A 55491-nucleotide genomic window follows, 5' to 3' on the forward strand; every position below is an offset into this window, starting at 1 on the left:
ATTAGGGGGTTAACCCGTTTCCGATAAAACAACTGACTACATTAAAGATCAACTTAAAGATATGATTTACTCCACCTCTGTAACTATAGTGATTATTTCTCCAAATATGAAGGAGAGCAATTGGATTGATTGGGAAATAGAATATTCATTAAAGCAGATAAAGCGTGGAGATAGAACATCAGGTACTAACGGGGTTGTAGGGGTAGTGATGAAACATAATGGAGGTTATTCATGGTTAAGACCTACAACAGAAAATTCCGATGGTCACACTGCGGTACTTACTAAAAATGAATACTTGTATGACATTATCATTAAGAACAGGTTTAATCAGAAACCTCCTGAATACACTTGTGATGTATGTAAGAATGTTGATATGTTGACAGGTTCCTATATATCTCTGATTAAAGAAGAAGACTTCTTGAATAATCCTAATAAATATATTGAAAACGCCTATGAAAAGAGTAAAAATACTGACAATTATACTCTGTGTAGACAAAAATAAAGAGGAATTAATCTTGCAGAAGCAAAAGCCTTGGATGTAGGAGTCGGGACGTTCATAAAAGCCATCTATTCGAAATGTTAGTAACACATACACTATCCAAAGGATCGCTGGTGGGGCAACACCGTTCGGTCAAATTATAAACGTCAACAAAGACAAGAAAAATGTTGTTTGCAATTAAAATGGAAAACATTTCGCTTGGTCAAAAAAGGAGTGTTCTATACACCCCTTTTTTCTTGTTCATTTTTCTAGTTTACATAATATATATTCTCGGAAGTTAAAGATTTAAAAGAAATTCCGTCTCAATCTCAAAGTATACTTAAATTAGTGAGACAGAATTTGAAATTTTAGTTTCCGAGGCATACACAACAATTTCTTTTCCCCATTTACGTATATGTTTTTCCGGCGTCATGCCGATCCGTTCGGCAACTTTTCTGGACGCGAGATTTTTAATGTCGATTAAAGACACGAGCTTTTGAACGTTCATGTTTTCAAATCCGTACCGTTTGCATGCTGCTGCAGCTTCTGTTGCGTAGCCGTTTCCCCAGACACGCCTTGCAAACGAATAGCCGATTTCCATTTCGCGGACGCCTTCGACTTCCTGCGGAACGATGCCGCATTGTCCCAAAAATTCGCCCGTTTCTTTATGTTCGGCGATCCAAATCCCTGTGCCGTGTTTTGCGTAGTTGTTTAACATCCTGTCAATCCATTCGATCGTTTGCTCTTCATCTTTTGTCGACGGATAGTATTCCATTGCGATTGGATCAGAAAAAATCTCCAGCAAATTGCAAACGTCTTTTTTTGTCATGTGTCGCAATGTGAGCCGCCCGGTCGTTAAAACGATGTCCTTCATCGGTTTTCCTCTCCTTTGCTTATGACGGCGAAATCAGTTCATTATAAACCGTTTCCAATTCTTCTAATGAAATATCCCCGTATGTGCACTTGATCACCGCATCGGCGAATTCGTCGTAGTCGTCATCCGTAGAAAAGCCTTGCTGCAGCTTTTTCGCGTAAGCGTCGATTTGTTCCTTTTGTTTTCGAATGTCCTTTTCCTTACCCGGATAATCCGGCCCGTTGATCAAGCTGCTGTTTTCTTTGACCAGCAGCATGTACTGTTTTAACGTTTCATTCATTTTTGGTCACCCGTCCTTTCTATTTTTAATGTTCCTGTTTTGCTCAGCCTGTATGCCCTTTTTCAAAAATCTTCCTCTATCATACCACATGCCGAACTGAAAAAAACGGACACCGATAATGGTGTCCGTTAGACTTATTTAGGCTCTGTTCCCCAAATCAGCTTGCCGTTTTCATACAATGTGATTTTTTTTGTATTTTTAAAAGTGGTTGTTGAGTTTGTAAAGGAATAATCACCGTTTTGTGCGTAATTGCTCCAGCCGTCATTGTGAAGGCGAATCTGGATTTCCCCGGTGCTTGCTCCCGGTGAGAGCTTTCCGTTTTTAAAACCGATTTCAAGATACGTATCTGCGCCCTTTACGGATTTCGTTAATTTCACGAATTTGTGAGAAATGTTGCTGCAGCCGATTTGAGCGTAGTCGCAGTCGAAATTTTGTCCTTTGCCGTTCGCTTTATACCAGTAGCGAACCGTCACTTTCTTTAAATCAACCGTTTTTTTGCTGTTGTTTTTAATGTTGAGCTGCGGGCGGATTTGGTTACCGTTCACATTCCCGTCCCCCGCTCTGTATTGTACAGCGACGCTGTTTCCCTGTTTGCCGCTGTTTTGATCAGAGCTATCTTTGTCCTTTGAATCAGAATGATCTTTGTCCTTTGAGCCGGAATCAGGGCTGTCTTGTGAGCCGGAGTTATCTTGAGATGAGTCTTCTGAGCTCCGGATATTCTCCCTTACGAATTTTCCGGAGGCGGATAAGTCAGACAGCTTCCACCCTCCTGTTTTAGACGCTCCAGGATTTAAAGCGGCGGATGATTCCTGTTTGTCAGAAAGGCTCCAGTTGACCCAGCTGATTTTCTTGCTGTTCAGATATTTCAGCCATTCCCGAGACTGGTCAAGGTATACTCCTCCGTTACCGGAAGCATCGCTTGTCCCCCATTCGGTAACGAAAATCGGAGCGCCTTTGCTTAGTGCATAATTCGCTTTATCTCTTAAAGATTGGCCGTGTGTTCCTGCGTAAAAGTGAAGCGAATACATGACATTGGCGTCTTTCAATTGATTATCCGCTGCATCGTTGACATCCTGGCTCCACGTTCCTGTGCCGACGATGATGATGTTATCCGGATCGTTTTTGCGGATCACTGAAATCACATCTTCCGCATACGGCTTGATATCGCGGTTCCAGTTTACATCACCGTTCGGTTCGTTGGCGATTTCATAAATGACGTTCGGCGTATTTCCGTAAAGTTCCGACATTTCTTTGAAAAACTCTTTAGCCTTTGCTTTATTTTGATTCGGGTTGCCGTCGCTTAAAATATGCCAGTCGATGATGACATAGATGCCGAGTTCTTTTGCCGCTTCAACAGCTTCTTTGACTTTGTTTTTAACGGACGGATTGTCGACGTAGCCGCCCTCACCCGTGTACATGGCTGCGCGGAATACATTGATGCCCCAGTCATCTCTTAACCATTTTAAGCTCGATTTGTTGACATAATCACCGTACCACTGCAAACCGTGCGAGCTGATCCCTTTCAATTGCACCGCTTTTCCGCTTTGATTGACAAGCTGTGCGCCTTTAATCTTAAGCTGGCCGTTTGCGGCAACCGGCGTTTTCGAAGCGGCTGATGCCGCAGGCGCCATCACTCCGCTGAAAACGAGCGCTATTATTGCTAAACATGCAATAATTGAACGTTTGAGATATAACATTGTTTTTCCTCCAAAATGGAAATTTTAAAATTGTGCCGTTTTACGGGGGTTTCTCCCTCCTTTTCTTGCTTTTGACACGATCCTAATTGTAAAAACCTTTTTATTAATAGTCTATCAACCATATTTCTTGTTTTTAAAAACTTGAAAATCAATCGATTTCCTTATTTCGTAGGCCGTAATGCTATCTTTGAATAATGTTCAACGAGTAATGAACAGGACTTTGCACATCACTTTTCTTTATATTCACAATTTTATAAATATAGGTAGGGATTCTTTTTTCAATAGAGAAGATTTTCGGGAATAAAGATCTAAAATAAAGTCACAGTTTCAGCCTATATTTTGTGTCGTTTTGATGACAAAAATAAAAAACCACCCGATTCGTTGAAAAGGAATGGTTATTTCTTTAAGTCAGATAAAAAACCGATGAGCTTTGTTCCGATTCCCACAAATGTTTCAAGGATCGCCTGTGCGCCCGCTATCGACAAAATAAAAATGACCGGGGTTCCCGCTTTCGGAATGAGCAGATAGCCGAGACCGATGATAATGGCGCACCAAATCCCTGCGCACCAATAGCAATTCAGCAAATAACCGACGTTCGATTTAGGCACTTTTTTCACGTCGACACGGCCTTTTTCATCGATGATTTTCTTGTTCTTCATAAACGGTTTTCGAATGAACTCCGTGATTTTGTCAAAGACAATCAAATGGGTTAACCGATAGCTGGCGAGAATCAGCATCACATACGTAAGCCACGATAAATCCTCCATCCTGAGCCTCCAATTATACGAAAGTGTCTATGTTTAGGTATTCCCGATTCTTCTTGACTTATTTCGCTTTATGCGATTTTTTCCGAATGTGATGTAGATCACGAATTTCTCTTTGTAATCGCGATACATTTAACCTGGAACATCAATATAAGCATCAGGAGGTTTTATAATGGATACAATCTTTGATCAAACAACGAAAACCGGTGATATTGTTGCACGTTTTCCAAGGGCCAGCCGGCTGTTAAAGGAATATCGAATTGATTTTTGCTGCGGAGGGAACCGTCCGATCGCAGAAGCCATTAAAGAACAAAATTTAAACGCTGAGGAAGTATTATCAAAAATCAATGCATTATACCAGGAGACTAAAGAGTTAAATGAAACAGAAACAAATTGGAGCGAAGCCCCCTATTCCCGGCTGATCGATTATGTGGTTCAGACCCACCATGCTTATCTGTTTGAAGTGCTTCCTGAACTGTCAGGCTTTGTCACAAAGGTATACCGCGTGCACGGCATCCACCATCCGGAGCTGGCCAACGTTCATCAATTGTTTCATCAGCTCAAAGCTGAATTGGAGCACCATTTAATCCAGGAGGAAGAACAGATCTTTCCGAAAATCAAATCTTACGAAGAAACAAAGTCAGAAGCGCACTTAGCTGAAGCAGTAAAGGCGATCGATGTGCTGGAACAAGAACATGAAGCTTGCGGCAATATATTGAAAGAGCTCAGAAAAGTAACCAATGACTATGCTCTCCCTGAAGGGGCCTGCACGACATATACACTGACTTACTTAAAACTCGATGAATTGGAAACAGATATTTTTCAGCACATTCATTTAGAAAATAACATTTTGTTCCCTCGTTTAGAGGCCGAAGCGAAGCACTAAGAAACGGAAAAAGTCTCCCGCGCACCTGCCCCGGGCAGCAATCTTCTTCTGATTCCGGGAAGCACTTGCTCTGTCACATTCTGCTTTCCCATAAATCTTGTAGTAGCGAAGCTCGTGCAGCTGTTTTAAATCTGCAAAGCTTCGCTCTATTTTTTTGTCTGGCTTTTTTATAATCTTCCCCTCATGTTCCTCTTGAGACAAATATATTCTTCTTTTTGATCATCGTATTGAAACTTACACTTTGGATCATTTAGAAAAAACAAAAGCTGCCGAGAAAATCTCGACAGCTTGATCAAGGATTTTTAATCCTCTGACGCAATGTCTTTTACAGGCAAAGCTTCTCCTTCTCGATGCGTCGGCTTGCGGAGATGGAACAATGCCTTGATGCTGAAAATCAGAAGTAGCACAATGCCGATCAAAAAGATGGTATCTGGAACAGCACGCCATGTAAGCAGCGTCTGAACTGCGTCCTGCTGCAAAAATTCGGGCGCCCTTGAACTCCAATACCCTTCTTCAAACGCTTTTTTCAATTGAAGAAAGCCGACCGGAAGCAAGCTGATAAAGACCATTCCGAACAAGCCGACGTTCAGCGTCAAGCATGCGATTTTCAGCCATTTATCATTCCATGCACGAGGTTTGACGATATTGCGCAATGTGTACAGCCAAACGGCAATAGCGAACATACCGTATACTCCCATCATCGCCCCGTGTCCGTGGGCAGGCGTTAAAAACTGACCGTGCTCAAAATAGCTTACGGCAGGCAGGTTGATTAAAAAGCCTAATACACCGGCACCGACCAGATTCCATATGGCCGTTGAAATTAAAAACCAGAATGTTGCTTTATATGGGAAATGATGTCCCCCATCCCTCATCATCTTGTATTGTTCATAAGCTTCCAGTACAAGCAGTGTAAGCGGAATAACCTCTAAGCAGGAGAAAACCGAACCGAGCCCGATCCATATTTCTGATGAGCCGTTGTAATAATAATGGTGTCCGATTCCGATTACACCGCTTCCCAACAGCAATATCAGCTGAAAGTAAAGCGCTCTGACGGTTGACTTTTTCGTCACCAAATTCATCTGTACCAGTAAAAAGCCGATGACAACGACGGCAAACACTTCAAAGATCCCTTCCACCCATAAGTGGATGATCCACCAGCGCCAAAAATCGGACATCGTGATGCTTGTACCCGGGTTGAACATAAAGGCAGCGCCGTAAAACAGCGGAATGGCGATTGATGAATAAAACAGCAAATGAATCAAACCGCCTTTATCCGTCTCTTTTTTAAGGCCGCGCTTAATGCCCCTGAAGACGATAAACAGCCAGATCAGCATGCCCAGTGCGAGTATGATCTGCCAGAATCGGCCAAGTTCAATATATTCCATTCCTTGATGGCCGAATAAAAACCAATTGTTCCCCAAATAACCTTTCGCACCGAGCCATTCTCCGATGATTGAGCCGCCGACAAGAAAGATCAACGCCCAGAACAAAATATCGACGAGTAAACCTTGTCTTTTCGGCTCCCTGCCGCCGACAAGCGGCGCCGCAAAAATTCCCATGCCGAGCCATGAGGTCGCAATCCAAAAGATTGCAAGCTGCAAATGGTACCCTTTGGCGATGCTAAATGGAAGCAGATTTCTGATCCAATGGATGCCAAAGAAGCTGTCAGGCTCGATATAATAGTGGGCAAGCAATGCCCCCAGCATGGCTTGAACAAAGAACAGCAGGGAAACAACGGCAAAATACTTCCCTGTTTTGACTTGCGATAAAGTGAGCGGCTGCTTCTCCAAATCAAAAACCGGGAATTTTCCGTCTTGATAAGCCTCCTTCATTCCAAGCTTGTAGCGGTAAAACACAAATAAGATGATGCCGACAAATAAAATAAGAATCGTGACGCTGGCGCCGCTCCACCACACCGCGGCAAATGACATCGTATTGCCGGCTTCTTCATCATACGGCCAGTTGTTTGTATAGGTGATGTCATCCCCGGGCCTCAATGTGCTGGACAGCCAGGACGTCCAAAAGATAAAATCAGAAACCTGTTTGATCTGATCTCCGCTCGAAATCCACGCTCTGTTGCGGTCAGGCATATGGCTTTCCTTGATCAAACCAGACTCAAGCCCCCAGCCATCGCCTTTTGTAAATACGTTGCGGTAATGGGTCCGCACTTTTTCGAGTCCGTATACTTGGGCCTGAGTCAGCTGCAATGTGTCAGAATCTTTGTCATAGCGGTTTTTTCTCATTTCGCTGATCACTTTACTGCGGATCACAGACTGCTTTTCATCGGAAAGCTTGTCGAAGCTTTTTCCATACTGCTTCTGCGCTTTAAAGTCCTGCATCCCTTTTGTATAAATGTTTAGAGCTTCTGCCGTATAATCAGGCCCCATGTAAGATCCGTGACCCAAAATGGTCCCGTAATCCATGAGCGCATATTTTTGAAAGACGGCCTGCCCACCTTTGATCGACGATTTTGTCATCAGCACCTCGCCGTTTGGAGCGGACACTTCAAGCGGTCTTGGCGCAAGCCCCTTGAAGATCCAATATCCTCCCAATAACAACACCGAAAAGCTTGCAATCAGCGTAAAAACGAGAACCGATTTCAAAAATCCGTTTTTTGCCGGCTTCTTGTTTGGTACCGTCTCCCTTTGAATTTCCATCTGGTTCACTCCTTTCTTATTTGCATGTCCTAAGATACTGGATATGCATCACACCGGTTGTGAACCAGATCACTTAAATGATGGCAGATTTGTGAATTAAAAAAACAGGCTTTCCGTTGAAAAAGGAGAGCCTGTTTTTTGGCAAAGATATTTATTCACAGCCGTTCAGCCATTCTTGATCGTGTATCATAATGCCGCTCCTGTCGGAGGAAAGCAGTTTTTTCTTTTTCATTTCATTAAGAGTCCGGTTAATCGTTTCCCTTGATGTTCCGACCATATTCGCAAAGTCCTGATTGGTAATCCGCAGATTAATATAAATGCCTTCTCCTTTTTTGACCCCGTGTTCATCTGCCAGCTTCTTTAAAGCGTGAGTCAGGCGGTGCTGGACGTCTTTTGAAATAAATCCTTGAATGCGTTCCTGCAGATCAAGGATTTTTTTTCCCATGATTTGCATGACTTTCATTGTCATCTCCGGGTATTTCATGAGCAGTTCATTAAAATCGTCAATGCGTATGACGATTAATTCGGTTTCTTGGACTGCTTCAGCCGTTGCCGGATATGGGGAGCGGTCAAAAAAACCGACGTGCGGAAACATATCTCCGCTTTGTAAAAGCGAAATCACCTGTTCATTGCCTTCTTCATCAATCTTATAGGTTTTCACAAGTCCTGATTTGACGAAAAAAACGGCTTCCCTCTCTTCCCCTTCCATAAACACAAACACTCGCGGCTGATATTTCCGCTTTATCGCAATCTGTTCGATTTGGCTGAATTCTTCGCCATTCAAGCCGCTGAAAATCAGAAACTGTTTCAGAAACTTCATTTAAACCTTCAATCCCTTCAGGCATTTTGCCGGGTCTCCTTTCAAATGCGCCTTTCAAGCGCAAAAAGCTCCTCTTCCATCGCTGCTGCTTTTTCTTCAACAACCCTGCGGCTGTCTTTAAGCGCTTGATTATAAAAGTAGGGGCCCAGCTTTTCCTTTATGAATTCAAACGTCTGAATCGCCGCAATATCGCCGATGTCTTCCCCTCTTTCTTCATAATAAAAACGTTTAATCTCACTCATGACTGCTTGTTTTTCTTCTTGTGTCAGCTGTAAAAACATCAATCGCACTCCTTTTATTTTCATGATAAACGAAAATGTGAAATCAATGAACGAATATTTTTTTGTAGAACCAATTCATTCTTTTGCCTTCGCCTCTTAAACATCAATCAACCCAATTGCCGTGTGATGTTGTTCACAATGTTTGCTGAAGACTTTTTGTAAGATAAACATGCTAATGAAATATTACATTTTTCCCTTTTGAAAGGAGCAAAGCCGTCATGGTAAATCGTCAAAAATTGCAGTTGCCGCTGCAGTCATTTAGTTTGGTGGCAGGATTTATGGCTTGGGTGTTGATTTCATCTTTAATGCCTCATATTAAAAAGGATATTCCCCTGACCGAAGGCGAGATTTCCCTGGTTACCGCTATCCCGGTCATACTCGGGTCGCTGCTTCGGATACCGCTTGGGTACTATACAAACAAATTTGGGGCAAGAGTAACGTTCATGATCAGTTTTTTGCTGCTCCTATTCCCGGTTTTTTGGATCAGTGCAGCTGATTCATTGTCCGATTTAGTCATCGGCGGATTTTTCCTGGGGATCAGCGGAGCGGTCTTCTCGATCGGAGTAACATCTTTGCCAAAGTATTATCCGAAGGAAAAACACGGTTTTATCAATGGGATTTATGGAGCCGGAAACATTGGAACGGCAATTACCACTTTTGCCGCTCCCGTTATCGCAAAAACCGCGGGATGGCCGAATACGGTTCGAATGTATCTGATCCTGGTCGCCGCATTTGCTTTGCTGAACTTTTTATTTGGAGACAAGAAAGAACCGAGGGTTAAAGTTTCGGTAAAAGATCAAATGAAAGCCGTCTACCAAAATCAAAAACTATGGTTTTTAAGTCTGTTTTACTTTATCACATTCGGTTCTTTTGTGGCGTTCACCGTCTATCTTCCGAACTTTCTTGTGAACCACTTCGGACTTGATCCGGTTGATTCAGGCCTCCGAACCGCCGGCTTTATCGCCGTTGCGACTTTTCTCAGACCTGTCGGGGGATGGCTTGGAGATAAGTTCAATCCGCTGAAGCTCTTAATGTATGTTTTCGCAGGCTGTACGCTGTCCGGAATTTTACTGGCCTTCTCGCCGAGTCTAGGACTCTACGGATTCGGGGTACTGACAGTCGCCGTATGCGCCGGAATCGGAAACGGAGTCGTCTTCAAATTGGTGCCGCTTTATTTTTCGAAACAAGCCGGCATCGTCAATGGCATCGTTTCGGCAATGGGCGGTTTAGGCGGATTCTTCCCGCCGCTCATCCTGTCAAGCGTCTTTCAGGCGACAGGCCATTATGCGATCGGATTCATGGCTTTGTCTGAAGCGGCTCTTGCCAGCTTTGTCATCGTGGCATGGATGTATTTTCAGGAGTCAGGGAAAACATCGTCAAGGACAGACACACGCGATGTCCGATAAGCGCACTTCATACGAAAGACCTGAGACTATTGCTCTCAGGTTCTTTTTCTGTGACAATCGGATTATGTTCACAAGATTGTTATTACTTTTGAGACCGTTCAGGCTTATTTAACGGTACAATAAAACTGTTTTCATATGATTTTCTTTACAAGGGGTGACGCTCGATGAATGTGACTGTTCGAAAATCTGATACAGATCTGCTTTCCGCTGACTTGTACCGCTTATTGGAATCGATCAGCACCAAAAGAAAAATCCGACAAAATACTTATCTTTTTCAAGAAGGTATGGATGCAGAAGAGCTGTATCTCATTCAGTCAGGGCTCGTCCAAATTGGCAAATTGACGTCCGACGGAAAAGAACTGACACTAAGAATGTGCAAAAAAAATGATATCGTAGGAGAGCTGACGCTTTTCACTGATGAAGCAAAATATATGCTGAGCGCAAAGATCCTCTCAGACGGCGAAGTAATGGTCATTAATAAAGATAAACTCGAAAAAGAACTGATTCAAAACGGTGCAATGACTTTTGAATTTATGAAATGGATGAGCACTCATTTGCGCAAGATTCAATCAAAAATCCGCGATCTCCTGCTCAATGGAAAAAAAGGCGCGCTGTATTCCACGCTGATCCGCCTCGCGAACAGCTACGGCATTACGAGGAGTGACGGCATTCTCATTAACATCGTGCTGACAAACCAGGATTTGGCGAAATTTTGCGCGGCTGCAAGGGAAAGCATCAACCGGATGCTGAGCGACCTGCGGAAAACCGGCGTCATTTCGATTGAAGAATCCGGAAAAATCGTCATCCACAAGCTAAACTACTTAAAACGCGAAATTGATTGCGAAAACTGCCCGATTGAAATATGCAACATCGACTAAAAGGGAAACCAGGGCCCCGGCTTGTAAACGTTTAAACAGGCCCGGCTGACTGCCTCCTTTGCGGCAAACGGAAACAAGGACAAGAAACCGTCCTTGTTTTTATTTATGTGCTCAGCAAAAAAGCGCCCATGGCGAACATATAAAAACAGGCATTCAGCAACTCAAGGATGCCGATTTTCTTAACCGTAAGCTTTTTGCCGTATAAGTACCATGCCCTGAAGCTGCTCGGAATAAAAGCAATGACCGCCCAGCCCGCTCCAAAAGCCAAAGATAAAAAAGGCAGTGCAGCATGATAGCCCCATGAATAATATTGAAACCGCTTGTTTTTCTTCTGGCGGATCATCGATTTTACGTAAAAGGCGCTGCCGACAAAAAACAAAATCGACTGGAAGAACACGAACCATGCCCAGCCGTCGAGATGTTCCGCCCCTGCCCAATACCCGAGAAGCCCCCCCGAAGCGAAAACGATGATCGCTGCGATATCATTCAGGAGCGCCCTGTCATTGTTTCCTTTCGCATAGTAAAGGTTGACGAGAAAAAGCGGAAACAGAGACATTCCGACCCAGGCAAGCACCGGAAGCGTCCATACTGCGGCCAGCAGGAAAAGTAAGGCCGGTATGCTGTAGACCGCCGCCCATTTTTGATAGAAAGCGGTCTTTTTCTTTTTCACCATCATCGTGACGGGAAAAGCGGCAAGGTACAGAAACAGCCAGCCGGCAAACAGCGGGATATGCCGCAGATGCATCCCTCCGCCGATCACTCCGAGGAGAAAAGGAATCACAAGCATTGCCCAGGCACCATGCTGTTTTGGTATCAACATTTTCATAAAAGGTCCTCCCTTCCTTCTATTACATTATAAGAATTTTACACGTGCCAGAGAGTGACATTTTTCATACAAGTGTGAATTATATCACTGCCTTTTTCTGCCTGCCGCTCTATACTGTAGCTACATACATAGAAGGAGGACAATCAATGGACCGGTTTGACCACTTGTTATTTCTGAAAAATCTTCCTATGTTTCTGGGAGTTCCTCTTCCCATCATTAAAAGGCTTCTGAAAAACGGAAGAGTGATCGATATCGGATCGGCTCGTCCTTGCCGATCGTTTCTGCACTCTCAATCCGTCTATTTTGTTTTGAAAGGGGAAGTTTATTTTGCGGACAAAAGGCTTCCCGAGGAATCCCGCATCATCGCTGAGTGGGAAAAAGGCGATGTATTTCCCATTGATCAAAAGGGAGAACCTTTTTTGTCTCCGTTTATTTCAGTTAAAACTGCCGCTGACACCGCTGTGCTTGAAATTCCTTTTACGATATTCAAAAAAATGATGACGTACAATCACCAACTGCAAATGAACTTTCTCAAACTTCTCCAGCAAAATTTATACTTTTCCTATCAATTATTTTTGCGCTACCTTCGTTCCGCCCCGGAAGATGCCGATTGAGAAGGGCTTCTCCCCCTTCTCTCCCCTTTTAGATGTGATCTACTTAACATTTCTGCTTCTCTTTTTCCGATACGATGGACTCGAATGTGAAGGAAAGGACAGATGACACATGATACAGTGCAATTTTCATGAGGCTCCGTTTATCGTAATTTGGGAACTGACAAGAGCCTGTGAGCTGAAATGCCTCCACTGCCGGGCTTCGGCGCAACACTATCGCGACCCGAGGGAGCTTTCGCTTGAAGAAGGAAAAGCGTTAATCGATGAAATTTACTTGATGAACAATCCCATTTTAGTGCTGACCGGCGGTGATCCGCTTATGCGGGAAGACGTCTTTGACATCATTCAATACGCCGTCCAAAAAGGCGTCCGCATTTCCATGACGCCGAGCGCGACGCCAAATGTGACGAAGGAAGCCATCAAAACCGCCAAAGATGTCGGCTTATCCCGCTGGGCGTTCAGCTTAGACGGACCTAACCGCAAGATCCATGATCATTTTAGAGGAACAGACGGTTCTTTTGATTTAACGATGAAAGCGATTCGCTACATTCATGAATTCAATCTTCCGCTGCAGATCAATACCGTCATTTCAACGTATAACATCGATTATTTGGAGGAAATGGCAAAGCTGATTGAACAACTGAATTGTGTGCTGTGGAGCGTGTTTTTCCTTGTTCCGACCGGGCGTGCTAGGCGGGATGACATGATTTCAGCCGTACAACATGAAAAAGTATTTCTTTGGCTCAGCCGCTTAGCCAAGGAAGCACCGTTTGATATTAAAACAACGGCAGCCCAGCCCTACAGACGGGTTGTCATCCAGCAAAAAATGAGGGAGGCCAAAGACCCCGATGTTCAGATCCGCTATGAGGATGCGCTTCAAAAAGGCAAAATTGACGCGATCGGCGGATTAGGGCGTGCGCCTAAAGGCGTCAATGACGGAAACGGCTTTTTGTTTATCTCCCATATAGGCGATGTATATCCAAGCGGCCTATTGCCCGTAAAAGCCGGAAACGTCCGAAAGCTGCCGTTGTCAGAGATTTACCGGGAGTCGCCCGTTTTCAAAGAGTTGCGGAACCCCGACGGATATAAAGGCAAATGCGGCATCTGCGAATTCCGGCATGTCTGCGGCGGATCGCGTTCACGCGCCTATGCATTGACCGGCGATTATTTGGAAAGCGACCCGAGCTGCATCTATATTCCGAAGGCTTTGCGCTAGAAAATGTGACCTGGATCACAAAAACTTTGGTGCACTTGTATTATCGTTATATATGAGAATGATCATCAATTTCAAAGGATGTGATTCCTACTGAACAAGACATTGAATTTGAATGCTTCTGTCTACGAACTCTGCACATTGCATCCTGAGCTGAAAAGCTTGATGAAAGACATCGGTTTTGATCACATCGCAAAGCCTGGAATGCTTGAAACTGCCGGCCGCATCATGACGATCCCAAAGGGTGCCCGGCTGAAACAAATCGAATTGACAAACGTCTTGGATACATTAAGGGCACACGGTTTTGAACCTGTTTTTGGAGAGGAGACGAACAATGAGCGAAATCATTAACAACAGAGAAATTCAGCAAGACTTGTCAAATGAGAGAATGCAGCAGCTGAAAGACATCATCATCGCCCTTCATAAAGGAACGCCCTATGATGAAGTAAAAAAACGATTTCAGCAAGCTTTCGGCTCGGTCGATCCGGAGGAGATCGCCCATTTGGAACAGGCGTTAATGAAGGAAGAAGGCATCGCGCCTGAAGAGATCCAAAAGCTGTGTTCCGTTCATGCGGACGTTTTTAAAGGATCGATTGAACACACTCATAGGGCGGAGGCTGACAAGCAGCCGGGCCACCCGGTTCATACATTTATAAAGGAAAACAAAGAAATCGACCTTCTGCTGAATTTTAAAATTCAGCTTCATTTGGAACGATTCGAAAAAGAAGACAATGAAGAAAACATTTTCAAGCTGATCAGCGATTTAAACCTGCTGGCCGACGTTGACAAGCATTACAGCAGAAAGGAAAATCTGCTCTTCCCCTACCTTGAAAGGTACGGCATCACAGGCCCGAGTAAAGTGATGTGGGCGATTGATGACTTCATCCGCAAAAGCATCAAAGAGACAAAAGCGCTATTGGAAAACTATACGTCTGACAAAAAAGACGACATCATCCGCGAGCTCGGCTTTATCATAAAGGAAGCCACAGAGATGATCTATAAGGAAGAGAACATTCTGCTGCCGATGGCACTTCGGACATTGACTGAAGATGAATGGCTGAAAATAGCGGCCGAAAGCGATGACATCGGCTACTGCCTGACAGAGCCTGAATCCGTTTGGAAACCTGAACGCCATCAGCTCAATACAGTAAATGAAAAAGCCGGTGACGGATACGTCCGCCTCCCTACCGGCATCTTATCCGTTAAACAGCTTGAACAAATGTTGAATCATCTTCCCGTCGATCTGACGTTTATCGACGAACATGATGTTGTCCGTTATTTTTCCCACGGCAAAGAACGGATTTTCGCGAGGACAAAAGCGGTGATCGGCCGAACCGTGCAAAATTGCCACCCGCCGGCAAGCGTCCACATCGTCAACAAACTTCTCGACGATTTTAAATCGGGCAAAAAAGATGCAGAAGATTTTTGGATCAAATTCAAAGACAAATACGTTTACATCCGCTACTTTGCGGTCCGTGACGAAAACAGCAAATACGTAGGCACATTGGAATTCACCCAAAACATCGCCCCGATTCAAGACATTTCAGGAGAAAAAAGAATATTAAACCCGGAAAATTAAGATCGGTCCGCTTTCTTTTAAATAGAAAGCGGGCTTTTTTTCAGCTTCCCTCCTCCCCCTCTTCCTTTCACTTATTTTTTGTGACAACTTTGTGAAATGCATCAACCTTGTGACAAAGTTAACAAGGTGCCGTTCTTCCTCCGTATATAGTTGAGGTAGCACCACTGACTCAAGAGGAGTGAAACCGCAATGAAGAAAAAGAAAACAAGCCCAATTCTTAGGAGATTAAACTTTTTCTCTCCGATAGAGCATCATTCCGATAAACACAGCCAGACTTCTTATGAAGACCGGGACTGGGAAGATGTATACAGAAGAAGATGGCAGCACGACAAAGTGGTACGTTCGACCCATGGGGTCAATTGTACGGGGTCGTGCAGCTGGAATATTTACGTGAAAAACGGGATTGTCACCTGGGAGGGCCAACGCATTGACTATCCTTCAACAGGCCCTGATATGCCTGACTTTGAACCGCGCGGCTGTCCGCGGGGAGCCAGCTTTTCCTGGTACATTTACAGCCCGCTCCGCGTGAAATATCCGTATGTCAGAGGCGTGCTCATCAACATGTGGCGGGAAGCTCTAAGCGAGCATGACAATCCTTTGGATGCATGGAAATCGATCGTCGAAAATCCCGAAAAAGCAAAATCCTATAAACAGGCGCGGGGAAAAGGCGGATTTGTCCGGGCCGAATGGAGCGAAGTGCTCAAATTGATCTCGGCTTCCCTCCTTTATACCGTTATGAAATACGGACCTGACCGCAATGTCGGCTTCACGCCGATCCCAGCTATGTCAATGCTCAGCTATGCGGCAGGCTCCCGTTTTATGTCGATGATGGGCGGTCCGATGCTCAGTTTCTATGACTGGTATGCCGACCTCCCTCCTGCCTCTCCGCAAATTTGGGGAGATCAGACGGATGTGCCGGAAAGCAGCGACTGGTACAATTCCGGCTACATTATGACATGGGGGTCAAATGTCCCGTTGACAAGAACCCCTGATGCACACTTTTTAGCCGAAGCCCGCTACAAAGGTGCGAAGGTAATTTCCATCAGCCCAGATTATGCGGAATCGACAAAGTTTGCCGACGACTGGCTGAGCATTAAACAAGGAACGGACGGGGCGCTAGCGATGGCAATGGGACACGTCATTCTTCAAGAGTTTTACGTCAACAAAGAGACGGATCGCTTTATTGACTATGCAAAACAATATACGGATTTTCCGTTTTTGGTGACGTTAAATAAAGAAGGCGGACAATTCACGGCCGGCCGTTTTCTCCATGCGAAAGACATCGGCCGTATAACTGAACATGATGAATGGAAACCGGCCGTCTGGGATGAAGAAACAGACGATTTCGCTATTCCTCAAGGAACGATGGGCTCGCGCTGGGACGGCCAAGGAAAATGGAATTTGCGCATGATTGATGAAGAGACGGAAAAGCAGATTTCTCCGCGGCTTTCCATGCTCGGAAAAGAAGATATGATCGGCACGGTCAAAATTCCTTATTTCTCCCATGACGGGAACAGAGTGCTTGAAAGACCCCTTCCGATCAAAAAAATGAATTTGAACGGCGAGGAAGTCTTTGTCTCCACCGTGTTTGACCTGACGCTTGCAAACTACGGCGTCAACCGCGGGATCGGCGGAAATGCAGCCAAGTCGTTTGATGATCCAGAACCGTTTACACCGGCCTGGCAGGAACAGATCACTGGCGTCGAGCGCAGCCTGGTGGTCAAAATCGCAAGAGAATTCGCGCAAAACGCCATCGATACAGACGGCCGCTCAATGATTATCGTCGGCGCCGGAATTAACCACTGGTTCAATTCTGACACCATTTACAGAGCGGTATTGAATCTTGTTCTGCTTGTCGGTGCACAAGGGGTCAACGGCGGCGGCTGGGCCCACTATGTCGGCCAGGAAAAACTCCGCCCTGCCGAAGGATGGCAGACGATCGCCATGGCAAAAGACTGGGGCGGACCGGCGAAGCTGCAAAACGGCACTTCATTCTTCTATTTTGCCACTGACCAGTGGCGCTACGAAGATGAACCGATCACAGGCCTCGCCTCCCCGATCGTCAAATCGTCACGCTACAAGCACAATGCCGATTATAATGTGCTGGCGGCAAGGCTCGGATGGCTCCCGTCGTATCCGACATTCGAGAAAAACGGCATTCATTTATACGAGGAAGCGGTGCAATCAGGTGCCGAAAACGCCAAAGAAGTCGGAGCCTATATCGCCAAACAGCTTGAGGATAAAAAGCTCAAATTTGCGATTGAAGATCCTGACAATGAAAAGAATTTTCCGAGAAACCTTTTCGTTTGGAGAGCGAACTTAATTTCCAGCTCAGGCAAAGGTCACGAATATTTTCTGAAACATTTGCTCGGCACGACGAACGGGTTGATGAATGAAGATCATGACAGCGTCCGCCCGGATGAAATCACCTGGCGGGACGAAGCGCCTGAAGGCAAGCTTGACCTGTTGATCAATCTCGACTTCAGGATGGCCGGCACCGCCCTGTACTCTGACATCGTGCTGCCTGCGGCCACATGGTACGAAAAACACGATCTCAGCAGCACGGATATGCATCCGTTCATTCATCCGTTTAACCCGGCGATTTCGGCTCCATGGGAAGCAAAATCCGACTGGGACATCTTTAAAGCTTTGGCCAAAGCGGTTTCCGAATTAGCTGAGGAAGTCGACATGAAGCCGGTGAAGGAAGCTGTTGCAACTCCCCTCCTTCACGACACTCCTCAGGAAATGGCTCAGCCATTGGGGAAAATCAAAGACTGGAGCAAAGGAGAATGCGCGGCTGTTCCAGGTAAAACGATGCCGCAAATTCATGTCGTCGAACGCGATTATAAACAGATATTCAATAAAATGACGGCGCTCGGGCCGAATGTCGTCAAACAGCCTTACGGAACAAAAGGAATCAACTGGTCTGTCGAAGAGGAATACAACTCCCTTAAAAAAATACTCGGGGAAGTAACCGAGGATACCATTGCAAAAGGGTGCCCGATCATCAATGACGCAAAACAGGCTGCTGAAGCCGTATTGACCCTTTCGTCTACTTCAAATGGGAAAGTAGCCGTAAAAGCGTGGGAATCGCTTGAAAAAATTACGAATCTCGAATTGAAAGATTTAGCTGAAGAGCGGGAAGAAGAACGTTTTACTTTTGAGCAAATAACGGCTCAGCCAAAAACGGTGATCACCTCCCCTGCTTTCAGCGGATCTGAAAAAGGCGGCCGCCGCTACTCTCCATTTACGACAAATGTTGAAAAGCTGATCCCGTGGCGAACAGTGACTGGCAGACAGTCTTTTTATCTCGACCACGAAATGATCACAGAGTTCGGCGAAAACATGGCGACGTTTAAACCGATCCTCATCCATCGTCCGTTCTTGAACAAGCGCCCGGCGCAAGAAGGCAAAGAAATCGTTTTGAACTATTTAACGCCGCACAATAAATGGTCGGTTCACAGCATGTATTTTGACTCCCTGCCGATGCTTACCCTTTTCAGGGGCGGTCCGACGGTTTGGATGAATAAGGACGATGCGGCAGAAACCGATATTCAGGATAACGATTGGATCGAATGCTTCAACAGAAACGGAGTCGTCGTCGCCCGTGCCGTCGTTTCGCACCGCATCCCGAAAGGAATGGCGTTTATGCACCACGCCCAGGACAGACATATCAACGTACCTGGTACAAAACTGACGAACAACCGCGGCGGCACCCATAACAGCCCGACCCGCATCCACGTCAAACCGACGCAAATGATCGGCGGCTACGGACAGCTCAGTTACGGCTTCAACTACTACGGGCCAACAGGAAATCAGCGCGACCTCAATGTCGTGATCAGAAAATTGAAGGAGGTCGATTGGCTTGAAGATTAAAGCGCAAATCGGAATGGTCATGAACCTTGATAAATGCATCGGCTGCCACACATGCAGCGTTACATGCAAAAATACATGGACAAACCGTTCCGGTGCAGAATATATGTATTTCAACAATGTCGAAACAAAGCCTGGCATCGGCTACCCGAAACAATGGGAAAATCAAGATAAATATAAAGGCGGCTGGGAGCTTAAAAAAGGAAAGCTTCAGCTGAAATCGGGCGCAAAAGCAACAAGGCTGATGAATTTATTTTACAATCCGTATCAGCCGACGATTGACGATTACTATGAACCTTGGAACTATGATTATGAAACGCTGACAAACAGCCTTGAGAAAAAGCATCAGCCTGTCGCAAGACCGAAGTCTTCCATTACGGGAGACTTCATGAACCTCGAATGGGGCCCGAACTGGGAAGATGATCTCGCCGGCGGACATATCACAGGACTTGAAGACCCGAATGTTCAAAACATGGAAAAATCGATTAAAACAGAATTTGAAGATGTCTTTATGATGTATCTTCCGAGAATCTGCGAACACTGCATCAATCCGGCATGCGTCTCTTCCTGCCCGTCAGGCGCGATGTACAAACGCGAAGAAGACGGGATCGTCCTCGTCGATCAAAATGCATGCCGTTCCTGGAGACATTGTGTATCATCATGTCCTTATAAAAAAGTGTATTTTAATTGGCAGACGAACAAGGCGGAAAAATGCACACTATGCTTCCCCCGCTTAGAAGCCGGGCTGCCGACGATCTGTTCCGAGACTTGTGTCGGCAGAATCCGCTACCTCGGGGTCATGCTCTATGACGCTGACAAAGTCCAGGAAGCCGCATCAGCCGAAAATGAAAAAGACTTGTATCATTCACAGCTGGACGTTTTCCTTGATCCGAATGATCCCGCTGTCGCAGAAGAAGCGAAAGCCCAAGGCATTCCGGCGGAATGGATTGAAGCAGCGCAAAAATCGCCGATCTACAAAATGATCATCGATTGGAAGATCGCGCTGCCTTTGCATCCTGAATACCGGACATTGCCAATGGTATGGTACATCCCGCCGCTCAGCCCGATCATGAACATGTTTGAAGGAAAAGGAACGGCCCAATCGGCGGAAGATATTTTCCCTGCCATCGATCAAATGAGAATTCCGATTGAATACTTGGCGAATTTGCTGACAGCCGGAGATACGTCTCATATCAGAACCACATTAAAGAAAATGTCGGTCATGCGCATGTACATGAGGTCAACCCAGACAAATAAACCGATGAATTCTGACCTGATTGCATCTACGGGCTTGACAGAACAGCAGATTGAAGAAATGTACCGTCTGCTGGCGATCGCAAAGTACGACGACCGCTTCGTCATTCCAACCTCACATCGCGAAGAAGTGGCAGACCTATATATGGAACAAGGAAGCTGCGGATTGTCATTTGCCGGAGGCCCCGGCTCCTGCCAAAACATATAAAACGGGAGTGAAGCAAAAATGGATGCAACAGATAAACAGGCCGTTTTCGCCGCCCTCTCCTATCTTCTCACTTATCCTGATGAAGAATGGAGACAAGAACGCTCTGAATGGCAAAACCTCATCAGCGAAATTCAGCCTGAGCACCTGCAGGAGCGGCTGCTCGCATTTTTAAACGAAGCGGAAGCTTATTCTCCGGAGGAATTGATCGAAACGTATGTATACACGTTTGATTTCGGCAAAAAAACGAACCTTTATGTCACCTATTTCAACTCCGGTGAACAGCGTGAGCGCGGAATCGAGCTATTGCAGCTGAAAGATCTGTATCAGCAATCCGGATTTCAGCCGACGGACAAGGAACTTCCGGACTACCTCCCGCTCATGCTTGAATTTGCGGCCGTTGCCGAGCTTCATAAGGTCAAGGACATCTTTCAAAAATATATATCAAACCTGGAAGAGCTGAAATCGCAGCTTCTCGAAAACGGGAGCATCTATGCTCCGCTTTTGGACGGTTTATTGATCGCATTGGCGGAAATCGGCGTTAAAAGGACTGTAGAGCCATGATCGAACAAATACTTTGGGTCATTCTCCCCTACATCGTTCTGACGATTTTTATCGGGGGGCATATTTACCGCTATCACCATGACCAGTTTGGCTGGACAGCCAAATCGAGCGAAATGCTCGAAAAGAAAAAACTGGCCGTAGGAAGCAGCCTTTTTCACTGGGGAATCTTTTTTGTCATCGGCGGACACGTGATGGGAGTTTTAATACCGGAAAGCTTTTATGAAGCGCTCGGCATATTAGAGCACATGTACCATAAAATCGCCATCGGCTTTGGCCTGCCTGCCGGCATTGCCGCACTGTCGGGACTTATCATTCTCGCTTATCGGAGAACCGCCGATAAACGGATCCGGAAAACGAGCTCTGCCGGCGACCTGATCACCCTTGTCACTTTATTGTTTATGCTGGCGACGGGACTTGCGTCAACGTTTTTAAACATCGATTCAAAAGGCTTTGACTACCGTACAACAATCGGACCGTGGTTTCGGAATATCTTCTTGTTCAAACCTGATGCCTCGCTCATGGAAAGCGTGCCGCTCTGGTTTAAAATTCACATCGTCGTGGGCTACGCCGTTTTCATCGTCTGGCCGTTCACCCGGCTTGTGCACGTATTCAGCATGCCGCTCAAATATTTGACAAGAAGCTATGTCGTCTATCGAAAACGCGCCCCGCGCAAAAGCATTTGACATTCTCCCTAAAGCCGTTTCGGCTTTAGGGATTTTTTATCTCTTATTAAAATCCTTGATAGGCAAGCTCCCATTTTCCGGTCGCATCATATGATAAAAAAACAAACAGAAAGGAGCATTTTTGAATGTACCCATATTATGATATCGATATATATGATCCGTACCGCCAGCAATTCCCTCCAGGCCCGCCTCCGGGTGCGGGAGGACAGACTCAGCAGCAGTTTTTGCCCCCTCCCCCAAGCCAGTTTCCCCCGGACACCGGGGTTTCCGCTTTCGCCGTTGATCCTGGCGGAATTAGAAGATGCTTGTTCCGTTATACAGTCATCCGCTTAAGAAACGGAAGCCGCTTCTGGTTCTACCCTGTGTTTGTCGGCCGCCGCTCTATCGCGGGATACAGGTGGAGGCCGCGTCAATTCCGCTGGGTCTATTTCGGCATCGATTTGAATGAAATCACTTCTTTCAGCTGCCAATTTTAAAAGGAAAAAAGGCGCCATTTACAGCGGCGCCTTTTCTGCATTGGATGGACTGAAAATATAAAATACGGGTAATGAATATATGAAATAATAATACTTGTCAATAAATATAACTAAATGTCACAAAAAAATCATCTTTTCTTATATAATAAAATATGCTAAGATGATGAGAACAAAAGGGGGGATGGGATCTGATGAAAAAGTCGTTATTTCTGCAATTGTCTATGTTTTTCCTGGTCATTGCAAGCCTTCATTCGTTCTCCATGCCCCACCTGCCTGCGAGTCATCATGCACAAAAAGCGGCTGTTACAGGCGATGAGCTTCACGAACTGACAGTCGGCAAGCATGGTGAAGAAAAGGCTAAATCGTTATGGAATTCGCCCGGATTAAAAGAAGTATTCTTGCTCCTCTTGATCTTGGCTGCGGTTTCCGTCCGGGTTTACATCGTAAACCGGCTGAAAGAACATCTGAAGGCATTTATGCTCGCTGTTTTCTATCACTCTTCTTATTTCGGCAAAGCACATGTTTCAAAACCATAACCGCATATGAAAAAACAGGAGGTTTTAAACATGTTATTTATCATAAGAATGGTGATTATCGGTCTCTTTTCATTGACAGCTTTAAACTTGTTTGTATTTCAAGGAATTGAATTTATGCATGCGATTACCGATCTGTTTAATCGCCAGGACAGCTGAATAAAAAAGCACCCGCAAAAAGTTAGACAATACAATTTCATGAGGCAGTTTGAAAGGCATGAGTCCGATATTGTACCGGACTCATGCCTTTTCATTTGATCTTATTTCACGGGATGTTCAAAGCGCTCGCACGCTTTAATTGGTCCCGTAAAGCACGTTCCGTTAGTTCTCCATGTTTCCTGAAAAAAATGGCTCGTGCGAGAGCATTCATTGCTTCTCCTTTGTTTAAACCATGTAGAATACAGAGGCGCTTGGATGTAAGTCCAGGATAAAGATCGTCTTTTCTATTCGTCCCCTCTCTCTAGTGCCACGCTTACCTCCTCGTTTGCCGGAATTTTCTCGCATGTTATCGGGTACCCTTGTTAACGGTTCAGGCAGATTTGCTTGAGCGGAATTTCAATACACTCGGTATTTTCGTAGATAATTAAACCGACTTTCTAAAAGATCTAAATAGTCATAATCAAGTGGCCTCGATAGTTTTTCAGCTTCTTCTAATGTTTATAGTCGTAGCGACAATTTTTCTATTTTGCTGTCTGTACCCCTTTTAAAAAGTTGAACTTTTTTCAAAAAATCGCAACTTTTTTGTAAAATATCACATCTTTCTTACAAACGTCGCGACTTTATTTCATATCGACAAATATAAGATATAATATTCCTGTACCAGATAATACTAATTACATATAGAAAGAAGATGATGTTCATATGAGTAAAGTATCCGGAAAAATTGCCTTTGTTACTGGTGGCGGCCAAGGAATTGGTGAAGCAATCTGCAAACGCTTAGCAGAAGATGGATTCGCTGTTGCAGTTGCAGATTATAATGAAGAAACTGCAAAAAAAGTTGCTGAGGAAATTAACCAATCTAATGGTAAAGCAATTGCAGTTAAAGTAAATGTTGCGGATCGCGATGATGTTTTTAAAGCTGTCGATGAAACAGTAAAAAGTCTTGGCGGACTTGATGTGGTTATAAATAATGCAGGTCTTGGACCAACCACCCCTATCGAAAGCATTACTTATGAAGATTATCGAAAAGTTTATGATGTTAATGTCGGCGGTACTTATTGGGGAATACAAGCAGCTGTAAAAGCCTTCAAAGAACTTGGACACGGTGGAAAAATAATTAATGCTTCTTCTCAAGCCGGTCAAGTCGGCAACCCAGGCTTAGCAGTTTACGGTGGAACAAAGTTCGCTGTTCGCGGTATTACCCAAACTGCAGCAAAAGACCTGGCTGAATTGGGCATTACTGTAAACGCCTTTTGTCCGGGCATCGTTAAAACCCCTATGATGATGGATATTGCACAGCAAACCGCTGATGAAGCAGGCAAACCGTTTGAATGGGGACTGGAGCAATTCTCTAAAAATATTGCATTAAAACGCTTATCCGAGCCAGAAGATGTAGCAGCATGCGTTTCCTACCTTGCAGGACCAGATTCAGATTATATGACTGGTCAAGCTCTTATCATTGATGGTGGAATGGTATTTAATTAAGTTTAAAATAATTCAAAGATCACAGTTTGTTTCACAACTTGAACGTATAAGCTGAACGAACTTCTTTCAAATATGGAGGGCGGAGTTTTCCGCCTCCATATCATGTTCACGATTTGTATAATGATGAATATAAAGTGTCTTTTCTTTTGAAACCCCTGTTTCAAAATGCACTAGTGCGGAGATTTCCCCTGCCATATCCACTCCCAACCTCATAGATTTATTTACGCGCTTTTTCCCTTCGATTGTCTATTTTCTCCACTTCTCTCAATTTCCTCTAAACTACGACCTCGAGTTTCAGGGACGCGTGTCCGGATAAATACAACTCCTAATAAACAAATAACACCGAAGATTGCAAACACAGCTTCTTGAGACATCGAAGCGGTCATAATAGGAAACAGCAATCCAACCAAGAAAGAACCAATCCAGTTAAATGATGAAGCTAATCCGGACGCACGCCCGCGAATTGCCAGCGGGAAAATTTCTCCAACGATGACCCAAGTTAAAGGAGCCCACGTGAATGAATAAAGTGCTACATAGATACTTAAAAAGACAACCATCATCATCGGATTTGCATTAGGAATTAATATATTCAATATTGCCGGCAAAATAAAGGATAGCCCCATAATTGTTCCGCCTACTGTTAATAAAGTACGGCGATTAAATTTATCAGCAATTATTAAGAATATTAATGAACCCAGTACGAGAATAACTCCTTGAATAATTGGCCACATCAACGCTGAACTAGCTGCATTTCCTGTTGCTTTTTCTACAATCAAAGGAATGTAATAAAAAATTGCGTTTGCACCCTGGAATTGTTGAAAAGCAGCAACACCCACACCGGCAATTAATAAAAAACGATATTTATTGCTTAAGAGTGTAGCCCATGATGCTTTTTGATTTGCCTTCGTTTCCTCTCTGGCAGTTTCTTTAATTTGTGTTATTTCGGAATCAATCTCTTCTTTGTTAGAGCGAATATAGCTCAATACCTTACGAGCTTCATCGAGTTTATTGTTCTTTATTAAAAAACGTGGTGATTCGGGTAACTTTAACATTCCGACATATAAGATCAAAGCAGGTACGGCAGCCAAACCAAGCATCAAACGCCATGCCATTGTTTCCGGCAAATCTTTCAATAGAAAATCAACAATGTAAGAAAGCAGCATTCCACAACAAATCATTGTTTGATTAATTCCTGACAGCCGTCCACGTAAACGTGCAGGCGCCATTTCCGACATATAGGCCGGGACCAATGCAGAAGCAGCACCGACGGCCAATCCCAATAAAACCCGAGAAACAATCAAAAATAGTATCCCATTATGAGGTGCTATTCCTGACAAAATGGATCCAACAACAAAAATGATAGCGGAAATTAAAATCATTTTGCGCCGTCCCAAACGATCAGAAAGTTGTCCGGCCAGGGCGCCTCCAAAAATAGCTCCTAACATCACCGAAGAGGTAATCCAGCCAATAACCCCGGCGTTGTCCTGAAGGTTCCAATCATGTTGCAGAAAAGGCAAAGCACCCGTCATAACGCCGATATCATAACCGAAAAGAATGCCGGCAAAAGCCCCAAAAAAATAAATGAAGCCGCTCGAGATTTTCTTTTCATTAACCATTAAAGTTCCCTCCTTAAGGTTGAAATTATATTGTGTAAAAATCCCACCACTAAAACTATTGATAGCTTTTAAGAAATAAGAAAAGCGTTTTCAAACTTCGAATACTCTCTAAATCTAGTAGTTTTATTCGGCTATTATGAAACGCTTTCAATTCTTCCGGAACATTACGATAACGCTTACAAAACCATGAATATTTTGATAATGGTTCCCGGTTCATTCTTCAACTTCTGATATACCTATTTTTTCACCTCCAAGGAAGCAGAACCTCCTCGGAGGTTAAAGGCATTACTTAATCACTACATATTCCAGGTCAACGAGCTTTGCATAAGTGATCATTTGGTCTGTTGTTAAATTCAATGAAACAACTGTATGGTGACCGCCGCCATTCTCAAGCCATGCTTTCACTCCATCCTGGAAGTTCGGCTTCACTTCCCAAAGTACCCGTGCCACTGGAAGGTTTGGTGCCGGAACAGTTGGTTCAAATGCAGAAACTTCGTTAATCAACAGTTTGTAATGCGTACCAAAGTCTGCCATTGAAACAACCACACCATCTCCTGCTTTTCCGTCGAACACTAAGCGTGCTGGGTCTTCACGATCACCAATACCTAATGGAGATACGATAATTTTTGGTTTGTTGCTTGCTAAAGATGGGTCAACTTCAAGCATATGTGATTGAAGGATTGATTCTTGACCAGCAGCTAATTCATATGTGTAGTCTTCCATAAAGCCAGTTGATTGGTTACGGCTCATCACTTTGAGTAAGCGATCGAGCGCTGCAGTTTTCCAATCTCCTTCACCAGCAAAGCCATATCCTTGCGCCATCAGCCGTTGAACGGCAAGACCCGGAAGTTGTTTCATCCCATATAAATCTTCAAAGTTAGTTGTGAAGGCATTGTAACCACCATCATCCAGGAAACGTTTAATGGCGATTTCATAGCTCGCTTGTACTTTTACGCTCTTCTCCCAATCTTCCTGACTGTAAGTACCATAATCAAATTCATAAAGGTCTGCGTATTCTGCAAACAAATCATTCATTTCTTCATCGGTAACCGCTTTCACGTATTGAACAAGATCACCAATACCAAAGTAATCAACTGTCCAGCCAAATTGAATTTGCGCTTCAACCTTATCCCCTTCGGTAACAGCAACGTTACGCATGTTGTCGCCAAATCGAGCGACCTTGATGTTGAAGCTTTCGTTATAAGCAACCGCTACGTCCATCCATTCTGCAATTTGCTGTTGCACTTCAGGGCGCTCCCAATAACCTACGACAACTTTATTTTGTTTTTTCAAGCGGGCATTGATAAAACCATATTCACGGTCACCATGAGCAGATTGGTTTAGGTTCATAAAGTCCATGTCAATCGTTGTCCATGGGATACTTTCATTAAATTGTGTCGCTAAATGAAGTAATGGTTTTTGTAATAATTTTGTTCCGCGAATCCACATTTTTGCAGGTGAGAAAGTATGCATCCAAGTGATAACACCGGCTACTTCGTCACGATAGTTTACTTCTTTCATGATGCTTGTGATTTTATCTGCACTAACAGCTAAATCTTGCAATACAAGCGGGTATGGTAAAACAGCGCTTTCATTTAATGCATCGGTCATAGCTTGTGCGTGTGCTCTGACTTCTGCTAACGCTTCTTCCCCATAAAGATGTTGTGAACCTACGACAAACCAAAATTCTTTTTTCCCTGTTGTTAACATCATAACCCTCTTTTCTTAAATTAATAGGATAATTGATAGTTTGATAGAATTGATATTACTTTTGACCATAATAAGCATTTTTACCGTGTTTTCGTAAATAATGTTTATCTAAAATACGTTGTGGTAATTCTTTTGCAAAAAGATTTAATTCTCGTGTAAATAAATTCATTTTCGCAACTTCGTCCAACACCACACTATTCAATACTGCTGATTTTACATCTTTGCCCCAAGTAAATGGACCATGACCATGAAGTAAGACACCAGGAACAGCTAAAATATCTAACCCGCGCTCTTCAAATGTTTCGATGATTACATTACCTGTTTCTACTTCGTAACCACGATCAATCTCCTCTTGTGTCAAGTAACGGGCACATGGTACGGAACCATAGAATGTGTCTGCATGAGTGGTCCCCATCGCTGGAACATCAAGGCCTGCTTGAGCCCAGATTGTCGCCCAAGTTGAATGAGTGTGTACAATTCCTCCGATTTCAGGGTAATGCTTATAAAGTACTGCGTGAGTCGCTGTATCTGATGAAGGCCTCAACTCTCCTTCAACAACATTGCCATCTAAATCAACAACCACCATATCACTAGCTTTCATCGTTTCATAATCAACCCCACTAGGTTTGATAACGAATAAACCAGTTTCACGGTCAATGGCACTTGCATTTCCCCATGTGTATTTCACGAGTCCATATTTAGGCAAGTCCAAATTTGCTTGAAATACTTCTTCTTTCAGTTGTTCTAACACGTCAATCCCCCCATCTTTCCACTCATAAAATCAAATGATCTACAGCGGCCTGCTCAATCATTAAACCTTTTTTGTACCGTTCGATAAATGCTTCAAATCCTTCAACATCTAATTGATCAGGGTAAATTTCTTGCCCATCAGCCTCTTGAAAGACTTTTTTGTCGAGGAAGTCTTCTAAGCTTTCTTCTTGATCTTTGTTCATCATGTAAGAAGCAAGAATAGCCATTCCCCACGCACCGCCTTCTCCGGCTGTTGCCATAACTGATACTGGCGTATTCATTGCAGCTGCAACAATTTTTTGTCCAACAAGAGGGGTTTTGAATAAACCACCGTGAGCTAAAATGCTGTCAATTGCAACATTTTCTTCCTTTGTCAAAATATCCATTCCGACTTTCAAAGCGCTAAAAGCTGCAAAAAGGTGTGTCCGCATGAAGTTTGCTAAATTGAAATGACTCTCTGGTGACCGGACAAATAATGGCCGGCCTTTTTCTAACCCTGTAATATTTTCACCAGATAAATAACCGTAGCTTAGTAAACCACCGCCATCTGAATCGGCTTCCAAAGCTTTATTTAACATCACTTCGAATAATTTATTCGTTTCAACCTTTTGTCCCATTGCCTCAAAAAATTCACGGAACAACCCTAGCCAAGCATTAATATCACTTGAGCAGTTATTCGCATGAACCATTCCAACTGGACTGCCGTTTGGTGTTGTTACCAAATCAATTTCCGGATATACTTTTGAAAGTTCTTTCTCTAATACAATCATGGCAAAAACTGAAGTTCCTACTGAGATGTTTCCAGTGCGTTTCCTCACACTATTCGTAGCAACCATTCCTGTTCCAGCATCGCCTTCTGGTGGACAAATCGGAATGCCTGGTTGTAAATTATTTGATTGATCCAGAATTTTTGCACCAATTTCGGTTAATTCACCTGCTTGCTCGCCTGCAATATAAACTTCAGGAAGAATATCGATTAACTTCCAAGGATAGCCTTTGGTCGAAATCAGTTCATCAAACTGCTTGACCATCGATTCATTGTAATTTTGCGTTGATTCATCAATTGGGAACATGCCTGAAGCATCTCCAATGCCAATTGCTTTATTACCAGTCAGTAACCAGTGAATGTACCCGGCTAAAGTGGTGATATAATCAATGCGAGGCAAATGCTTCTCTTCATTTAATATTGCTTGATACAGGTGAGCAATACTCCACCGTTCAGGGATATTGAATTGAAATTTATCAGTTAATTCTTTTGCTGCAGCACTGGTTGTTGAGTTACGCCAAGTTCGAAACGGAACAAGCAGCTCCCCTGTGTTGTCAAAAGCCATATACCCATGCATCATTGCAGAAAATCCAATAGAACCGATTTTGCGAATGGTGATACCATAATTTCGTTCAACTTCTTTCTTCATTTCACTGTAAGCTGTTTGCAATCCAGTGATAATATCCACTAAGTTGTACGTCCAAAATCCATCTTCCAAGAGGTTTTCCCATTCATAACTTCCAGATGCGATTGTTTCAAAACTACTATCAATCAACACTGCTTTAATACGTGTGGATCCGAATTCGATTCCAAGTGATGTTTCTCCCTCAGTTATCGCCTGTTTGACGTTTACTCGATTCGTTTTCACGTTACTCCCCCTCTCTGATAGCGATTTCAATATTAATCGAAGAAGGCGCTTTCTTTTTCGCTTAACTGTATGAACAACCTCAGTATATTTTTTGTACGTACATTTGTCAATCACTAATATGATATGTTCATATAAATATCACAACGATAATTCTGTTATTTTTCTCTTAATGTTTATAATAAAAGGTATTTTCATAACATAAAATTATAATTGCTTGTAAATTTTCACGAAAATAAGGTGGAATCTTTTCATTCATTGAAAGCCATGATAAAATATGTCCACACAAATAATTTAATTTAAAAAATTAGAATGCGAACAACTATGAAAGAAGTGAGTTAAATGAAGCCAAAGTATAAGGTCATCATTGATGATATAAAAAGTAAAATTCTTTCAGGTTTTTACAGCGTAGGAGAACAAATCCCTACAGAATCCGCCATACAAGAAGAGTACAAAGTTAGCCGGCACACTGTTCGAAAGGCCATTTTAGAACTATCGAACGAGGGATTCTTAAGAAGTGAAAAAGGGTCTGGCACTTATGTTAGTAACCAGTATCAATCAAAATCTGGCGGGAATTCCAATAATAAAACAATCGGTGTAATCACGACCTACATTTCTGATTACATTTTCCCCTCAATTATTCGTGGAATTGAAGGGAGATTGAATGAAGCTAATTATTCGTTACTATTAGCTAGTACAAATAATGATGTCGAACAAGAAAAAAAAGCTTTGGAAATGATGTTGTCATTTGGCGTAGATGGTTTGATTGTTGAACCTACGAAAAGCAATCTATACAATCCCAATATCGCTTACTACCTATCGTTCAAGGAACAGGATATTCCTTTCATCATGATCAATGCTTATTATGAAGAATTAGATGTTCCTTTTCTTTGTCTCGATGACGTGCAGTCCAGCTATCTCGCAACAAAAGAATTAATATCAAAAGGACATACACAAATTGGACTCATTTCAAAAGAGGATGATTTACAAGGAAAGTATCGAATGAAGGGGTATATAAAAGCGCTTGGTGAAGCCAAATTACGATTTCAACCAGAGCATGTGCTGTCGTACAATACAGAGACGAAGCTGGACCTATACACAAACCTGAAGAAGTTCCTAAATGAAAATAGAGACGCGTTGACTGCAATTGTTTGCTATAACGACGAAGTAGGGTTGGAAGTAGCAAATGTATGCAGACAACTTAATATTTCTATTCCAGACAAATTATCAATTATTGGTCAGGACAATTCGTATATTGCCAAAAATGCGAATATCAAACTAACAACATTGACACATCCTCAAGAACAAATGGGACGCGATGCAGCTGATTGGGTCATTAAGAAGTTGCAGGGGAAGAAGGATTTACCAAACGAAACGTATTATCAACCGGTGTTAATTGAAGGCGAAACCGTAATAGATTTAGAAGTATAATAATCTTGGTGTGATCAAAGAAAACCCAGTCCATCTTTATTCAAGGCGTGAACATGGACTGGGTTGTTTTACTTTGTTATCAATTAAGCAGAGAGAACTTTAATGTATTAGACGCTAACTCATCACCAAAAAGAAGCCAAACTATCTAATTTCGGATCCGAAAAACGGGCGAAATCCAACCGATAAAGGTTTATTTGGCATGCTCTTTTTTTGTAGCTTCATCATTACCTTGCAGAAATGGCTCTATTCTAAGTATTCACTGATGTTAGCTTGTTAGGCATGTGGTGATACCCCTAACAATTGGGGTGCAGGTCGATTTCACTCCTGTTCATGTTTGCTAAGCCATACATCCGTTACTTCCCCGGCCTCATCTTCATCTATAATAAATGATCCGTTGCTGTACCGGTCATGCAGCTTGATCTCTTTGACAAGCCTCTCCTCTGTGATGCCTTTTTCGGTTTGAAGCGCGATTTGATCATGATATGAACATGCGAGCAGCCCGGCGATGCGGTGAGGCTTTTTCTTCAGCTCTCTCAGCATGAGAACGCCGCGTTTGGACCGTGACGTTTTTTCAAATTCGGTACGGTTCATTCGCTTGACAGAGCCGCGCTGCGTCACAAGGACAAGCACATCTGATTCCTCTAAAATCTGTCCTGATGCGACAAAATCGCCGTCCTTTAAGTTCACGCCTTTCACGCCGGCCGCCCTGGCGCCGACGACGCTGATTTCTTCCTCTGCAAACCATAGGCCGTAGCCTGTGCGGGTGGCGATGAATACGTCTTTCGTGCCATCTGTTACATGGACATCCACCACTTCGTCATCGCCTTTTAAATTGAGCGCGACCAAAGCTTTTGAATAACGCTGCGCTTTATATTGAAGAAGCTGCGTTTTTTTCGTCATTCCGTTTTTCGTGAAAAACAGGAGGTATTCCGACTCTGTAAATTCCTTGACAGGTATCGCTTTTACGATCGATTCATCATTGTCAATTGAAATGATATTCGTAATGTGCTGGCCCAAGTCCTTCCATCTGATGTCCGGTAGCTGGTGGACAGGACAGTAGACATAGCTTCCTTTGTTCGTAAACAGCAACAGCACGTCTGTCGTGTTCATTTCCAATAGACAGAGCAGGCGGTCCGTATCCTTCATGCCGAAATCCTGGCCGTTTGAAGCAGCAAACGATCTCTGGCTTGTTCGTTTGATATAGCCGTCCTTCGTCACCGTCACATACACATCTTCCGCCGCTACCATGACTTCAAGATTAATTTTAATCTCTTCGATTTTTTCTTCGATCACTGACCGTCTTTCGCCCGCATAGGCTTTTTTCAGCTTTTTCAGATTGTCCTTGATGACCTTCATCAGTTTTTTATCATTGGAGAGAATCGCTTCAAGCTCTCTTATTTTTTGGTCAAGCTCTTTTGCCTCTTCTTGTAAAGCCGTAATATCTGTATTCGTTAATCTGTAGAGCTGCAATGAAACGATCGCTTCAGCCTGCGGCTCCGTAAAGGCGAATTTGGCGATCAGGTTGTTTTTGGCATCCCGCTTATCGTTTGATGAGCGGATCGTTGAAATGACTTCATCCAGGATGGACAGAGCTTTCATCAGCCCTTCTACAATATGATGCCGTTCCTTCGCTTTTTTAAGCTCATACTGCGAACGATTGGTGATGACTTCTTTTTGATGCCCGATATAGGCATCAAGAATCGAGGTCAGATTCATCAGCATCGGCCTTCTGTTATGAATGGCCACCATGTTGAAGTTATACGGGACTTGCAAATCGGTGTTTTTGTATAAGAAATTTAAGATGCCCTGCGCATCCGCTTCTTTTTTCAGCTCGATGACGATCCTTAGGCCTGTTCGGTCCGTCTCGTCGCGGACTTCTGAAATCCCTTCTACCTTCCGATCAATCCTGAATTCATCCATTTTTTTCACTAAGTTTGCTTTGTTGACTTCAAACGGAATTTCGGTAATCACGATTTGCTGACGTCCGCCTCTGATCGTTTCAATCTCGGCTTTTCCCCTGATAATGATTTTTCCTTTTCCGGTTTCATAAGCTTTTTTGATGCCTTCTTTTCCCTGGATGATTCCGCCTGTCGGAAAATCGGGGCCTTTTACGAACTCCATAAGGTCGTCAACACTGCAGTTCGGTGAATCGATCCGCTTAATAACGGCATCGATGACTTCTCCGAGGTGATGCGGCGGAATGTCTGTCGCATACCCGGCTGAAATTCCGGTCGATCCGTTCACGAGCAGATTCGGGAACATCGCCGGAAGGACGACGGGCTCCTTGCTCGTATCATCAAAGTTTGGGACGAATTCGACCGTATCCTTGTCGATATCGCGCAATAGCTCCGCCGCGATCGGCGCGAGCCGTGCTTCCGTATACCGCATCGCAGCCGGAGGGTCTCCGTCGATGCTTCCGTTGTTACCGTGCATTTCAATCAACACGTTTCGGACCTTCCAGTCCTGGCTCATCCTGACCATCGCTTCATAGACGGAGCTGTCCCCGTGTGGATGGTAGTTCCCGATGACATTACCGACCGTTTTGGCTGCTTTGCGGAAATTTTTATCGTGCGTGTTTCCTTCGGCATGCATGGCATACAAAATCCGCCTCTGCACCGGTTTCAGTCCGTCACGCGCATCGGGCAGGGCCCGGTCCTGAATGATATATTTACTGTATCGGCCGAAACGGTCGCCGATCACGTCTTCCAATGGTAAATCATGAAATACTTCTGGCTGTGCCATCTATTTAAACCTCCTCAGCGACCGATAAGTTCTCATTTTCCAGAATGTTGCTGTCTTCATCAAGTCCGAAAGCGACATTTTTTTCAATCCATTTTCTTCTCGGTTCAACCTTGTCGCCCATTAGTGTCGTCACGCGCCGTTCTACACGGGCCGCATCATCGATTTTTACCCTGACGAGCGTCCGTGATTCCGGGTTCATTGTCGTTTCCCACAGCTGATCAGCGTTCATTTCGCCAAGACCTTTATATCGCTGGATTGTATATCCTTTTCCGACCTTTTTCAGGACATCGTCCATTTCTTCATCAGACCAAGCGTATTCAATGATCTCTTTTCTGCCTGAGCCTTTGCTGACTTTATAAAGCGGAGGAAGTGCAATAAACACTTTTCCGTGTTCGATCAGAGGCTTCATATAGCGGTAGAAAAAGGTCAGCAGCAACACTTGGATATGGGCGCCGTCTGTATCGGCATCCGTCATGATGATGACTTTATCGTAATTGATATCCTCGATGTCAAAATCGGCGCCGACACCTCCGCCGATCGCATGAATAATCGTATTGATCTCTTCATTTTTAAAGATATCGGCAAGCTTTGCTTTTTCTGTGTTGATGACTTTCCCGCGAAGCGGCAGGACGGCCTGGAATTTCCGGTCCCTTCCCTGCTTGGCGGAACCGCCCGCAGAATCCCCCTCAACAAGGTACAATTCGTTTTTGGCCGGATTTCTCGACTGAGCCGGCGTCAATTTGCCTGAGAGCGTCGCTTCGGATTTCTTTCTTTTTTTCCCGCTTCTGGCCTCTTCCCTTGCTTTGCGTGCAGCTTCCCTCGCCTGTGCCGCTTTGATGGCTTTTTTGACGAGCAAAGTCGCCGTATCTCTGTTTTCCTCCAGAAAATATGCGAGCTGCTCGGAGACGATGGCATCCACCGCAGACCTTGCCTCGCTTGTCCCTAGCTTTCCTTTTGTCTGGCCTTCAAACTGCAAAAGCTCTTCAGGTATGCGGACAGACACAATTGCCGCAAGCCCTTCCCGGATATCTGTGCCTTCTAGATTTTTATCCTTTTCTTTTAAAAGGGCCACCTTTCTCGCATATTCATTGAACGCCCGCGTCATCGCCGTCTTGGCGCCGGATTCATGGGTTCCCCCGTCTTTCGTCCGGACATTGTTGACAAACGAAAGAATGTTTTCAGAATAGCCGTCGTTGAATTGAAAAGCGAAGTCGACTTCGATTCCGTTATGCTCTCCTTCAAACGACACCACTTCAGACAATGCGTCTTTTTCTTCATTTAAATATGCGACAAAAGCTTCAATCCCATTTTCGTAAAGAAACGTTTCACGTACTTGGTGGCGTTCATCGATCAATTCAATTTTTAAGCCTTTTAATAAAAAGGCGGATTCTCTCAGCCGCTCCGCAAGCGTTTCAAAGTTATACGTTGTCGTGCTGAACATCTTCGGGTCCGGCTTGAAATGAGTCAGGGTGCCGGTTTTTTTCGTCGTTCCGATTTTTTCAAGGGATGTTGCCGGCTTCCCGCCGTTTTCGAAACGCTGCCTGTATATATTGCCGTCCCGTTCGATCGTCACGGTCAGCCATTCGGACAGGGCGTTTACGACAGATGCCCCGACGCCGTGAAGGCCGCCGCTCGTTTTATAGCCGCCCTGGCCGAATTTTCCCCCGGCGTGGAGCACGGTCAAAATGACTTCGGGCGTCGGCTTGCCGAGCTTATGCATTCCTGTCGGCATTCCTCGGCCTCTGTCCTGCACCGAAATGCTGTTGTCTTTATGTATTTTTACTATAATGTGATCCCCGTACCCTGCAAGGACTTCATCGACAGAGTTGTCGACGATTTCGTATACGAGGTGGTGCAGGCCGCGGCTGTCCGTTGAACCGATGTACATGCCGGGGCGCTTTCTGACCGCTTCAAGGCCTTCGAGCACCTGAATGGAATCATCATTATAGTCAACCTGCTGTTTTTTAACCAAATGCATAAACCCCTTTCAAACATCAAACATTGCTTATAAAGAATAATACACACTCTAATATATAAATCAAAGCGATATCCGGATGATTTCCCCGCATCGCTTCAAGTGTTGTCAGAAAAATGTCAAAAAATGATGCGGCTGTTGGCACAACCGTCATTTTACACGAATCTCCTGATGCAGCACAAGGCGGCGCAGGTGCGATTGGAAAATCGTTCTTAAAAAAACTGTCCAAGACTTATTGTATCTGTTTCACAACAAATCGCAAACATATTCTTGAATAAAAAAGACAAAAATCCTTGAAATGACAAGGATTTTTGTCTTTTTTAAGCCGATTTGGTCAATGCATGGGCCACTTTTATGCACAAATCCATCACAACTGTATAGCCCTTTTCATTGAGCATCTGATACGCTTCTTCATTGACAAGTCCCTGCTGCGCCCAAAACACATCAGCGTCAATTCTCAAAAATTCCTTGGCTACCTCCGGAAGATGCTCGGACCTTCTGAACACATTCACGATATCAACGTGCCCCTCGATATCCTTTAGCGAGGCAACAGCCTTCACCCCGAGCACTTCGTCGATGGTCGGATTAACCGGGATGATTTCATACCCTGCATCCTGCATCGCTTTTGACACCATATAGGAGGTTCTCTCCGGATTGCCGGAAAGGCCGACGACCGCAATTCGTCTGCTGTTCTCAAGAATGTTTTTGATCTCCTGTTTCGTTGGATTTTCCATTCCGCATCAGCTCCTTTTATATTCAGTTTACATGAAAACATACAGGATATACAAAGTTTTAATAGGATTGGAGCGCATTATCCTGTATGATATATACGGTGCTATTTAACAAAAGCCGCCATGAAGGGTGCCTCTCGTGTTAAAATAAAGAGTAGGGATCATCAAAAAAGGAGAAATGAAATGTTAATTGCTTTATTATTGATTTTAGCCTATTTACTCGGCAGCATTCCATCCGGCTTGATTGTGGGTAAAGCTGCCAAAGGAATCGATATCAGAGAACACGGCAGCGGTAACCTCGGAGCCACCAACGCATTCCGTACGCTTGGAGTCAAAGCGGGTTCGATCGTCATCGCCGCCGATATCTTAAAAGGAACGCTTGCCGCTTTTTTGCCCGCCGCACTGCACGTTGACGTCCATCCTTTGCTGGCCGGCGTTGCAGCCGTCGTCGGGCACATGTTCCCCGTTTTCGCAAAATTTAAAGGGGGAAAAGCGGTCGCTACCTCAGGAGGCGTGATGCTGTGCTATGAGCCTCTCCTGTTTCTCACAATGGTCGCGGTGTTCTTTCTGTTTTTGTTCATCACCAAGTACGTATCGCTGTCTTCTATTTTAACCGGCCTGTATACGACGATATACAGCCTGTTCACAAAGGATCTTTTTTTGGTGGCGGTCGTCGTCGTTCTTACGGTATTTGTCATTTACAGACACAGAACGAACATCAAGAGAATTTTCAACAAAACCGAGCCGAAAATCAAATGGATGTCAGGCAAAAGCCGCTGACGGAACATGATATGTTTATGAATAAACCGAATTATTATATACTAAATAAAACAATCCATAAAAAAGGAGTGCTTTTCTCGTGAATCTGCACATTAATGAAGAGGCGCTTAAGTGGTATAAGGACGAGCTTGATCTGAAAAAAGGAGACCAAGTCCGATTCTTCGTCCGTTACGGTGGATGCAGCAACGTTCAAAAAGGATTTTCCCTCGGGGTATCGAAAGATGAGCCGCAGCAAATCGGAGCAAGCGCCGAAGCGGACGGCATTACGTTTTTCATTGAGGAAAGCGATATTTGGTACTTTGACAACCATGATTTGCGTGTAAGCTATAACGCGTCCGCTGAAGAACCGGTGTTTGAATATCAGTAAAAAAGAACGCTCTATGAAGCGTTCTTTTTTGTTTAAGTTCATCATCGTTCTTCGAGCCGAAAACGTTTGATATGGCTGAACAGCTTTTCTTTTGTTAAAATCTCGATTTGCTTTTGGCCGATTAAATCAAAGTGGGGAAATCCGCTTCTTTGATCGATCCATTCTTTTTTGAGACCGTACTGCTCTCCCCAGGCGGAAAGCTTTTCGACGTTTTGGCAGCCAGCTTTTGTCACAGTGCGGGAATCCGGAAACCTGTCATCGATCCAGTAGTGCGTTAAAAACGCAATCTCGCCGTTTTGGACCGCACGCTTCCATTCATTCAGCTCCTGTCTATTGATTCCAAAGGCCATTTACTTTTTGGCCTCTTCGTATGCCTGATGCCACTCCGGATAAAGCTTCCGGAACTGAAGCGGCTTAAAACTGTCGCGGTCAACGCAAATGTGCGAGCTTGTCCCTTTTACGGCCGTTTCTCCTTCCGGGTTTAAAATCTCATAGCCGTAAACCGTTTTAAAACCGTTGTATTCTTCAATCCATGTATGTACGGTTGCGGTTTCTCCATAGCGAAGCGGTTTTATGTATCGAACGTTGACATCGACGACAGGCGACAAGACGTTGTCTTTTTCCATTTCAGCATAGGAAAAGCCGAGGTCTTTAATCAATGCCGTCCGTCCTACCTCCATCCAAACCAGATAATTCGCGTGGTAGACGACCCCCATTTGGTCTGTTTCGGCGTACCGAACTTCGATTTCTTTTTTTGAGACGTACAAAATCCTCTACTCCCTTATCAAAAAATGTAATCCCATTTTAGCATAAGCAGCCGGTAAAAACACGAATGGCAGCTTTTCCGATCCGCCGCATGCAAAAAACCAGGTTGCCCTGGTTTATTGATCATATCCTTTTTCCCTAGCATCTGCTTCGTCTTGAATTTCGCTGCGCATCGCCTCAATGCTTTCATTTCGGCGTTCGTTTTTTTCGCGGATCTGCTGCTGTTCTTCACCGCTTGCAAAGGACAGCTGCTCTTCTGATTCCTCGATGTTTTCGATCGTATTCTGAACCATGTCCTGAAGCTTTTCAACGTTGTCGCTTCTGTCATCGGGGTTGTGCTTCTGCCCGTTCTCCATTATTCGTATTGCCTCCTTTATTAACAGTTATTCGCCTTTTGTCTGCATGATAATCGGTGTTTCACCTGATTTATCATGCATCTTCTTACCTTTATTGCGCTTATATTCAACCGGCTTTGTCCCAAGATGGCTCGGGGCAAATTTCGCCTGTTTATCATGCTCCCTCGGCATGTCTATCCCTCCTTTTAAGCATTAGGATTCTCAAAAAGAGGCGCAAACATGAACCTAAATTTAAAAAAGTCATTTCAGCCTGAATTTCTCTTCAAGCTTGTCTTCAAGCCGGTCGAGAAATTCCTGATTGGTCAAAAGCTCTTTTTTGTTTTCTGAGACAAGTTCTTCAAATGTGCGCCGATGTGTCTTTTTCATTTTGAATCACCTCCAGATGATTTTCATTTTCGCCATTTTTTTGCAATATAAGCAAAAAGCCGGGATTTTTATAATCCCAGCTTTTCTTCCATTTCTTTTTTTGTCATCGTTCCTAAGACGATGTCTTCGATGATTCCGCTTTCATTTATAATAAATGTCGTCGGATAGGAAAAAATCTCGTATTTTGCATTGATCCCTTCTTGGTCAAGAACGATCGGGTATGTTAACGCAAGGCTGTCAGCAAACGCTTCAACCGCCTTATGGTTTTTCTCCGATGAAGTGAAATTAACGGCCAGTACGGCGATATCCCGATGCTCATTTTGAAGCTGCTGCATATCGGGCATCTCAGTTCTGCAAGGCTTGCACCACGTCGCCCAAAAATTGAGCAGCACTTTTTTTCCTTTAAAGTCGGATAATGAGACATCCTCTCCGCCTTTTAAAGAGGGAAGCGTAAAATCCGGCGCTTTTTCTCCCTTTTCAATCCCGATTTCGGCTTCCTTGTGCATTGCAAAATTCCAAAACGCAAAACCGGCCAACAGAAGAAGGAAGGCTATTGCGAGCGATTTTTTAATCATCGATATCCTCCAAGCATTAAGGCATGTACACCTAAAAAAGAAGAGAAAGCAATCGCTCTCTCTTCCTGACACACAGACTACTGTTTCATTTTGTTGCGGAGAACCATTTGCAGGATTCCGCCGTGGCGGTAATAGTCAATTTCGACTTCGCTGTCGAAGCGAACGACGGCTTCAAACGATTTCACCGTTCCGTCTTCGCTTGTCGCTTTTACCGGAACAAGATCGCGCGGACGCACCGTTTCATTCACATCCACTTCAATCGTTTCTTTTCCTGTCAAACCGAGTGTCTCCGCGTTTTCTCCCTCTTTGAATTGAAGCGGAAGAACGCCCATGAGAACGAGGTTGCTTCTGTGGATTCTTTCAAAGCTCTCGGCGATGACCGTTTTAATGCCGAGAAGGTTCGTTCCTTTTGCCGCCCAGTCACGTGAAGATCCCATTCCGTAATCTTTTCCGGCGATGACGGCGAGACCTGTGCCGCTTTCTTTATACTTCATGCAGGCATCATAAATGGACATGACTTCACCTGTAGGCCAATATGTTGTATATCCGCCTTCTGTTCCCGGAGCAATCTGGTTTTTGATTCTGATGTTGGCGAATGTACCTCTCATCATGACTTCATGGTTGCCCCGGCGTGAACCATATGAGTTGAAATCTCTAGGTGAAACGCCTTTTTCCTGCAGATATTTGCCGGCCGGCGTATCTTTTCCGATTGCTCCCGCAGGAGAAATATGGTCTGTTGTGACGGAGTCTCCGAACTTGCCGACAACGCACAAGCCTTTGAGCGGCTCAACAATTCCCGGCTCAACTGACATGTTTTCGAAGAACGGCGGATTTTGAATGTAAGTCGATTCATCGTCCCATTTGTAAAGGGCTTCATCCGTTGTTTCGATCGCATTCCAGCGTTCATTGTCATCGAAGACGCGCTCATATTCTTTTCTGAACAACTCAGGTGTAACGGTTTGTTTGACGACCGTATTAATTTCGTCCATCGTCGGCCAAATGTCGTTGAAGTATACCTTCTGTCCGTTTTTATCGACCCCGATCGGCTCATTTTTCAAATCGATGTCAACCGTTCCAGCCAGTGCATATGCGACGACAAGCGGCGGTGAAGCAAGATAGTTTCCTTTGACAAGCGGGTGAATACGTCCTTCAAAGTTACGGTTTCCGGAAAGAACGGACGTAATCAAGAGATCGTTCTCAGCTACCGCTTTTTCGATTTCCGGCGCAAGCGGTCCGGAGTTTCCGATACACGTTGTACAGCCGTATCCGACGATGTTGAATCCAAGCTCGCGCAAATAAGGAAGCAGACCGGAGTTGACCAAATAGCCTGTGACGACTTTAGAACCCGGTGCAAGGGATGTCTTCACATAATTAGGTACTGTTAAGCCGAGTTCCACCGCTTTTTTGGCAACGAGCCCCGCCCCGATCAATACATACGGGTTTGACGTATTTGTACAGCTCGTGATTGCCGCAATCGCGATTGCACCCGTTTTCATAACAGCTTCTTCGCCGTTTTCAAGCGCAAACTTGATTTCTTTGTCCGCTTCAGAAGCTTCCAGGCCAAAACCTTGGTTACCTGCAGGGCTGACCAAATGCTTGTGGAACGTTTCCTTCATGTCGGAAAGCGGAATTAAATCCTGAGGACGCTTCGGCCCTGAAAGGTTTGCTTCAACTTTTGACAAGTCGATTTCCACGATATCCGTAAATACAGGATCTTCCTGATCAGGCGTGTAGAACAGTCCATTTTGACGGCAATATTCTTTTACTACCGCAATATGCTCTTCATCGCGGCCTGTTAATCTCATGTATTCGAGCGCCTCTTCATCAACCGGGAAGAAACCGCAAGTTGCGCCGTATTCAGGAGCCATGTTGGCGATCGTCGCACGGTCTGCAAGCGGCAGCTCAGCCACACCCGGTCCGAAGAACTCGACAAATTTGCCGACAACGCCTTTTTCGCGGAGAACCTGAGTCACTTTCAACGCCAGATCCGTAGCGGTCGTGCCGTTTGGAAGCTTGCCGACGAGTTTCGCTCCGATGACTTCAGGTACAGGGAAATAAGAAGGCTGCCCAAGCATGCCCGCTTCGGCTTCAATTCCGCCGACACCCCAGCCGAGAACGCCGATTCCGTTGATCATCGTCGTATGAGAGTCTGTTCCGACGAGCGTATCAGGGTAAGTGACGATTTCTCCGTCTTCTTCGACGGCATGTACGACATTCGCCAAATACTCAAGGTTAACCTGGTGAACGATTCCTGTCGCAGGCGGAACGGCTTGATAGTTGTTAAACGCTTTTTTCGCCCAGCTTAAAAATTTATAACGCTCTGCATTTCTTTCAAATTCAAGATCCATGTTGACGGTCAGCGCATCATCGGTACCGGCTTTGTCAACCTGTACGGAGTGGTCGATGACAAGGTCAACCGGAATTTCCGGATTAATTTTGTCCGGATCTCCGCCGACTTGCGCCATCGCTTTGCGCAATGAAGCGAGGTCTACTACGGCAGGAACACCGGTGAAATCCTGTAAAATAACCCGGGAAGGTTTAAAAGGAACATCAAGGTCTTTTAATTCAGCAGTGCCCCATTTTGCTAAATTTTCAACGTGCTCCTTTGTGATGACTCTTCCGTCGACTTGACGAAGCACAGATTCCAGCAGGACCTTGATGGAATAAGGCAATTTCGACACTTTTCCAATTCCTTGATCCTCTAATGCTTTTAAAGAATAATAGCTGTACATTTTGCCATGTACAGTGAACGTTTTTCTTGACTGAAAAGCGTCTTTTTTTGCGATTTGCTGCTGTTTCGCCATTTCTCCAAAATCCCCCTTTAAAGATCAAGATCATATACCAGAAAAATCGGCATATTTCACCACAATTTTCTCACAATTTAATCTTAAAACAATTTTAAACATAAGTAAATATCAATGTTTTTATTAAATTCAATAAGAAAGCCTTATGCTTGTAAAAAAGTTTATTTTACTGGAAATACATTTTTTTATACAAAGACAAGAACGCGGATATACTACACCCTGAGGTGATAGCATTGTCAAAACGAAAAGCAAATCATGTCATTCCCGGAATGAACAATGCGAAAAGGCAAGGAAACGGCGCCGGCTACATTGAGGATGACCAGCACATCCTGACCGAAGCCGAACGCCAAAACAATAAAAAGCGCAAAACGAATCAATAAAATCCTAAAACAGGAGGTCGGGAATATTGACGAATAAAAACGACGGCAAAGATATGCGCAAAAACGCGCCGAAGGGAGCTCAAGCAGGCCAGCAGCCGGAACCTTTGGACGGGAGCAAAAAGGTGAAAAACCGAAACCACACAAGGCAAAAACACAACTCGCATCACGATATGTAATCGTAAACGCCTGCGGACAAGCTTATGCAGACGCAGGCGTTTCCCTTTTCACAAGTATTCAAAGTGAAGCATACCTTATCATGAAGGCTAGGTATGGAGGAATGCTTCAATGACAAATGCAAAACAGTTCGATTCCTCTGATTTTGAAGAGGAATGGATGAAGCAGTTTTTTGATGACCCCTTTGCCCTGTATGATGAAACCCTTCCCATTGATCTGTATGAGACAAGTACCGAATATATCATTGAAACAGAATTGTCCAACTTCACCCCCTGCAGCCTCCGCATCACGTTTTCCGGTTATGATTTCAAACTTGCTGTCATATCAGACGAACAGGATTACGAAAAAACGATGATGCTTCCTTTTTTTCTGAATGACAAGCAGATTGAAACCGAATGCCAAAACCAAATCCTTTCGGTTAAAATCAGCAAACAAGCAAACAAAGATGAAACATCCGTTTCTTTTCATATTCCTTTTCATGAATAAAAAGGACCCCGGCAGGCTTAGCGACGCTTAGCCCGTGCCGGGGTTTCTCCGTTCACCCGTCAAATATCCTCTAGCAATCCTCCATGGCCGAAAAAGAGAATTGCTATACGATAGACTATGTTCTAGCGGCTCTTTTGATTAGACGGATGCCGCCAATTTATATTATTTTTTCTATGTTCTTCTAAAATGGGTTCATGTACAATAGTCTGTAGATAAAGGAGTGATGATAGATGCTGGAAGGTTGGTTTTTATGGCTGATGCTGCTGTGGATCGTCACGATGATCGTCCTTTTATCGATCGGCGGATTTTTTATGTTTCGCAAATTTTTAAAACGTTTTCCAAAAGAGGACGGAAAGTCAGAGCTTGACTGGCAGGACTACTACATTGAGCAGACGAGGCACATGTGGAAGCAGGAAGAAAAAGAGCTGCTTGAAGAGCTTGTGTCTCCGGTTCCCGAGCTGTTTCGCGACACAGCGAAAGCGAAAATCGCCGGAAAAATCGGCGAGCTGGCTTTAAAAGAAAACGCCGGTTCGATCGATCAGGACTTAATCGTCAGAGGCTATATACTGGCTACCCCGAAAAGGGATCATAAGTTTCTGCTCAAACGCTTGAAGGAAAAAAATATTGACTACTCCCCGTACCATGCGCTATTTAAATAAAATAAAACCTTTCCTGATAAACGGAAAGGTTTTGCTTTAATTGATCTGCATATTGTTTGACGCTTCCAGTTGGTTTGAAAGCTTTCTGAAGGATAAATACATGGCGATCCGCCACGGAACGATCATCCCAAATGCAAGAATCCAAAACATTCCGCTTAACGCCCCGTAGTCGATCGATGTGCTCAAAATGCTTTTCATGACGATTCTGATCAAAAGAAGACCGATCAAAATAAATACAAAGGCTTTGGAACGCTTCAAATAAATTTTATCTTCCCTGATTTCGAATTTTGACGTTTTAATCAAGAAAATCGAAAAAATCATGCCTACAGTAATGGCTTCCAAAAATTCTGCGCCTGTAACGTGAAACACCGGAAATAAAAACATCAATGCGCCTGTGCTCATAAAAATCGGCGGCAATATAATTTTTTTGGCCGTAGCCGGTTTTTCAGATGACTTGATTCTGACGGCCATGACAACGACGGCCATCACGACGGCAAGAATAGATGAAACTACAATCATCATAAAGTATCATCCCTTTATCTTTTTGCAAATTTTTCTACTGTATACTATACTCCAAAACGCAGAAAAAAACCATTCCCGCGGGTTACCCTCGTTTACGCTTTCCCGAGCACAAGCCGGATGGCTTCCATTACTTTTGCTTCCTCAAAAGGCTTGACGATAAAGTCTTTTGCCCCGGCCTCAATCGCCTCTACGACGATCCGCTGCTGACGCATGGCTGTGCACATAATCACCTTTGCCTTCGGCTCGATTTGAATCATTTCCTTTAACGCTTCGATTCCGTTTTTCACAGGCATCGTAATATCCATGATGACAAGGTCCGGTCTGAGCTCTTCATACAGCAATACGGCCTCCTCGCCATTTTCGGCTTCCCCTGCGACATGAAAATCTTCCGCTTCGAGAATTCCCCTTATTTTATCTCTCATGAATTTTGCATCATCAACAATTAAAACCCTTGTCATACTCCCCTCCATTATCACAGTCCAGTTTATTATAACAAAAAACGGCCACCCTCTAAAAAAGATACTAAAAGCCTCTAAAATCGCCGAACAGCTCCGATAACACGATGATGATTTTCGTCATCCAATCAAAAAACAGGAGGATTCCGATCAAAATCATTGCAACGCCTCCGATCTTCATGATCAGAAGCTGATGCTTCCTGAGCCATTTAACTTTTGAGATAAAAAAGGACAGAAGCAAAAAAGGCAGGCTGAATCCGAGTGCATACAGCAGCATATACGGCACCGCAGATACCGGATTGCTCCCTGCCAGCGCGATTACGGCAGCTAATATCGGACCCGTACACGGCGTCCAGCCGGCTGCAAACGCCATCCCAATGCCGACGGAGCCCAATAAACCGCCCGGCTTGTTTTTAAAGTGAAGCCGCCTCTCTTTCATTAAAAATTCAGGCTTGAACACACCCAATGTGACAAAACCGAAAAAAATGATCAATATGGCTCCAAGCTGCCTGATCAAATTGTGGTAATCCTTAAAAAAGGAGCCGACAAGCGATGTACTGTAGCCTAAGGCAACAAAAATAACCGAAAAGCCGATCAGGAAAAAGACCGTATGCAGCAGGCTTCTTTTTTGCAGCATCATTCTGTCCGAATGGATGTCACTCATGCTGACGCCGGTGATATAGGATAAAAATGCCGGATACAGCGGCAGGCAGCAAGGCGAAATAAAAGATAGGAATCCTGCGCCGAAAGCCAGAACATAATTAATATCTGTCATTCTCTTTCTCCCTTCCATTTCCAGGAATATCATGCAAGAAAAACATCTACTATGACAATTACATTTCAATTTTCTAACATATCACCAAAAAAGATATAGTCTTTCCGAATTTCTTTATGTAATCGATTTTTGGCTATTTACCCTTCCCACCTTTTGAATTGAAAAGAAACCTATATATGGATATAATAGCATTTAGTAGGCATCGGAAAAGATGATATACAGAAGAAAGGATAAATTCCTGTGATGAAAGAAAACCTGCTTTATGAAATTGAGGAAAAAAGAAAAGAGTTGCTGCAAATTGTCATGACAAATGGCATGACATCAAATATTACCATTCAGCACAGCCAGCAGCTTGATATCCTTCTTTTAGAATACCAAAAACTATCGCTGAGCGGCAGCACACAATAATTATAGATCAAAATAAAAAACCCAAAAAAAGCGGGTTTTTTATTTTATAACCATGTTTCTTCTATGTCATAATCGCATTTGCATTATTTCGTTTGATTTTCCATGGCTTTCATCATTTGATTAATTTTCTTTTGGGACGGCTTCATGCCCATCTGCATCATCATCATGCGTAACATTTGTTCATTAATTGGCGGATTTTTTTTCAAATAGTTCATCATATATTTACGAGCGATAAAAAATCCTAGTGCAACACCTGCGAGCAAAGCCAAAACGCCCACCAGGATGACAACCCATAAATCCATTTAATTTCCTCCTTCATGTTGTCTCGTATAAAGTGTACTAAACCAAAGGCTATTATACAACATTTACAGTCCAAATTCTTTTTTTTAAATAAAATTTCTTTCTTTTACAGGGTTGAGCCACCCGTATCGTTCCATACCAAAATCCATTGCGAGAAAACAAGGGCTCACTTTCCTCAATATTTCAAAAAAGACGGTTTCGGCATCGAACTTGCCGTTTGCCAAAATTTCGATATATCGGTCTTTCATGATAAAGGAAGCGCTTCCCTCAGGAACGAGCAGCCGATATATGCAGTCGACCTGTGTATAGTCCTCCCGGCTGAGGTTCATTTTAAGCCTTTTGTGAATATGGGAAACCGGAATCGGCTTTGTAATATACTCGATTTGCTTAGCCGTAAGCTGTGACTTTTTCTCCTCAGGGCTTGTCCAATGATATTCATAGAAAAGCTTGAACATGACAGATTCCTTTCCGAAATAGTGGCTCGCAAATTCCTCTTCAATCAAATACGTATAATAATGGCGTTCCATCCCTGTCCCATCCCCCTTTTATCACGATTCTGATGATATGCCTACTATTATACAAAAGGGGGAGAGAAATAATTGTCTGTTGATGATAAGAGAAGGGACTAATTTTGTCGAAAACAAAGAAAAGAGAATGATGAGACGGATCATTCTCTTTTCTATATCATCTTAAATTATTTCTGCAACAGTTTTTTCACGCGGGTTGCCACGTTTTCAGCCGTAAAACCGTATTCCTTCATAATCGTTTCGCCAGGGGCGGATGCGCCGAACCGGTCGATTCCAAGAATGTCCCCTTCAGTGCCTGTGTATCTTTCCCATCCAAACGGAGAGCCCATTTCAATGGCAAGACGCTTCGTCACGTCAGAAGGAAGAACGGCGTTTTTGTACTCGTCTGACTGTTTGTCAAAGCGGTCCCATGACGGAACGCTGACGACAGACACATCAATTCCTTCTTTCCGAAGCTCGCTTTGGGCGTCTATCGCAAGTCCGACCTCTGAGCCGCTCGCAAGCAGGATAGCCGCAGGTTTTTCATTTTGAGATTTTGATACGATATAGGCACCTTTTTCCACGCCTTCATATGCCGCCTCAGCAGTCTGATCGATCGTCGGCAGGTTTTGACGCGTCAAGACAAGCGCAGTCGGCTGGCTTTTCGATTGCATCGCAAGCTTCCAGGCAGCGGCCGTTTCGTTTCCGTCCGCAGGTCTCATGACAGACAAGTTAGGAAGAGCGCGAAGCGATGCAAGCTGTTCAATCGGTTCGTGCGTCGGTCCGTCTTCTCCCACAGCGATGCTGTCATGGGTAAATACGTATGTGACCGGAAGCCCCATTAATGCGGCCAGACGGATCGCCGGTCTCAAGTAGTCTGAGAAGACGAAGAATGTACCCGCAAACACCCGCAGACCGCCATGGAGAGCCATTCCGTTTAAAGCAGCGCCCATGGCAAATTCGCGGACTCCGAACCAAATGTTTCTGCCGGCATAGTCCTTCGCCGAAAAATCTCCGCCGTTTTTGATCGTTGTTTTATTAGAGCCGGCCAAATCGGCAGATCCTCCGAAGAAAAATGGCACTCTCTTTGCGATTCCGTTCAATACATCTCCTGAAGAAGCACGGGAAGCAAGGCTGCTTCCTTTTTCATAGACAGGAATATCTTGATCCCAATCTGCCGGAAGCTCTCCGTTAATCCCTAATTCAAGCTGTTCGGCAAGCTCAGGATAAGCTTTCTTATACTCGGCGAACAGCTCGTTCCATTCCTGTTCTTTGCGTTTGCCCGGTTCTTTTACTGTTTCATTAAAGTGTTCGTACACTTCGGAAGGAACATGAAAATCTTCTTCATATGTCCACTCATATGCTTCTTTCGTCAGTCTAGCCTCTTCTACGCCGAGCGGAGCACCGTGAACGCCTGACGTTCCCGCCCGGTTTGGAGAACCGAAGCCGATTGTCGTTTTTACTTCGATTAATGTCGGCTGCTTGTCATTTTGCTTTGCTTTTTCAACCGCTGCGGTGATTTCGGCAATATTGTTTCCATCTTCAACATAAAGTACTTCCCAGTTCATCGCTTCAAAGCGCTGCTTCACATTTTCGGAGAATGAGCGGTCAAGATCTCCGTCAAGGGAAATATCGTTGGAATCGTACAGCACGATTAAACGGCCGAGATTCAGATGGCCTGCAAGGGAAGCCGCTTCTGAAGAGATTCCTTCCATTAAGTCTCCGTCACCGCAAATACTGTATGTATAATGGTCAACGACACGATATTTTTCACGATTGTAAGTTTCCGCAAGATGGCGTTCTGCAAGCGCCATGCCGACTGCCATTGCGATTCCCTGGCCGAGCGGACCGGTCGTCGCATCAACCCCAGGAGTATGTCCGTATTCAGGATGCCCCGGCGTTTTGCTGTCCCATTGGCGGAAATTCTTCAAGTCTTCCATTGAAACGTCATAGCCGCTTAAATGAAGCATGCTGTACAAAAGCATCGAACCGTGTCCCGCAGACAGCACAAAGCGGTCTCTGTTGAACCAGTTTGGATTTTCAGGGTTCACATTCATCATTTTCGTCCAAAGCGTGTAAGCCATCGGAGCAGCTCCCATCGGCATACCCGGATGGCCGGATTTTGCTTTTTCAATGGCATCTATAGATAATGTTCGTATCGTTGCCACAGACTTTAATTCAATCGTTTTCATTTTAATCCCCTTCCTGTATGTACTCTACTTTCTTATCATAAATCGATGCATCGGATTTCACAACCATTTCAGCTCAAAAGCTGAATGAAAAATCGTGAACAAATGTCATTTGTAGTATATACAAAAAAGGAATACGATATTGACGTATTCCTTTAAATTAATGCAGCCTGCGGTTACTTTTTTCTTTTTTCAGCTTTTCGGGAGTCACATCGTTGCCTTCAGGATCTACAATTGTCACGGTTTTCAACGTATTTTTCATAGATGCGCGGACACCCTTCAAATATTCTTGCCGCAGCTTTTGCTGTTCGGCTTTTTCTTCGTCTGTTAAAGAGCCAGCTTTTGATTTTTTGGCAAGTTCGTTGATTCTGGCTATTTTCTCTTTAGAAATCATGATATGCTCCTTTGTTTTGTTTCACCTTCATACTACTAAATTCAGTCTCGTTTGACAACAGATTCGGCTGCTCCGTCCTCTGTATATTCCTGATAGCGGCGGTGGACGGTAGCTTTGGAAATGCTGTATCCAAAACCTCTCAGGACGGCTGCTATTTCGGCAAACGTCAGCTTGTTTTCCCTCAGCCTGATGATTTCCGAAAGCGGCGCTTCAATCCGCTCCCTCCCGGTTCCTCCGCCCCGGTTTTTTAAGTTCCTTTCCGGGCGGTAGCCGTTTTCGACCGCTTTTTTCATGCCCCTTTTAATTTTCAGGTTATGTATTTTCCGCTGGTATTCCTCCACAATCCCGACAATTTCCAAAACCATTGAGTCGGCTTCAGAAAGCTCCAGCTGTCCTCTATGGGCAAGCGTATATACTTGAACGCCTTCTTTATACAAAAAGTGAAGGAGCGCAATCTTTGCATGCCCTCTGCCCAGCCGCGTGTCGTCCTGGATTAAAACGGCGTCGACATCGGATGTTTTAATCTCCTCAAGCAAATCAAAAACTCCGTCCCTGTCCAGCTCGTACCCGCTCGCTTGTTCGGAAATGACTTTCACGACGGTCATTCCGCGCTCGGCGGCGAGCCTTGCAAGCTCTTCTTTCTGCCGCTTTAAGGAGGTCTCCTGCTCTTCTTTCGCTGTGCTCACCCTGGTGTATATAATCGCATTCACAGAAATCCCCCCGTTCCTTCTAGTCTACAACCGCCAGCTGATACTGATCAGAATGCTGCTTCGTTACCGGCACGACTAAAACATCGCCGGGTTTGATGACAGACGTCGGCAGACCGTTTCGATCCGCAACCCACTCGACGAATTTCTGCTTGTCAGCAGCTGTTCCGCCTTCAATGCGGTCGGCCAGCTCCCATAGCGAATCTCCTTGCTGAACTTCTATTTTAACATATTGCTTGCTTTCTTCGAGCTTAGCGGCAAAAGACAAAAACAGAATACAGGTGCTAATCGCAGCGGTAAATAGACTGACGAAAATCAATGATTCTCTTTTCAATTCGATCACCTCAAGATAGAATGTTTGTTCGCTTTTTGTTCAGTATACATACGAACAAATGTTTCGTCAATCAATTTTTTCGAACCTATGTTTGTACTCAAAGGAAAAACATGCTATAATCTAGCTAAAATCGACGTTTTGAGGTGCAAATCATGACGAAGCTATCAAAAAGACAACTTGATATTTTGCGTTTCATCAAAGAAGAAGTGAAGCGCAAAGGTTATCCGCCTTCCGTCAGGGAAATCGGCGAAGCGGTCGGCCTGGCATCAAGTTCAACCGTACACGGCCACTTGGCACGGCTCGAATCAAAGGGGCTGATCAGAAGGGACCCGACAAAGCCGAGAGCCATCGAAATATTGGACACCGAAGAAGGGGTCCACATTCCGCAAAGCCAGGTTGTGAACGTTCCCGTCATCGGAAAGGTAACGGCCGGAACGCCGATTACCGCCGTCGAAAACATCGAGGAGTACTTTCCGCTGCCGGATCGGCTGGCTCCGCCGGACGAGCATGTCTTCATGCTGGAGATTATGGGGGAAAGCATGATAGACGCGGGAATATTGGACAAAGACTATGTGATCGTAAAACAGCAAAACACGGCAAACAACGGGGATATCGTCGTTGCCATGACCGAAGACGATGAAGCAACCGTTAAACGTTTCTTTAAAGAAGCGACCCACATTCGCCTTCAGCCGGAAAACCCGACGATGGAGCCTATCATTCTCCAAAATGTGACCATCCTTGGAAAGGTCATCGGCGTTTTTCGGACCGTTCATTAATATGCGAGCATCTCTTTTTGGCTGCCGGTTTTCCGGCAGCCTTTTTCTTCACAAAAAAACAGGTTCATGTCCCGCGGGATACGAACCTGAAAAAGAGGAATTCATAATATGCTTACAAATTCATTATCTCGAAAACCATATTTGCTGTCAACAAAAAAGTTGGGCAAAGGAAACTCTTTAAGGGTAATCAAATTCTCTCTGCCGATAAATCAGGCGGATCTTGTTTATTCCCTTACCAGCCGGTACTTGATTAAAATGGCGCGTGTCATCTCTTTCGCCTCCGATCGTTTGCAGCGGATACATACGAGCTGTCACCTGATGTGATAAAAGCCTAACCCGGAGTCAGACAATCTCGTGCCTGTTTTCCATAAAGGGTATAGCTGTCCGTTTCTTTCTGAATCTCATCCGTTTTACGATTTTCATAACGGGCTTATCAAACGGCAGCGATTCTTTGTACGGCTTTTCCATGAAATCCGCTTGTTCGAGCGCGGAAATCTTCACTATTTGATCATAACAAGCGCGATGCCGTATTCATTTTCAGGATTGTATGGGGCGGTTATTTTCATCACCTTCCAGGAGCCTTCGGATGCTCTCGTCCCGATTCCGTTAAGCGCCTTGACGTAATCTCCTTGGCGAACCGTGCCGTCAATCCGGACATAATGCCGGCCCAATAGTCCGACAACATGCCATTCATCCCTTGCAGCCCGCGAAAGATAGCTTTCTTCCAAAACCTCTTGAAAATTAGGATTCTGTTTTGGTACGCGAATCAGCTCCCCTGTTTCTTCATCCATTTTTTCTTCATATACCAATCCGCCGAATTCGTTTGTCAAAAAGCGGCTCTGCCAGGTGAAGCTCGATTCCCCCGATACAAATGCAGCCGTTTCAGACACAACACCCAGCATATCATCGCTTTCTTGAGCGGGCGCGATTTTTTCTCCCCTTAACGCTACGATGATCCCCGTATCGATCTGCTGCCCGTTTTCGCTTTCAAAATACTCTCCGTATCCGCCGGGTAAGGATGATCTTACAGAGCCGGCAAATATGCCGTTCCCATGCAGAGAGTCCAAAAGCCAGTTGATGGTCTGGTATCCGCCTGCCACGGTGTACGGCTCTTCAAGCGTAATGCTCTCAGAGGACAATATCGTTCTCGATACGCTGTTTCCTTTAATATGGGAGTTGTTTGAAGCAGCGATGAAAGCGCGGGAGCCCTCTGTACTTGAACCGCCTGAAGATCCGATGACAGCATTTCTTTCGCCTTTTGCCGTAATATCGCCCGTGCCGGCAATGACGGCGCTCGATTCCTCAAACGCAAAACCTGAGGTGGTGGCAATTTGCGCACCGCCCTTTAAGCTGAGAGGCACCTGCTCATAAGTTTGACCTTTAATGGAAGCTGCCGCATCATATCCGACCGCCTGGACGCCGATGATCACGGCTTGGCTGTTTGGCGATTGGATTCCAACCGTTCCGCTGTCTGCTATCATCGTTCCGTTCATCATATTGACGTTATAAAGCCCGCCGCCGATTGAGATTCCTTTTGGAGCGGAATGATAAATATCGAAGTTTGATATTTTGACATAATCAGTTTTATTGGCTCCGCCGGATAAATTAATATCTACACCGGCCTTTTTAAACCCGCGGATTTTAATCCCGTTGATCGTGATGTTTTGGCTGCGGTACTGTAAAGCCACCACAGGATTGCCGCCATAGTCATACTCGGGATCGCCGATCGCCGTGAATCCGTTGACATATACATTTTTATATGCAGAAACAACGAGCGCCCTCGGCGTCACACCGTCGTAAAGCGGATTGAAGACAGGCTCAACGGCCGTACAGTCGGTGAGCGTGACATCGTACGCTGTGGTGCTTTCCGGATCTGAAGCCTGGTGATGGCCGATATGCCGAAGGTCGAACGCGCGGACATCACGGTAGGAGATATGCCCGATAATATGGACGTTTTGTGAAGCCGGCCACATCTCGTGCGCCTTCACCTCCACCCCGCGGATATTCCCGCTTGTTATGTTATTTAACAGCCAAACGTGTTTGGACCCGTCGTCAATCTCTATCCCGTTGGAGTTGGACATCCCTTCACCATGCTCTGTTCCGCGGGGATTTGCCGAATGGCAGTTAGAGATAAAAACGTATTCGCTGTAATGCGTGGTAATGCCGTCATCCCCTGCGCCATACGCCACACAATGATCAACCCAAATGTATTTGGAACCGTCTTTTGTCCAGTCGGTATCAGGCAGGTGGTCATATGTCGGCGATGTAATATCAATGCCATGAAGTCCCGCATTGACGGCTTCGATATCTTTGATCCAGCCGAATTCGACTTTGGCAAACGTTAAACAGCTTGAATACTGCCCGCCCGGATTTCTCACGCCGCCCTGTCTATCCGGATTCCAGTCTAATGTCATGCCCTGGACAAAAATGTTGCGGTTTCCATTTTCATAGTCATCATTTGTGATCACCCACTCATAGGCCGGGGCGTTTTCGTGAAGCTTAATGACCGTTACGCCTTTGCCCTGTCCGACAAAATACGTCCAGGACGGCAGCTTGATTCCCTGAACAAGATAAACGCCTGCCGGAACGTTTACCTTAACGCATCCTGTGCCGATCGCTTTCTGGAAAGCTTCGGTATTGTCCCTTCCATCAGGGACAGCCCCAAAGTCTTCGACGTTTACTTCCCTGGTGATTTTGCCGAGAAGTTTATGATATTCCTTGTCCAGCCGCTCCTTTAACAGTGAGGTGATCTCTCCTTCGGCCGTCACCCTGGCATCTGTCACTTCAACGCTTTGAGAAGCCCCTGCATGCTGTATCAGATTTTGCATCCTTGCTTTGAGCTGCTCCATTTCTGTTAACGTAATGGAATCCTCACGAAAATGAGACCGCCATCCTGCATGTAGAGACACATCAAAAGGTTTCCTGAATTGAACCATTCTAAAGACACCTCTTTCTTATAATGTAAGCGCTGAAATGGGCGGGAAAGCTTGGCTGAATCTTCGCTAAAGAGCCGGTATGACCGCCCTCTTTGCTTCAATGTTATAAATTGGCTGTCGATGATGAAAACTCCTCCGCCAATAGAAACTGATTTATAAAAAAAGATGGAAAAACCGCTGCCGGCTTCCATCCTTGCCTTTTGAGCTTCAGTTGATTGACGATATCAGCCTCGAGTGCAGCAAGCGGCGTCCTGATCGTACCTTCCCCCCTGTCTGACGGCTGTTTTTGCGGCATCTGTCATCGACAGCTGAGCGGCACCCATCCATTCGATTTGCTCCCCTGCTTTTTGTTCCGGCTTAAACAGCGGATCTGCCGCATTTTGGGCCAGCATCCCCGGATCAATAAAAT

The 55491-nt window shown here is 44.6% G+C and carries 58 protein-coding genes and 2 pseudogenes; 25 read left to right on the forward strand and 35 right to left on the reverse strand.

Annotation, left to right across the window (positions count from 1 at the left end; genetic code table 11):
* Nucleotides 1-34: 34 nt before the first annotated feature.
* A pseudogene (locus AB447_RS23955) lies at nucleotides 35-502 on the forward strand (TIR domain-containing protein); the annotation flags it as partial.
* A 316-nt stretch (nucleotides 503-818) separates the two neighbouring features.
* On the opposite strand, the gene AB447_RS23960 reads toward AB447_RS23955, so the two are convergent.
* From AB447_RS23960 to AB447_RS23975, 4 genes are all read right to left on the reverse strand, one after another.
* Nucleotides 819-1352: a GNAT family N-acetyltransferase gene (locus AB447_RS23960; protein WP_048405978.1), complete on the reverse strand. Its 534-nt coding sequence runs from the start codon at nucleotides 1350-1352 to the stop codon at nucleotides 819-821.
* A 19-nt stretch (nucleotides 1353-1371) separates the two neighbouring features.
* The gene (locus AB447_RS23965; protein WP_048354713.1) at nucleotides 1372-1632 is read right to left on the reverse strand and encodes a YnfE family protein; all 261 of its coding nucleotides are present in this window, start codon (nucleotides 1630-1632) and stop codon (nucleotides 1372-1374) included.
* A 134-nt stretch (nucleotides 1633-1766) separates the two neighbouring features.
* Nucleotides 1767-3329, reverse strand: coding sequence for a cellulase family glycosylhydrolase (locus tag AB447_RS23970; RefSeq protein ID WP_048354712.1), 1563 nt, complete (start codon nucleotides 3327-3329; stop codon nucleotides 1767-1769).
* 395 nt (nucleotides 3330-3724) lie between these two features.
* Entirely contained in the window at nucleotides 3725-4096 is a 372-nt protein-coding gene (locus AB447_RS23975) for a DUF1360 domain-containing protein (protein ID WP_048354711.1), read from the reverse strand.
* A gap of 169 nt (nucleotides 4097-4265) precedes the next feature.
* Here AB447_RS23975 and ric point away from each other — a divergent pair, with 169 nt between their 5' ends.
* Nucleotides 4266-4979: an iron-sulfur cluster repair di-iron protein gene (ric, locus tag AB447_RS23980; RefSeq protein WP_057957786.1), complete on the forward strand. Its 714-nt coding sequence runs from the start codon at nucleotides 4266-4268 to the stop codon at nucleotides 4977-4979.
* Nucleotides 4980-5281: 302 nt separating this feature from the next.
* Here ric and AB447_RS23990 read toward each other — a convergent pair whose 3' ends face one another.
* The 3 genes from AB447_RS23990 to AB447_RS24000 form a co-directional block, all read right to left on the reverse strand.
* On the reverse strand, nucleotides 5282-7636 hold the full coding sequence (locus AB447_RS23990) for a nitric-oxide reductase large subunit (protein ID WP_048354710.1): 2355 nt from the start codon (nucleotides 7634-7636) through the stop codon (nucleotides 5282-5284).
* Between the two features lie 151 nt (nucleotides 7637-7787).
* Nucleotides 7788-8456, reverse strand: a complete 669-nt coding sequence (locus AB447_RS23995) for a Crp/Fnr family transcriptional regulator (RefSeq protein ID WP_048354709.1) — start codon at nucleotides 8454-8456, stop codon at nucleotides 7788-7790.
* Between the two features lie 41 nt (nucleotides 8457-8497).
* Nucleotides 8498-8737, reverse strand: coding sequence for a DUF2164 domain-containing protein (locus AB447_RS24000; RefSeq protein ID WP_048354708.1), 240 nt, complete (start codon nucleotides 8735-8737; stop codon nucleotides 8498-8500).
* Nucleotides 8738-8955: 218 nt separating this feature from the next.
* Between AB447_RS24000 and AB447_RS24005 the strand changes: the two genes are divergently transcribed.
* Both AB447_RS24005 and AB447_RS24010 read left to right on the forward strand, forming a co-directional pair.
* The gene (locus AB447_RS24005) at nucleotides 8956-10143 is read left to right on the forward strand and encodes a nitrate/nitrite transporter (protein ID WP_048354707.1); all 1188 of its coding nucleotides are present in this window, start codon (nucleotides 8956-8958) and stop codon (nucleotides 10141-10143) included.
* 164 nt (nucleotides 10144-10307) lie between these two features.
* A complete protein-coding gene (locus tag AB447_RS24010) occupies nucleotides 10308-11021 on the forward strand; it encodes a Crp/Fnr family transcriptional regulator (RefSeq protein WP_048354706.1) in 714 nt (237 codons plus the stop codon).
* A 103-nt stretch (nucleotides 11022-11124) separates the two neighbouring features.
* Here AB447_RS24010 and AB447_RS24015 read toward each other — a convergent pair whose 3' ends face one another.
* Nucleotides 11125-11847: a YwiC-like family protein gene (locus tag AB447_RS24015; protein ID WP_048354705.1), complete on the reverse strand. Its 723-nt coding sequence runs from the start codon at nucleotides 11845-11847 to the stop codon at nucleotides 11125-11127.
* Nucleotides 11848-11993: 146 nt separating this feature from the next.
* On the opposite strand from AB447_RS24015, the gene AB447_RS24020 reads away from it, so the two are divergent.
* The 11 genes from AB447_RS24020 (at nucleotide 11994) to AB447_RS27340 (ending at nucleotide 22997) form a co-directional block, all read left to right on the forward strand.
* Nucleotides 11994-12461 carry a cyclic nucleotide-binding domain-containing protein gene (locus tag AB447_RS24020; protein ID WP_048354704.1) on the forward strand — a complete coding sequence of 156 codons (468 nt, stop codon included), beginning with the start codon at nucleotides 11994-11996 and terminating at the stop codon, nucleotides 12459-12461.
* Nucleotides 12462-12570: 109 nt separating this feature from the next.
* Nucleotides 12571-13674 (forward strand): TIGR04053 family radical SAM/SPASM domain-containing protein, encoded by a 1104-nt coding sequence (locus AB447_RS24025; protein WP_048354703.1) that lies wholly within the window; start codon nucleotides 12571-12573, stop codon nucleotides 13672-13674.
* 108 nt (nucleotides 13675-13782) lie between these two features.
* Nucleotides 13783-14022 carry a DUF1858 domain-containing protein gene (locus tag AB447_RS24030; protein ID WP_411801399.1) on the forward strand — a complete coding sequence of 80 codons (240 nt, stop codon included), beginning with the start codon at nucleotides 13783-13785 and terminating at the stop codon, nucleotides 14020-14022.
* Complete coding sequence (locus tag AB447_RS24035; protein ID WP_048354701.1) at nucleotides 14006-15250, forward strand: DUF438 domain-containing protein; 1245 nt, start codon at nucleotides 14006-14008, stop codon at nucleotides 15248-15250. The genes AB447_RS24030 and AB447_RS24035 overlap by 17 nt, the downstream gene beginning before the upstream one ends.
* 189 nt (nucleotides 15251-15439) lie before the next feature.
* Nucleotides 15440-19126: a nitrate reductase subunit alpha gene (locus tag AB447_RS24040; protein WP_048354700.1), complete on the forward strand. Its 3687-nt coding sequence runs from the start codon at nucleotides 15440-15442 to the stop codon at nucleotides 19124-19126.
* The gene (narH, locus tag AB447_RS24045) at nucleotides 19116-20585 is read left to right on the forward strand and encodes a nitrate reductase subunit beta (RefSeq protein WP_048354699.1); all 1470 of its coding nucleotides are present in this window, start codon (nucleotides 19116-19118) and stop codon (nucleotides 20583-20585) included. Before AB447_RS24040 ends, narH begins: the two co-directional genes overlap by 11 nt.
* An 18-nt stretch (nucleotides 20586-20603) precedes the next feature.
* Nucleotides 20604-21146: a nitrate reductase molybdenum cofactor assembly chaperone gene (gene narJ / locus AB447_RS24050; protein WP_048354698.1), complete on the forward strand. Its 543-nt coding sequence runs from the start codon at nucleotides 20604-20606 to the stop codon at nucleotides 21144-21146.
* Complete coding sequence (narI, locus tag AB447_RS24055) at nucleotides 21143-21829, forward strand: respiratory nitrate reductase subunit gamma (protein WP_048354697.1); 687 nt, start codon at nucleotides 21143-21145, stop codon at nucleotides 21827-21829. The genes narJ and narI overlap by 4 nt, the downstream gene beginning before the upstream one ends.
* A 125-nt stretch (nucleotides 21830-21954) precedes the next feature.
* Nucleotides 21955-22305 carry a hypothetical protein gene (locus AB447_RS24060; RefSeq protein ID WP_048354696.1) on the forward strand — a complete coding sequence of 117 codons (351 nt, stop codon included), beginning with the start codon at nucleotides 21955-21957 and terminating at the stop codon, nucleotides 22303-22305.
* A 191-nt stretch (nucleotides 22306-22496) separates the two neighbouring features.
* A complete protein-coding gene (locus AB447_RS24065; RefSeq protein ID WP_048354695.1) occupies nucleotides 22497-22841 on the forward strand; it encodes a hypothetical protein in 345 nt (114 codons plus the stop codon).
* A gap of 30 nt (nucleotides 22842-22871) precedes the next feature.
* The gene (locus AB447_RS27340) at nucleotides 22872-22997 is read left to right on the forward strand and encodes a hypothetical protein (protein WP_256860391.1); all 126 of its coding nucleotides are present in this window, start codon (nucleotides 22872-22874) and stop codon (nucleotides 22995-22997) included.
* Between the two features lie 112 nt (nucleotides 22998-23109).
* On the opposite strand, the pseudogene AB447_RS27590 reads toward AB447_RS27340, so the two are convergent.
* Nucleotides 23110-23300 (reverse strand): annotated as a pseudogene (locus tag AB447_RS27590) (Tn3 family transposase); the annotation flags it as partial.
* A gap of 399 nt (nucleotides 23301-23699) precedes the next feature.
* On the opposite strand from AB447_RS27590, the gene AB447_RS24070 reads away from it, so the two are divergent.
* Nucleotides 23700-24482, forward strand: a complete 783-nt coding sequence (locus tag AB447_RS24070) for a (S)-acetoin forming diacetyl reductase (RefSeq protein ID WP_046132357.1) — start codon at nucleotides 23700-23702, stop codon at nucleotides 24480-24482.
* A gap of 221 nt (nucleotides 24483-24703) precedes the next feature.
* Here AB447_RS24070 and AB447_RS24075 read toward each other — a convergent pair whose 3' ends face one another.
* The 4 genes from AB447_RS24075 to AB447_RS24090 all read right to left on the reverse strand — a co-directional run bounded on the left by AB447_RS24075 (nucleotide 24704) and on the right by AB447_RS24090 (nucleotide 30192).
* Nucleotides 24704-26098, reverse strand: coding sequence for a sugar porter family MFS transporter (locus AB447_RS24075; RefSeq protein WP_048354694.1), 1395 nt, complete (start codon nucleotides 26096-26098; stop codon nucleotides 24704-24706).
* 285 nt (nucleotides 26099-26383) lie between these two features.
* Entirely contained in the window at nucleotides 26384-27808 is a 1425-nt protein-coding gene (gene araA, locus AB447_RS24080) for an L-arabinose isomerase (RefSeq protein WP_048354693.1), read from the reverse strand.
* 55 nt (nucleotides 27809-27863) lie between these two features.
* The gene (locus AB447_RS24085; RefSeq protein ID WP_048354692.1) at nucleotides 27864-28559 is read right to left on the reverse strand and encodes an L-ribulose-5-phosphate 4-epimerase; all 696 of its coding nucleotides are present in this window, start codon (nucleotides 28557-28559) and stop codon (nucleotides 27864-27866) included.
* Between the two features lie 22 nt (nucleotides 28560-28581).
* The gene (locus AB447_RS24090) at nucleotides 28582-30192 is read right to left on the reverse strand and encodes a xylulokinase (protein ID WP_048405973.1); all 1611 of its coding nucleotides are present in this window, start codon (nucleotides 30190-30192) and stop codon (nucleotides 28582-28584) included.
* A 339-nt stretch (nucleotides 30193-30531) separates the two neighbouring features.
* Here AB447_RS24090 and AB447_RS24095 point away from each other — a divergent pair, with 339 nt between their 5' ends.
* Nucleotides 30532-31620 (forward strand): GntR family transcriptional regulator, encoded by a 1089-nt coding sequence (locus AB447_RS24095; RefSeq protein WP_057957788.1) that lies wholly within the window; start codon nucleotides 30532-30534, stop codon nucleotides 31618-31620.
* Between the two features lie 318 nt (nucleotides 31621-31938).
* Here AB447_RS24095 and parC read toward each other — a convergent pair whose 3' ends face one another.
* The 3 genes from parC to AB447_RS24110 all read right to left on the reverse strand — a co-directional run bounded on the left by parC (nucleotide 31939) and on the right by AB447_RS24110 (nucleotide 37071).
* A complete protein-coding gene (gene parC / locus AB447_RS24100; RefSeq protein ID WP_048355566.1) occupies nucleotides 31939-34362 on the reverse strand; it encodes a DNA topoisomerase IV subunit A in 2424 nt (807 codons plus the stop codon).
* Nucleotides 34363-34366: 4 nt separating this feature from the next.
* Complete coding sequence (parE, locus tag AB447_RS24105) at nucleotides 34367-36334, reverse strand: DNA topoisomerase IV subunit B (RefSeq protein ID WP_048355567.1); 1968 nt, start codon at nucleotides 36332-36334, stop codon at nucleotides 34367-34369.
* A 323-nt stretch (nucleotides 36335-36657) separates the two neighbouring features.
* Nucleotides 36658-37071, reverse strand: coding sequence for a CoA-binding protein (locus tag AB447_RS24110; RefSeq protein ID WP_048355568.1), 414 nt, complete (start codon nucleotides 37069-37071; stop codon nucleotides 36658-36660).
* Between the two features lie 180 nt (nucleotides 37072-37251).
* Here AB447_RS24110 and plsY point away from each other — a divergent pair, with 180 nt between their 5' ends.
* Together plsY and AB447_RS24120 are read left to right on the forward strand one after the other, a co-directional pair.
* Nucleotides 37252-37848, forward strand: a complete 597-nt coding sequence (plsY, locus tag AB447_RS24115; RefSeq protein ID WP_048355569.1) for a glycerol-3-phosphate 1-O-acyltransferase PlsY — start codon at nucleotides 37252-37254, stop codon at nucleotides 37846-37848.
* 79 nt (nucleotides 37849-37927) lie between these two features.
* Nucleotides 37928-38215, forward strand: coding sequence for a HesB/YadR/YfhF family protein (locus AB447_RS24120; protein ID WP_048355570.1), 288 nt, complete (start codon nucleotides 37928-37930; stop codon nucleotides 38213-38215).
* A 41-nt stretch (nucleotides 38216-38256) separates the two neighbouring features.
* Here AB447_RS24120 and AB447_RS24125 read toward each other — a convergent pair whose 3' ends face one another.
* The 7 genes from AB447_RS24125 to acnA form a co-directional block, all read right to left on the reverse strand.
* Entirely contained in the window at nucleotides 38257-38565 is a 309-nt protein-coding gene (locus AB447_RS24125; protein WP_048355571.1) for a hypothetical protein, read from the reverse strand.
* Nucleotides 38566-38982: a YbgC/FadM family acyl-CoA thioesterase gene (locus AB447_RS24130; RefSeq protein ID WP_046132823.1), complete on the reverse strand. Its 417-nt coding sequence runs from the start codon at nucleotides 38980-38982 to the stop codon at nucleotides 38566-38568. It lies immediately after the preceding gene.
* 114 nt (nucleotides 38983-39096) lie between these two features.
* Nucleotides 39097-39336, reverse strand: a complete 240-nt coding sequence (gene tlp, locus AB447_RS24135) for a small acid-soluble spore protein Tlp (RefSeq protein WP_048355572.1) — start codon at nucleotides 39334-39336, stop codon at nucleotides 39097-39099.
* A gap of 27 nt (nucleotides 39337-39363) precedes the next feature.
* Nucleotides 39364-39507 (reverse strand): acid-soluble spore protein N, encoded by a 144-nt coding sequence (locus AB447_RS24140; protein ID WP_006637039.1) that lies wholly within the window; start codon nucleotides 39505-39507, stop codon nucleotides 39364-39366.
* A gap of 69 nt (nucleotides 39508-39576) precedes the next feature.
* Entirely contained in the window at nucleotides 39577-39702 is a 126-nt protein-coding gene (locus AB447_RS25570) for an FbpB family small basic protein (RefSeq protein ID WP_065894540.1), read from the reverse strand.
* A gap of 68 nt (nucleotides 39703-39770) precedes the next feature.
* A complete protein-coding gene (locus AB447_RS24145; RefSeq protein ID WP_048355573.1) occupies nucleotides 39771-40277 on the reverse strand; it encodes a TlpA family protein disulfide reductase in 507 nt (168 codons plus the stop codon).
* Nucleotides 40278-40354: 77 nt separating this feature from the next.
* Nucleotides 40355-43081 (reverse strand): aconitate hydratase AcnA, encoded by a 2727-nt coding sequence (gene acnA, locus AB447_RS24150; protein WP_048355574.1) that lies wholly within the window; start codon nucleotides 43079-43081, stop codon nucleotides 40355-40357.
* A 233-nt stretch (nucleotides 43082-43314) separates the two neighbouring features.
* On the opposite strand from acnA, the gene sspO reads away from it, so the two are divergent.
* The 4 genes from sspO to AB447_RS24165 all read left to right on the forward strand — a co-directional run bounded on the left by sspO (nucleotide 43315) and on the right by AB447_RS24165 (nucleotide 44780).
* On the forward strand, nucleotides 43315-43461 hold the full coding sequence (sspO, locus tag AB447_RS24155; protein WP_046132818.1) for a small acid-soluble spore protein O: 147 nt from the start codon (nucleotides 43315-43317) through the stop codon (nucleotides 43459-43461).
* Between the two features lie 26 nt (nucleotides 43462-43487).
* Complete coding sequence (locus tag AB447_RS25575; protein WP_065894538.1) at nucleotides 43488-43637, forward strand: small acid-soluble spore protein P; 150 nt, start codon at nucleotides 43488-43490, stop codon at nucleotides 43635-43637.
* Between the two features lie 109 nt (nucleotides 43638-43746).
* Nucleotides 43747-44121 carry an Hsp20/alpha crystallin family protein gene (locus AB447_RS24160; RefSeq protein WP_048355575.1) on the forward strand — a complete coding sequence of 125 codons (375 nt, stop codon included), beginning with the start codon at nucleotides 43747-43749 and terminating at the stop codon, nucleotides 44119-44121.
* Between the two features lie 230 nt (nucleotides 44122-44351).
* Nucleotides 44352-44780, forward strand: coding sequence for a DUF2621 family protein (locus AB447_RS24165; protein ID WP_048405968.1), 429 nt, complete (start codon nucleotides 44352-44354; stop codon nucleotides 44778-44780).
* 36 nt (nucleotides 44781-44816) lie between these two features.
* Here AB447_RS24165 and AB447_RS24170 read toward each other — a convergent pair whose 3' ends face one another.
* The 3 genes from AB447_RS24170 to AB447_RS24180 form a co-directional block, all read right to left on the reverse strand.
* The gene (locus AB447_RS24170; RefSeq protein ID WP_048355576.1) at nucleotides 44817-45302 is read right to left on the reverse strand and encodes a CcdC family protein; all 486 of its coding nucleotides are present in this window, start codon (nucleotides 45300-45302) and stop codon (nucleotides 44817-44819) included.
* Between the two features lie 92 nt (nucleotides 45303-45394).
* Entirely contained in the window at nucleotides 45395-45760 is a 366-nt protein-coding gene (locus tag AB447_RS24175; protein ID WP_048355577.1) for a response regulator, read from the reverse strand.
* Nucleotides 45761-45824: 64 nt separating this feature from the next.
* Nucleotides 45825-46532 carry a cytochrome c biogenesis protein CcdA gene (locus tag AB447_RS24180; protein WP_048355578.1) on the reverse strand — a complete coding sequence of 236 codons (708 nt, stop codon included), beginning with the start codon at nucleotides 46530-46532 and terminating at the stop codon, nucleotides 45825-45827.
* 243 nt (nucleotides 46533-46775) lie between these two features.
* Here AB447_RS24180 and AB447_RS24185 point away from each other — a divergent pair, with 243 nt between their 5' ends.
* Nucleotides 46776-46940, forward strand: coding sequence for an aspartyl-phosphate phosphatase Spo0E family protein (locus AB447_RS24185; protein ID WP_046132812.1), 165 nt, complete (start codon nucleotides 46776-46778; stop codon nucleotides 46938-46940).
* Nucleotides 46941-47023: 83 nt separating this feature from the next.
* On the opposite strand, the gene AB447_RS24190 is transcribed toward AB447_RS24185, so the two are convergent.
* The 6 genes from AB447_RS24190 to yneA all read right to left on the reverse strand — a co-directional run bounded on the left by AB447_RS24190 (nucleotide 47024) and on the right by yneA (nucleotide 51370).
* Nucleotides 47024-47242, reverse strand: a complete 219-nt coding sequence (locus tag AB447_RS24190) for a YneF family protein (protein WP_003182236.1) — start codon at nucleotides 47240-47242, stop codon at nucleotides 47024-47026.
* 84 nt (nucleotides 47243-47326) lie between these two features.
* Nucleotides 47327-47767 carry a sporulation inhibitor of replication protein SirA gene (gene sirA, locus AB447_RS24195; protein ID WP_048355579.1) on the reverse strand — a complete coding sequence of 147 codons (441 nt, stop codon included), beginning with the start codon at nucleotides 47765-47767 and terminating at the stop codon, nucleotides 47327-47329.
* 167 nt (nucleotides 47768-47934) lie between these two features.
* Entirely contained in the window at nucleotides 47935-49938 is a 2004-nt protein-coding gene (gene tkt, locus AB447_RS24200) for a transketolase (protein WP_048355580.1), read from the reverse strand.
* 157 nt (nucleotides 49939-50095) lie between these two features.
* Nucleotides 50096-50329 (reverse strand): DUF896 domain-containing protein, encoded by a 234-nt coding sequence (locus tag AB447_RS24205; RefSeq protein WP_048355581.1) that lies wholly within the window; start codon nucleotides 50327-50329, stop codon nucleotides 50096-50098.
* Nucleotides 50330-50370: 41 nt separating this feature from the next.
* Nucleotides 50371-51039, reverse strand: a complete 669-nt coding sequence (locus AB447_RS24210; RefSeq protein ID WP_048355582.1) for a YneB family resolvase-like protein — start codon at nucleotides 51037-51039, stop codon at nucleotides 50371-50373.
* 19 nt (nucleotides 51040-51058) lie between these two features.
* Nucleotides 51059-51370 (reverse strand): cell division suppressor protein YneA, encoded by a 312-nt coding sequence (yneA, locus tag AB447_RS24215; RefSeq protein ID WP_048355583.1) that lies wholly within the window; start codon nucleotides 51368-51370, stop codon nucleotides 51059-51061.
* Between the two features lie 152 nt (nucleotides 51371-51522).
* Between yneA and lexA the strand changes: the two genes are divergently transcribed.
* Nucleotides 51523-52146 carry a transcriptional repressor LexA gene (gene lexA / locus AB447_RS24220; protein ID WP_046132806.1) on the forward strand — a complete coding sequence of 208 codons (624 nt, stop codon included), beginning with the start codon at nucleotides 51523-51525 and terminating at the stop codon, nucleotides 52144-52146.
* Between the two features lie 177 nt (nucleotides 52147-52323).
* Here the strand turns inward: lexA and AB447_RS27345 are convergent, their stop codons facing one another.
* The 3 genes from AB447_RS27345 to AB447_RS26445 form a co-directional block, all read right to left on the reverse strand.
* On the reverse strand, nucleotides 52324-52449 hold the full coding sequence (locus AB447_RS27345) for a hypothetical protein (protein ID WP_269430226.1): 126 nt from the start codon (nucleotides 52447-52449) through the stop codon (nucleotides 52324-52326).
* 197 nt (nucleotides 52450-52646) lie between these two features.
* The gene (locus tag AB447_RS24225) at nucleotides 52647-55082 is read right to left on the reverse strand and encodes a peptidase G2 autoproteolytic cleavage domain-containing protein (protein WP_048355584.1); all 2436 of its coding nucleotides are present in this window, start codon (nucleotides 55080-55082) and stop codon (nucleotides 52647-52649) included.
* Nucleotides 55083-55306: 224 nt separating this feature from the next.
* Nucleotides 55307-55491: hypothetical protein (locus tag AB447_RS26445; RefSeq protein ID WP_172796396.1), on the reverse strand; the 185-nt coding region annotated here is incomplete at its 5' end.

The organism is Bacillus glycinifermentans (assembly GCF_001042475.2).
GTDB lineage: Bacteria > Bacillota > Bacilli > Bacillales > Bacillaceae > Bacillus > Bacillus glycinifermentans.

Bases quoted from the DNA above. Each gene is read 5' to 3' on its own strand.
- AB447_RS23960 (WP_048405978.1), bottom strand. From the start codon at position 1,352: ATGAAGGACATCGTTTTAACGACCGGGCGGCTCACATTGCGACACATG.
- AB447_RS23965 (WP_048354713.1), bottom strand. From the start codon at position 1,632: ATGAATGAAACGTTAAAACAGTACATGCTGCTGGTCAAAGAAAACAGC.
- AB447_RS23970 (WP_048354712.1), bottom strand. From the start codon at position 3,329: ATGTTATATCTCAAACGTTCAATTATTGCATGTTTAGCAATAATAGCG.
- AB447_RS23975 (WP_048354711.1), bottom strand. From the start codon at position 4,096: ATGGAGGATTTATCGTGGCTTACGTATGTGATGCTGATTCTCGCCAGC.
- ric (WP_057957786.1), top strand. From the start codon at position 4,266: ATGGATACAATCTTTGATCAAACAACGAAAACCGGTGATATTGTTGCA.
- AB447_RS23990 (WP_048354710.1), bottom strand. From the start codon at position 7,636: ATGGAAATTCAAAGGGAGACGGTACCAAACAAGAAGCCGGCAAAAAAC.
- AB447_RS23995 (WP_048354709.1), bottom strand. From the start codon at position 8,456: ATGAAGTTTCTGAAACAGTTTCTGATTTTCAGCGGCTTGAATGGCGAA.
- AB447_RS24000 (WP_048354708.1), bottom strand. From the start codon at position 8,737: ATGTTTTTACAGCTGACACAAGAAGAAAAACAAGCAGTCATGAGTGAG.
- AB447_RS24005 (WP_048354707.1), top strand. From the start codon at position 8,956: ATGGTAAATCGTCAAAAATTGCAGTTGCCGCTGCAGTCATTTAGTTTG.
- AB447_RS24010 (WP_048354706.1), top strand. From the start codon at position 10,308: ATGAATGTGACTGTTCGAAAATCTGATACAGATCTGCTTTCCGCTGAC.
- AB447_RS24015 (WP_048354705.1), bottom strand. From the start codon at position 11,847: ATGAAAATGTTGATACCAAAACAGCATGGTGCCTGGGCAATGCTTGTG.
- AB447_RS24020 (WP_048354704.1), top strand. From the start codon at position 11,994: ATGGACCGGTTTGACCACTTGTTATTTCTGAAAAATCTTCCTATGTTT.
- AB447_RS24025 (WP_048354703.1), top strand. From the start codon at position 12,571: ATGATACAGTGCAATTTTCATGAGGCTCCGTTTATCGTAATTTGGGAA.
- AB447_RS24035 (WP_048354701.1), top strand. From the start codon at position 14,006: ATGAGCGAAATCATTAACAACAGAGAAATTCAGCAAGACTTGTCAAAT.
- AB447_RS24040 (WP_048354700.1), top strand. From the start codon at position 15,440: ATGAAGAAAAAGAAAACAAGCCCAATTCTTAGGAGATTAAACTTTTTC.
- narJ (WP_048354698.1), top strand. From the start codon at position 20,604: ATGGATGCAACAGATAAACAGGCCGTTTTCGCCGCCCTCTCCTATCTT.
- narI (WP_048354697.1), top strand. From the start codon at position 21,143: ATGATCGAACAAATACTTTGGGTCATTCTCCCCTACATCGTTCTGACG.
- AB447_RS24060 (WP_048354696.1), top strand. From the start codon at position 21,955: ATGTACCCATATTATGATATCGATATATATGATCCGTACCGCCAGCAA.
- AB447_RS24065 (WP_048354695.1), top strand. From the start codon at position 22,497: ATGAAAAAGTCGTTATTTCTGCAATTGTCTATGTTTTTCCTGGTCATT.
- AB447_RS27340 (WP_256860391.1), top strand. From the start codon at position 22,872: ATGTTATTTATCATAAGAATGGTGATTATCGGTCTCTTTTCATTGACA.
- AB447_RS24070 (WP_046132357.1), top strand. From the start codon at position 23,700: ATGAGTAAAGTATCCGGAAAAATTGCCTTTGTTACTGGTGGCGGCCAA.
- AB447_RS24075 (WP_048354694.1), bottom strand. From the start codon at position 26,098: ATGGTTAATGAAAAGAAAATCTCGAGCGGCTTCATTTATTTTTTTGGG.
- araA (WP_048354693.1), bottom strand. From the start codon at position 27,808: ATGTTAACAACAGGGAAAAAAGAATTTTGGTTTGTCGTAGGTTCACAA.
- AB447_RS24095 (WP_057957788.1), top strand. From the start codon at position 30,532: ATGAAGCCAAAGTATAAGGTCATCATTGATGATATAAAAAGTAAAATT.
- parC (WP_048355566.1), bottom strand. From the start codon at position 34,362: ATGGCACAGCCAGAAGTATTTCATGATTTACCATTGGAAGACGTGATC.
- AB447_RS24110 (WP_048355568.1), bottom strand. From the start codon at position 37,071: ATGGAAAATCCAACGAAACAGGAGATCAAAAACATTCTTGAGAACAGC.
- plsY (WP_048355569.1), top strand. From the start codon at position 37,252: ATGTTAATTGCTTTATTATTGATTTTAGCCTATTTACTCGGCAGCATT.
- AB447_RS24125 (WP_048355571.1), bottom strand. From the start codon at position 38,565: ATGGCCTTTGGAATCAATAGACAGGAGCTGAATGAATGGAAGCGTGCG.
- tlp (WP_048355572.1), bottom strand. From the start codon at position 39,336: ATGGAGAACGGGCAGAAGCACAACCCCGATGACAGAAGCGACAACGTT.
- AB447_RS24140 (WP_006637039.1), bottom strand. From the start codon at position 39,507: ATGCCGAGGGAGCATGATAAACAGGCGAAATTTGCCCCGAGCCATCTT.
- AB447_RS25570 (WP_065894540.1), bottom strand. From the start codon at position 39,702: ATGAAAAAGACACATCGGCGCACATTTGAAGAACTTGTCTCAGAAAAC.
- AB447_RS24145 (WP_048355573.1), bottom strand. From the start codon at position 40,277: ATGATTAAAAAATCGCTCGCAATAGCCTTCCTTCTTCTGTTGGCCGGT.
- acnA (WP_048355574.1), bottom strand. From the start codon at position 43,081: ATGGCGAAACAGCAGCAAATCGCAAAAAAAGACGCTTTTCAGTCAAGA.
- AB447_RS24160 (WP_048355575.1), top strand. From the start codon at position 43,747: ATGACAAATGCAAAACAGTTCGATTCCTCTGATTTTGAAGAGGAATGG.
- AB447_RS24165 (WP_048405968.1), top strand. From the start codon at position 44,352: ATGCTGGAAGGTTGGTTTTTATGGCTGATGCTGCTGTGGATCGTCACG.
- AB447_RS24170 (WP_048355576.1), bottom strand. From the start codon at position 45,302: ATGATGATTGTAGTTTCATCTATTCTTGCCGTCGTGATGGCCGTCGTT.
- AB447_RS24175 (WP_048355577.1), bottom strand. From the start codon at position 45,760: ATGACAAGGGTTTTAATTGTTGATGATGCAAAATTCATGAGAGATAAA.
- AB447_RS24180 (WP_048355578.1), bottom strand. From the start codon at position 46,532: ATGACAGATATTAATTATGTTCTGGCTTTCGGCGCAGGATTCCTATCT.
- AB447_RS24185 (WP_046132812.1), top strand. From the start codon at position 46,776: ATGAAAGAAAACCTGCTTTATGAAATTGAGGAAAAAAGAAAAGAGTTG.
- AB447_RS24190 (WP_003182236.1), bottom strand. From the start codon at position 47,242: ATGGATTTATGGGTTGTCATCCTGGTGGGCGTTTTGGCTTTGCTCGCA.
- sirA (WP_048355579.1), bottom strand. From the start codon at position 47,767: ATGGAACGCCATTATTATACGTATTTGATTGAAGAGGAATTTGCGAGC.
- tkt (WP_048355580.1), bottom strand. From the start codon at position 49,938: ATGAAAACGATTGAATTAAAGTCTGTGGCAACGATACGAACATTATCT.
- AB447_RS24205 (WP_048355581.1), bottom strand. From the start codon at position 50,329: ATGATTTCTAAAGAGAAAATAGCCAGAATCAACGAACTTGCCAAAAAA.
- lexA (WP_046132806.1), top strand. From the start codon at position 51,523: ATGACGAAGCTATCAAAAAGACAACTTGATATTTTGCGTTTCATCAAA.
- AB447_RS27345 (WP_269430226.1), bottom strand. From the start codon at position 52,449: ATGTATCCGCTGCAAACGATCGGAGGCGAAAGAGATGACACGCGCCAT.
- AB447_RS24225 (WP_048355584.1), bottom strand. From the start codon at position 55,082: ATGGTTCAATTCAGGAAACCTTTTGATGTGTCTCTACATGCAGGATGG.